This window comes from Microcystis wesenbergii NRERC-220 (assembly GCF_032027425.1).
Classification (GTDB): domain Bacteria; phylum Cyanobacteriota; class Cyanobacteriia; order Cyanobacteriales; family Microcystaceae; genus Microcystis; species Microcystis wesenbergii_A.
In genome coordinates this window covers 345547-401910 of sequence record NZ_JAVSJA010000001.1, presented here as the reverse complement: position 1 = coordinate 401910, position 56364 = coordinate 345547, and the positions used below count along the sequence as shown (strand labels likewise).

The 56364-nt window shown below is 43.5% G+C and carries 62 protein-coding genes, 1 tRNA gene and 1 pseudogene (2 of these 64 cut by a window edge); 29 read left to right on the top strand and 35 right to left on the bottom strand.

The window, feature by feature from the left end; genetic code table 11:
- Both RAM70_RS02025 and RAM70_RS02020 read right to left on the bottom strand, forming a co-directional pair.
- Positions 1–170, bottom strand: the beginning of a protein-coding gene (locus tag RAM70_RS02025) for an iron-containing alcohol dehydrogenase family protein (protein ID WP_002750186.1). Its footprint begins 940 nt before the window's first position; only the first 170 of its 1110 coding nucleotides appear in the window; it begins with the start codon at positions 168–170; the stop codon falls past the left edge of the window.
- 19 nt (positions 171–189) lie between these two features.
- On the bottom strand, positions 190–747 hold the full coding sequence (locus tag RAM70_RS02020; RefSeq protein WP_190380439.1) for a Ycf51 family protein: 558 nt from the start codon (positions 745–747) through the stop codon (positions 190–192).
- Between RAM70_RS02020 and RAM70_RS02015 the strand changes: the two genes are divergently transcribed.
- The 4 genes from RAM70_RS02015 (at position 724) to queC (ending at position 2919) form a co-directional block, all read left to right on the top strand.
- Entirely contained in the window at positions 724–1341 is a 618-nt protein-coding gene (locus RAM70_RS02015) for a 7-carboxy-7-deazaguanine synthase QueE (RefSeq protein WP_287998778.1), read from the top strand. The two genes, RAM70_RS02020 and RAM70_RS02015, sit on opposite strands and share 24 nt — an antisense overlap.
- A gap of 203 nt (positions 1342–1544) precedes the next feature.
- Positions 1545–1862, top strand: a complete 318-nt coding sequence (locus tag RAM70_RS02010) for a hypothetical protein (RefSeq protein ID WP_312672083.1) — start codon at positions 1545–1547, stop codon at positions 1860–1862.
- Entirely contained in the window at positions 1859–2221 is a 363-nt protein-coding gene (locus RAM70_RS02005; protein ID WP_190380437.1) for an aspartyl protease, read from the top strand. The genes RAM70_RS02010 and RAM70_RS02005 overlap by 4 nt, the downstream gene beginning before the upstream one ends.
- Positions 2221–2919 carry a 7-cyano-7-deazaguanine synthase QueC gene (gene queC / locus RAM70_RS02000; protein ID WP_312672081.1) on the top strand — a complete coding sequence of 233 codons (699 nt, stop codon included), beginning with the start codon at positions 2221–2223 and terminating at the stop codon, positions 2917–2919. Before RAM70_RS02005 ends, queC begins: the two co-directional genes overlap by 1 nt.
- 17 nt (positions 2920–2936) lie before the next feature.
- Here queC and RAM70_RS01995 read toward each other — a convergent pair whose 3' ends face one another.
- A complete protein-coding gene (locus RAM70_RS01995) occupies positions 2937–3509 on the bottom strand; it encodes a manganese efflux pump MntP (protein ID WP_045359923.1) in 573 nt (190 codons plus the stop codon).
- 172 nt (positions 3510–3681) lie between these two features.
- Complete coding sequence (locus RAM70_RS01990; RefSeq protein WP_312672077.1) at positions 3682–3810, bottom strand: cupin; 129 nt, start codon at positions 3808–3810, stop codon at positions 3682–3684.
- A gap of 241 nt (positions 3811–4051) precedes the next feature.
- On the opposite strand from RAM70_RS01990, the gene RAM70_RS01985 reads away from it, so the two are divergent.
- The gene (locus tag RAM70_RS01985) at positions 4052–5005 is read left to right on the top strand and encodes a branched-chain amino acid ABC transporter permease (RefSeq protein WP_045359924.1); all 954 of its coding nucleotides are present in this window, start codon (positions 4052–4054) and stop codon (positions 5003–5005) included.
- Positions 5006–5096: 91 nt separating this feature from the next.
- Positions 5097–6008 carry a hypothetical protein gene (locus tag RAM70_RS01980; protein WP_159296896.1) on the top strand — a complete coding sequence of 304 codons (912 nt, stop codon included), beginning with the start codon at positions 5097–5099 and terminating at the stop codon, positions 6006–6008.
- Positions 6009–6421: 413 nt separating this feature from the next.
- On the opposite strand, the gene RAM70_RS01975 is transcribed toward RAM70_RS01980, so the two are convergent.
- The 5 genes from RAM70_RS01975 to RAM70_RS01955 all read right to left on the bottom strand — a co-directional run bounded on the left by RAM70_RS01975 (position 6422) and on the right by RAM70_RS01955 (position 8447).
- Entirely contained in the window at positions 6422–7024 is a 603-nt protein-coding gene (locus tag RAM70_RS01975) for a hypothetical protein (protein ID WP_288115951.1), read from the bottom strand.
- 339 nt (positions 7025–7363) lie between these two features.
- Entirely contained in the window at positions 7364–7624 is a 261-nt protein-coding gene (locus RAM70_RS01970) for a DUF4926 domain-containing protein (protein WP_190720514.1), read from the bottom strand.
- Between the two features lie 6 nt (positions 7625–7630).
- A complete protein-coding gene (locus tag RAM70_RS01965) occupies positions 7631–7960 on the bottom strand; it encodes a DUF6883 domain-containing protein (protein WP_147069585.1) in 330 nt (109 codons plus the stop codon).
- A gap of 29 nt (positions 7961–7989) precedes the next feature.
- Complete coding sequence (locus tag RAM70_RS01960; RefSeq protein WP_312672073.1) at positions 7990–8274, bottom strand: helix-turn-helix domain-containing protein; 285 nt, start codon at positions 8272–8274, stop codon at positions 7990–7992.
- Complete coding sequence (locus tag RAM70_RS01955; protein WP_157221775.1) at positions 8271–8447, bottom strand: hypothetical protein; 177 nt, start codon at positions 8445–8447, stop codon at positions 8271–8273. Before RAM70_RS01955 ends, RAM70_RS01960 begins: the two co-directional genes overlap by 4 nt.
- Here RAM70_RS01955 and RAM70_RS01950 point away from each other — a divergent pair.
- A complete protein-coding gene (locus RAM70_RS01950; protein ID WP_312672070.1) occupies positions 8446–8781 on the top strand; it encodes a hypothetical protein in 336 nt (111 codons plus the stop codon). The genes RAM70_RS01955 and RAM70_RS01950 overlap by 2 nt on opposite strands.
- Before the next feature lie 257 nt (positions 8782–9038).
- Positions 9039–11426, top strand: coding sequence for an ATP-dependent Clp protease ATP-binding subunit (locus RAM70_RS01945; RefSeq protein WP_312672068.1), 2388 nt, complete (start codon positions 9039–9041; stop codon positions 11424–11426).
- 54 nt (positions 11427–11480) lie between these two features.
- Here the strand turns inward: RAM70_RS01945 and RAM70_RS01940 are convergent, their stop codons facing one another.
- Complete coding sequence (locus tag RAM70_RS01940) at positions 11481–11621, bottom strand: hypothetical protein (RefSeq protein ID WP_002760440.1); 141 nt, start codon at positions 11619–11621, stop codon at positions 11481–11483.
- A 605-nt stretch (positions 11622–12226) separates the two neighbouring features.
- Between RAM70_RS01940 and atpD the strand changes: the two genes are divergently transcribed.
- Together atpD and atpC are read left to right on the top strand one after the other, a co-directional pair.
- The gene (atpD, locus tag RAM70_RS01935) at positions 12227–13675 is read left to right on the top strand and encodes a F0F1 ATP synthase subunit beta (RefSeq protein ID WP_045359926.1); all 1449 of its coding nucleotides are present in this window, start codon (positions 12227–12229) and stop codon (positions 13673–13675) included.
- Between the two features lie 74 nt (positions 13676–13749).
- A complete protein-coding gene (gene atpC / locus RAM70_RS01930) occupies positions 13750–14166 on the top strand; it encodes an ATP synthase F1 subunit epsilon (RefSeq protein ID WP_002735380.1) in 417 nt (138 codons plus the stop codon).
- Between the two features lie 437 nt (positions 14167–14603).
- Here the strand turns inward: atpC and RAM70_RS01925 are convergent, their stop codons facing one another.
- Positions 14604–14927, bottom strand: coding sequence for a 30S ribosomal protein PSRP-3 (locus RAM70_RS01925; RefSeq protein WP_002760450.1), 324 nt, complete (start codon positions 14925–14927; stop codon positions 14604–14606).
- Positions 14928–15030: 103 nt separating this feature from the next.
- Here RAM70_RS01925 and mutT point away from each other — a divergent pair, with 103 nt between their 5' ends.
- The 3 genes from mutT to mraY are packed head-to-tail and all read left to right on the top strand — an operon-like array spanning position 15031 to position 16826.
- Positions 15031–15453, top strand: a complete 423-nt coding sequence (gene mutT, locus RAM70_RS01920; protein ID WP_045359927.1) for an 8-oxo-dGTP diphosphatase MutT — start codon at positions 15031–15033, stop codon at positions 15451–15453.
- Positions 15450–15713 carry a DUF3134 domain-containing protein gene (locus RAM70_RS01915; protein WP_002735746.1) on the top strand — a complete coding sequence of 88 codons (264 nt, stop codon included), beginning with the start codon at positions 15450–15452 and terminating at the stop codon, positions 15711–15713. The genes mutT and RAM70_RS01915 overlap by 4 nt, the downstream gene beginning before the upstream one ends.
- Before the next feature lie 45 nt (positions 15714–15758).
- Complete coding sequence (mraY, locus tag RAM70_RS01910) at positions 15759–16826, top strand: phospho-N-acetylmuramoyl-pentapeptide-transferase (RefSeq protein WP_045359928.1); 1068 nt, start codon at positions 15759–15761, stop codon at positions 16824–16826.
- Here mraY and RAM70_RS01905 read toward each other — a convergent pair whose 3' ends face one another.
- From RAM70_RS01905 to carB, 4 genes are all read right to left on the bottom strand, one after another.
- Positions 16827–17150, bottom strand: coding sequence for a HesB/IscA family protein (locus RAM70_RS01905; protein WP_287998786.1), 324 nt, complete (start codon positions 17148–17150; stop codon positions 16827–16829).
- Positions 17151–17327: 177 nt separating this feature from the next.
- Positions 17328–19154: a serine/threonine protein kinase gene (locus tag RAM70_RS01900; protein ID WP_312672064.1), complete on the bottom strand. Its 1827-nt coding sequence runs from the start codon at positions 19152–19154 to the stop codon at positions 17328–17330.
- 346 nt (positions 19155–19500) lie between these two features.
- Positions 19501–20904: a TldD/PmbA family protein gene (locus tag RAM70_RS01895; protein ID WP_190380442.1), complete on the bottom strand. Its 1404-nt coding sequence runs from the start codon at positions 20902–20904 to the stop codon at positions 19501–19503.
- A 236-nt stretch (positions 20905–21140) separates the two neighbouring features.
- Complete coding sequence (gene carB, locus RAM70_RS01890) at positions 21141–24386, bottom strand: carbamoyl-phosphate synthase large subunit (RefSeq protein ID WP_190380917.1); 3246 nt, start codon at positions 24384–24386, stop codon at positions 21141–21143.
- A gap of 279 nt (positions 24387–24665) precedes the next feature.
- On the opposite strand from carB, the gene RAM70_RS01885 reads away from it, so the two are divergent.
- Positions 24666–24902, top strand: a complete 237-nt coding sequence (locus RAM70_RS01885; protein WP_045359930.1) for a ferredoxin-thioredoxin reductase variable chain — start codon at positions 24666–24668, stop codon at positions 24900–24902.
- A gap of 16 nt (positions 24903–24918) precedes the next feature.
- On the opposite strand, the gene tyrS is transcribed toward RAM70_RS01885, so the two are convergent.
- Positions 24919–26136: a tyrosine--tRNA ligase gene (tyrS, locus tag RAM70_RS01880; RefSeq protein ID WP_045359931.1), complete on the bottom strand. Its 1218-nt coding sequence runs from the start codon at positions 26134–26136 to the stop codon at positions 24919–24921.
- 196 nt (positions 26137–26332) lie between these two features.
- On the opposite strand from tyrS, the gene RAM70_RS01875 reads away from it, so the two are divergent.
- From RAM70_RS01875 to RAM70_RS01865, 3 genes are all read left to right on the top strand, one after another.
- The gene (locus RAM70_RS01875; protein WP_045359932.1) at positions 26333–28015 is read left to right on the top strand and encodes a glycosyltransferase; all 1683 of its coding nucleotides are present in this window, start codon (positions 26333–26335) and stop codon (positions 28013–28015) included.
- Between the two features lie 96 nt (positions 28016–28111).
- Positions 28112–28336: a ferredoxin family protein gene (locus RAM70_RS01870; RefSeq protein WP_045359981.1), complete on the top strand. Its 225-nt coding sequence runs from the start codon at positions 28112–28114 to the stop codon at positions 28334–28336.
- A 195-nt stretch (positions 28337–28531) separates the two neighbouring features.
- Entirely contained in the window at positions 28532–29269 is a 738-nt protein-coding gene (locus tag RAM70_RS01865; RefSeq protein ID WP_045359933.1) for an ABC transporter ATP-binding protein, read from the top strand.
- Positions 29270–29575: 306 nt separating this feature from the next.
- On the opposite strand, the gene RAM70_RS01860 is transcribed toward RAM70_RS01865, so the two are convergent.
- The 6 genes from RAM70_RS01860 to lpdA form a co-directional block, all read right to left on the bottom strand.
- Entirely contained in the window at positions 29576–30949 is a 1374-nt protein-coding gene (locus tag RAM70_RS01860; protein WP_045359934.1) for a gluconeogenesis factor YvcK family protein, read from the bottom strand.
- Positions 30950–31241: 292 nt separating this feature from the next.
- Positions 31242–31727: a Tic20 family protein gene (locus RAM70_RS01855; RefSeq protein ID WP_288000921.1), complete on the bottom strand. Its 486-nt coding sequence runs from the start codon at positions 31725–31727 to the stop codon at positions 31242–31244.
- A gap of 122 nt (positions 31728–31849) precedes the next feature.
- Complete coding sequence (gene nuoF, locus RAM70_RS01850) at positions 31850–33457, bottom strand: NADH-quinone oxidoreductase subunit NuoF (protein WP_045359936.1); 1608 nt, start codon at positions 33455–33457, stop codon at positions 31850–31852.
- Between the two features lie 28 nt (positions 33458–33485).
- Positions 33486–33995, bottom strand: a complete 510-nt coding sequence (hoxE, locus tag RAM70_RS01845; protein WP_312672053.1) for a bidirectional hydrogenase complex protein HoxE — start codon at positions 33993–33995, stop codon at positions 33486–33488.
- 549 nt (positions 33996–34544) lie between these two features.
- Entirely contained in the window at positions 34545–34721 is a 177-nt protein-coding gene (gene tatA, locus RAM70_RS01840) for a twin-arginine translocase TatA/TatE family subunit (RefSeq protein WP_312672051.1), read from the bottom strand.
- A gap of 98 nt (positions 34722–34819) precedes the next feature.
- Positions 34820–36250: a dihydrolipoyl dehydrogenase gene (gene lpdA, locus RAM70_RS01835; RefSeq protein WP_312672050.1), complete on the bottom strand. Its 1431-nt coding sequence runs from the start codon at positions 36248–36250 to the stop codon at positions 34820–34822.
- Between the two features lie 606 nt (positions 36251–36856).
- On the opposite strand from lpdA, the gene RAM70_RS01830 reads away from it, so the two are divergent.
- Positions 36857–37924: an IS4 family transposase gene (locus RAM70_RS01830; RefSeq protein WP_312672049.1), complete on the top strand. Its 1068-nt coding sequence runs from the start codon at positions 36857–36859 to the stop codon at positions 37922–37924.
- Positions 37925–38008: 84 nt separating this feature from the next.
- Here RAM70_RS01830 and RAM70_RS01825 read toward each other — a convergent pair whose 3' ends face one another.
- Complete coding sequence (locus tag RAM70_RS01825) at positions 38009–38707, bottom strand: DUF3782 domain-containing protein (protein WP_312672048.1); 699 nt, start codon at positions 38705–38707, stop codon at positions 38009–38011.
- A 387-nt stretch (positions 38708–39094) separates the two neighbouring features.
- On the opposite strand from RAM70_RS01825, the gene queG reads away from it, so the two are divergent.
- Positions 39095–40042, top strand: a complete 948-nt coding sequence (gene queG / locus RAM70_RS01820) for a tRNA epoxyqueuosine(34) reductase QueG (protein ID WP_312672047.1) — start codon at positions 39095–39097, stop codon at positions 40040–40042.
- Positions 40032–40670 (top strand): HAD-IA family hydrolase, encoded by a 639-nt coding sequence (locus tag RAM70_RS01815; protein WP_312672046.1) that lies wholly within the window; start codon positions 40032–40034, stop codon positions 40668–40670. Before queG ends, RAM70_RS01815 begins: the two co-directional genes overlap by 11 nt.
- Positions 40671–40758: 88 nt before the next feature.
- Here RAM70_RS01815 and RAM70_RS01810 read toward each other — a convergent pair.
- A tRNA-Leu gene (locus tag RAM70_RS01810) sits at positions 40759–40844 on the bottom strand.
- A gap of 172 nt (positions 40845–41016) precedes the next feature.
- Here RAM70_RS01810 and ndhL point away from each other — a divergent pair.
- From ndhL to RAM70_RS01780, 6 genes are all read left to right on the top strand, one after another.
- Positions 41017–41256, top strand: coding sequence for an NAD(P)H-quinone oxidoreductase subunit L (gene ndhL, locus RAM70_RS01805; protein ID WP_287730444.1), 240 nt, complete (start codon positions 41017–41019; stop codon positions 41254–41256).
- A 20-nt stretch (positions 41257–41276) separates the two neighbouring features.
- A complete protein-coding gene (locus RAM70_RS01800; RefSeq protein ID WP_002763321.1) occupies positions 41277–41582 on the top strand; it encodes a DUF3007 family protein in 306 nt (101 codons plus the stop codon).
- Positions 41583–41586: 4 nt separating this feature from the next.
- Positions 41587–42015 carry an ATP-dependent zinc protease family protein gene (locus RAM70_RS01795; RefSeq protein WP_312672043.1) on the top strand — a complete coding sequence of 143 codons (429 nt, stop codon included), beginning with the start codon at positions 41587–41589 and terminating at the stop codon, positions 42013–42015.
- A 445-nt stretch (positions 42016–42460) separates the two neighbouring features.
- Complete coding sequence (locus RAM70_RS01790) at positions 42461–43384, top strand: restriction endonuclease (protein ID WP_312672042.1); 924 nt, start codon at positions 42461–42463, stop codon at positions 43382–43384.
- Between the two features lie 73 nt (positions 43385–43457).
- Positions 43458–44039: a phycobiliprotein lyase gene (locus RAM70_RS01785; RefSeq protein ID WP_159250212.1), complete on the top strand. Its 582-nt coding sequence runs from the start codon at positions 43458–43460 to the stop codon at positions 44037–44039.
- A gap of 201 nt (positions 44040–44240) precedes the next feature.
- Entirely contained in the window at positions 44241–44993 is a 753-nt protein-coding gene (locus RAM70_RS01780) for a phycobilisome rod-core linker polypeptide (RefSeq protein WP_312672041.1), read from the top strand.
- A gap of 89 nt (positions 44994–45082) precedes the next feature.
- Here the strand turns inward: RAM70_RS01780 and mnmA are convergent, their stop codons facing one another.
- Positions 45083–46141 carry a tRNA 2-thiouridine(34) synthase MnmA gene (gene mnmA, locus RAM70_RS01775; RefSeq protein WP_312672039.1) on the bottom strand — a complete coding sequence of 353 codons (1059 nt, stop codon included), beginning with the start codon at positions 46139–46141 and terminating at the stop codon, positions 45083–45085.
- Positions 46142–46243: 102 nt separating this feature from the next.
- On the opposite strand from mnmA, the gene RAM70_RS01770 reads away from it, so the two are divergent.
- Positions 46244–46888, top strand: a complete 645-nt coding sequence (locus RAM70_RS01770; RefSeq protein ID WP_312672037.1) for a hypothetical protein — start codon at positions 46244–46246, stop codon at positions 46886–46888.
- A 299-nt stretch (positions 46889–47187) separates the two neighbouring features.
- Here RAM70_RS01770 and RAM70_RS01765 read toward each other — a convergent pair whose 3' ends face one another.
- From RAM70_RS01765 to RAM70_RS01720, 10 genes and pseudogenes are all read right to left on the bottom strand, one after another.
- The gene (locus RAM70_RS01765) at positions 47188–47421 is read right to left on the bottom strand and encodes a hypothetical protein (protein WP_312672035.1); all 234 of its coding nucleotides are present in this window, start codon (positions 47419–47421) and stop codon (positions 47188–47190) included.
- A gap of 22 nt (positions 47422–47443) precedes the next feature.
- Positions 47444–48460 carry an IS4 family transposase gene (locus tag RAM70_RS01760; protein WP_288016859.1) on the bottom strand — a complete coding sequence of 339 codons (1017 nt, stop codon included), beginning with the start codon at positions 48458–48460 and terminating at the stop codon, positions 47444–47446.
- Positions 48461–48533: 73 nt separating this feature from the next.
- On the bottom strand, positions 48534–48938 hold the full coding sequence (locus RAM70_RS01755) for an IS630 family transposase (RefSeq protein ID WP_312672033.1): 405 nt from the start codon (positions 48936–48938) through the stop codon (positions 48534–48536).
- An 11-nt stretch (positions 48939–48949) separates the two neighbouring features.
- On the bottom strand, positions 48950–49441 hold the full coding sequence (locus RAM70_RS01750) for a helix-turn-helix domain-containing protein (protein WP_045359021.1): 492 nt from the start codon (positions 49439–49441) through the stop codon (positions 48950–48952).
- A 39-nt stretch (positions 49442–49480) separates the two neighbouring features.
- A pseudogene (locus RAM70_RS01745) lies at positions 49481–49966 on the bottom strand (IS630 family transposase); the annotation flags it as partial.
- Positions 49912–50352, bottom strand: coding sequence for an IS630 transposase-related protein (locus tag RAM70_RS01740; protein ID WP_312672026.1), 441 nt, complete (start codon positions 50350–50352; stop codon positions 49912–49914). The pseudogene RAM70_RS01745 and the gene RAM70_RS01740, both read right to left, overlap by 55 nt.
- A gap of 235 nt (positions 50353–50587) precedes the next feature.
- Entirely contained in the window at positions 50588–51769 is a 1182-nt protein-coding gene (locus RAM70_RS01735; protein WP_045358595.1) for a transposase, read from the bottom strand.
- A 163-nt stretch (positions 51770–51932) separates the two neighbouring features.
- A complete protein-coding gene (locus RAM70_RS01730; protein ID WP_312672029.1) occupies positions 51933–52910 on the bottom strand; it encodes an alpha/beta fold hydrolase in 978 nt (325 codons plus the stop codon).
- Positions 52911–52971: 61 nt separating this feature from the next.
- Positions 52972–53538, bottom strand: coding sequence for an IS630 family transposase (locus RAM70_RS01725; RefSeq protein ID WP_080754277.1), 567 nt, complete (start codon positions 53536–53538; stop codon positions 52972–52974).
- An 11-nt stretch (positions 53539–53549) separates the two neighbouring features.
- Positions 53550–54041 (bottom strand): helix-turn-helix domain-containing protein, encoded by a 492-nt coding sequence (locus RAM70_RS01720; RefSeq protein WP_045359021.1) that lies wholly within the window; start codon positions 54039–54041, stop codon positions 53550–53552.
- A 258-nt stretch (positions 54042–54299) separates the two neighbouring features.
- Between RAM70_RS01720 and RAM70_RS01715 the strand changes: the two genes are divergently transcribed.
- Positions 54300–55733, top strand: a complete 1434-nt coding sequence (locus tag RAM70_RS01715; RefSeq protein ID WP_312675771.1) for an IS4 family transposase — start codon at positions 54300–54302, stop codon at positions 55731–55733.
- A gap of 398 nt (positions 55734–56131) precedes the next feature.
- On the top strand, positions 56132–56364 hold the start of the coding sequence (locus tag RAM70_RS01710; RefSeq protein ID WP_008201218.1) for a universal stress protein. Its footprint extends 622 nt past the window's final position; the window shows 233 of its 855 coding nt (coding positions 1–233); its start codon is at positions 56132–56134; the stop codon falls past the right edge of the window.

Genomic DNA, 56364 nt, shown 5'->3' with positions numbered 1-56364 from the left:
AGATTTTTCAGGGGAGATGACAAAAAAGCTAAATTGCGATCGCCGCCCACCACGAGGGGACGTTTACCCAAATCCGCTAACTTGCCGGTGGATTCTTCTAGGGCATTGTCACCCCGAATCACTTGTGCGGGGGCGATTAACAGGGGCAAAACAGCGACAGCATTGGACATTTTTTGACAACCTCAAGGATTATTGGCTAATTTTAGCGAAACTTTCGGGAAAAAGCTGTAGTTCAGGTGTATTATCCCCCGGGGCGGAGAAGGATTTTTTAATCTGTCCTAAGTACAAAGGAGCAGATAAACCGGGCTGAGGATGAATGAGAGTGCGAGCGCTAATGATAAATTGATTATTACCGCCAGCACCGGCGCGACCGGAGGAAAACAAGTCACTAGCGGCTTGTTTTAGGGTTGCTTCCACCTGCTCGGCAGTAACAGTATTGGGCAGGGAGATAACAGCTTGATTAGCTCCGTTATCATAGACAAGGGAGAATCTCACCGCTCCCGGAATTTCTGTACGGGTAAATAATCCTAACCCAAGACCGAAAATCCCCACCGTCAACACGGCCATAAAGCTAGTGACACCGACGAGACGAAAGCGGATTCCCCAACCGACGAGAAAAGCGATAATCGTAAGTACCAAAAAAACCAGCGTGGCAATACCAGACCATTGGATGTATTTGGCAAAGTTCAGGGGAATGTCCATATTTTCTATAATACTGATTCTATGAAAACGGTTAGCATAAACCATTGTACCTATCCTGTGGTCGAAACTTTCCATTCTGTGCAGGGCGAGGGCTTTTGGACGGGAAGCAATGCTTTTTTCCTCCGTTTGGGAGGTTGCGATGTCTATTGTCCCTGGTGCGACCAAAAAGAGTCTTGGAATGCCCACCGTTATCCCCAACAATCGGTGCGGGAATTGGTTGAGATGGCAAAAGGGGCTAACCCCGCTATGGTGGTGATTACCGGGGGTGAACCTTTGATGCACAATCTTGATCCTTTGACCAAGGAATTAAAAAATCAGGGTTTACGGGTACATTTAGAAACTTCTGGCGCTCATCCTTTTACTGGGGTTTTCGATTGGGTGACTTTTTCTCCTAAAACTTATAAAATGCCCGATCCTACTATTTATGCACAGGTGAATGAGTTAAAAATTGTCGTGGCTAATCCAGAGGATTTAGACTGGGCAGCCATCCAGGAAAGTAAGTTATCGGAAGGGGTGATCAAATATCTGCAACCCGAATGGAATACAGTGGAAAGCAAAGAGTTAGTCTTTAATTATGTTCTCCGACATCCCCAATGGCGTCTCAGTCTCCAAACCCATAAGTTTTTAGGTGTCCGCTAGTCAGTTATCAGTTATCAGTTATCAGTTATCAGTTATCAGTTATCAGTTATCAGGAGTCAGGAGTCAGTAGTCAGGAGTCAGTAGTCAGTAGTCAGGAGTCAGTAGTCAGTAGTCAGGAGATTACTTTTTATTTATTCTCCCCACTCCCCAATTCATAATTCATAATTCCCAAACCCTAATTTACTAACAAGAGGTTAAATACTATGTCTAACAACAATTCTGAACGAGTAGTGCGTCGTGGTCGAGTTTTTCCAGAGATTCAATCTACAGAGGAAGAAAAGGCCAAACATCGCGCCCGACAATTAGAATTTTATCATCGTTGTTGGCCGATTTTTCAGAGTTTACAGACCCGGTTAATGAAACATTATTATGGTTGGTACATTGCGATCGAACCCGATAGCGGCGATTATTTTATCGATCCCGATCAAGAAGTGGCCAGTAAAAAAGCAAGGGCAAAATATCCCGACAAAATTCATCACATCTTTGGCATTAATGAAACTGGAGTTAGTGGCAGAATATGATTGAAGGGAGATTTGGAACCAAAGGACAAATTTATTTTGATATCGATTTAGTTGGCGATGATGGATTGATTCTACCCACAGAAGTCATGCTGGATACGGGTTTTACCGAGTTTTTAGCCATAAATAGTCAAGATGCTGACAGTCTTGATTGGCGTTTTTTGCGACAAAATAAATTGATAACCGCTCAAGGAGAAGCATTTTTTGATATATATTTAGGCAGAGTAATAATTGATGGTCAAGAATACGAAATTCCCGTCTTTGCAGGGGAGGCAATTCAGGAGATTTTGTTAGGTTCGCGGTGGCTAAAACAATTTATCTTAGTAGCTAATTATCAACAAGCACAGGTGACATTAGGGTAATGACAAAAAAGGCGATTATTTTACTTTCCGGGGGATTAGATTCAGCGACAACAGCAGCGATCGCTCTAGCGGCTGGTTATCAATTAATCGCCCTTTCCTTTCGTTATGGACAAAGACACGACCGGGAATTAGCGGCGGCGAAAAAAATTGCTAATTTCCTCGAAATTAAAGAACATCATCTGATCGAAGTCAATCTATCTTTGTGGGGAGGTTCCGCTTTAACCGATCAATCTATTGCTATTCCCCAAGAGGGAATTAACCCGAATATTATCCCGATTACCTATGTGCCGGGGAGAAATACAGTTTTTATTTCGATCGCTCTTTCTTTAGCAGAAGCAAGGGAAGCGGAGGCGATATATTTAGGAATTAATGCGGTGGATTATTCCGGTTATCCCGATTGTCGTCCCCAGTATTTAGAGGCCTTTCAAACTTTAGCTAATTTATCATCGAAAGCGGGTTTAGAAGGGAAAGCACCCCAATTAATTGCCCCTTTGGTGATGGATAGTAAGGTAGATATCGTCCGTCGTGCCGTTAGTTTAGGGGTTCCCATTGCTGATACTTGGTCTTGTTATCAAGGAGAAGTTGAACCCTGCGGTTTATGCGATTCCTGTCGCATCAGAGATCAGGCTTTAATTGAGGCCGGTTATCCCGAATTAGCTACTTCCTTCTTAAAACAGTCAGGAAAAGGAGTCCGATAGTGAAAAATGGGGATAATCTAGGCGATTAAATGTTCAATGAGGATTTTACCGCCGATTAATATTAAAACTAAACCGCCGAGAATTTCCACCTTTTGACTAAATAAATTACCGAATTTATGCCCGATAAAAACAGCTATAAAACATAAAGCAAAGGTAATAAAACCAATGACAGTGCAAGCTAAAAGTAAGGGAGTTTTAATCATCGATAAACCCAAACCAACTACTAAAGCATCAATGCTAGTAGCGATCGCTAATCCGATTAAAGTATAGCAATCTAGAGGATTAAATTTTTTTTCCTCGTCATCATTTTGAACAGCTTCGTAGATCATTTTACTGCCGATCGCCCCTAAAATAATAAAAGCGATCCAGTGGTCAAAAGAGGCAAGAAAATCGCGACAGGTTAGACCGATACCCCAACCAATCATCGGCATAATCGCTTGAAATCCCCCAAAAAACAAAGCAATTTTCAAAGCCTTATTAACATGAATATGGCGAATCATCAGGCCACTGGTCAGAGAAACGGCCACGGCATCGGCGGCTAATCCCACAGCAACAAAGGAAGTGGTTAAAAGTTCGAGTGAAGTAAACATCTATAGTTGTTTATCCTTTAATTTCCCCTTATCTTAACTAATTTTTACCCAAAAAACTTTCATATTTATCTCATGATCCTCTCATTTATCTATCATTTCTCTAACCTAAAAATTAACTGCTCGATTAGTGAGAGGATCGAATTGAAAACGTTTAAAACCATATTACTGGTTTCTAACCGATCGCTTGCACCTGATGGATTGCTTTTGGGGTAAAATTGATAATATCCTCAGCTTCTAGGACTTTTTCAGCCGCTACTGCGATTTTATGGGGAAATTCAGCCTTATGAGTCCGAGGAACCAATCCTGCTGTTTCATAAATTCCCCCGAATTTTTTCTAGGACAAAGTTGAGGAAGATACCTTTTCCCATCATCGATCATCCCGTCTGCTTTTAAGGTGGCGAACGCTACGATATAGGAAAAGTGCCAAGTAAAAAATTATGATAATTTCGAGAATTACCGGAGAATGAGGTGGGAGAGAACGGTGATAAAATTAGCTAATTGACTCCCCTAACTTAAGCACCCAATAACCGCTCACTGAAAATATGGCTGATTTTTTTAACACCTATGGTTTTTTAATTGTTTCAATGATCTTTGGGTCCATCTTAGGCATTTCAATTTATCTGCCCTTAATGGCCGGTCAATTATCCTTAGCAACCCCCGGTTTTTACGCTTTAGGTGGTTATGTGGCCGCCATTCTTTCCACGAAAGTTTTTACTAATACCGGTGGCAATTATCCCCTGGCTTTGGTCTTTTTAGAAATGTTAATTGCTGGCATTATTGCGGGAATATTAGCCATAGTTTTAGGTATTCCTGTTCTCCGTTTGCGAGGGATTTATTTAGCTATTGCCACGATCGCCTGGGTAGAAATTTTGAGAATTATTGCCCTTAATCTCGAGATAACTGGCGGTGCGGTTGGTATTTTCGCCATTCCCCAACCCTTCACCACTCAATTAGCCTACCTTTGGCTGGCTTTGCCCCTCTTATTGCTAACTATGCTGTTTCTCTACCGGTTAGAAAACATCAAAATTGGTCGGGCATTTAATGCCATTCGTGCCGATGAATTGGCGGCCGCGGCCATGGGAATTAATCCCACCTATCACAAAGTTTTATCCTTCACTTTCGGGGCAGTTTTAGCGGCAGTTGTGGGAGCGGTAAGCGCCCATTTTCTCAATACTTGGAATTCCCGTCAAGGAACTTTTGATGCCAGTATTATTTTCCTGGCTTTTGTTTTAATTGGTGGTTCCAGAACTTTTGTCGGGCCCGTGGTGGGCGGCATTGTTTTAACTGCTTTGCCCGAAGTTTTACGCGCCCTCGGCGGCGTGAATGGTTTACCAATTTGGTTAGGGAATTTCTTGCGCGATGGTCGTTTGATTATTTTTGGAATTTTAATTGTTTTGGGAACAATTTTTTATCCTCAAGGCTTAATTACACCTGAATTAATCAAAAAAATAATTCCTTTTAAAAGACGTTCCTCTCTTAGTCAAGTTGATTCCTAGTTATGGATCAATGTTGTCGATTGGATTCCTTTTTAATTAATGATATAATAGGATAGTTTATCCCCCTTTATATTCTCAGTCATCTCCGAGAATGACCCGCCAAATTCACGACCAATTTGCCAAGGAATATTTAGAGGAACTGTTAGCGCCTCTAGGAACCATAAAAAAGAGTAAGAAAGTGAAAAGTGAGGTTCAAGAAATAGATGTCTGGTTTGAACCGGCCAGTTCACCATCAAGGACCGAACTCCCTTTAGGTTTACTCGGAAAAATGGCGGCGACTTCCTGTTTGTTTGAACCTTTCCGTAACCCGCCCTCAGAAATAGAGATTCGCAGTTGTATATCAAAGTTATATACTGTTCATAATGACCTGTTAAGAAAGGCGAAACGGGCAAACAAAACTCTGACGGTCGCAGAATTGCCAGTTTTATGGATTCTCACCCCCACCTTTTCAGCTAGAATGATTCAAGGATTCAGGGCTGACAGCGATGAGAGGAATTGGTTAAAAGGGGTTTACTTTTTAGCTGACTTCCTCAAAGTGGCAATCGTTGCCATCCACCAGTTACCAGTGAGTGAAGACACTTTATGGTTGAGGGTTTTAGGAAAAGGAGAAACACAAAAAAGAGCCGTAGAAGAGTTAGTTCAATTGCCAGAAGATAACTCTTTTAAAGAAAATTTGTTAGAAATTCTAGCCAACTGGCGTAAGAATTTGGAATTGAGAGATAATTTAAGTAGCGAGGAACAGGAGGACATCATGAACCTATCACCAGCCTATCTAAAACAGCGAGAAGATTGGAAAATAGAAGGAAAACAGGAAGGCACTTTAGAGGGACAACTCTCGCTGATAGCTAGTCTTCTGGAAGGGCGGTTTGGAACCCTAGATTCGGAATTGTCTGGTCTAGTTGAACAGATTGCCCAACTTCCCATCTCAGAACGCACCGGGTTACTTCTTTCTTTAGTGAATTTATCCCGCTCTGAACTGTTAGAAAGATTGGGAGACAATTAAACTTTCAGTCCGCCTAAACCATGCGGTTGGGAGTCTCTAAAGACAGCATCGACTACGCTAATAACAAACTTTGGACAAATTACCTGTCCAGTTCTACTTCTTTCGGTGGCAGCGTGCTGGACATTATAAATCCCTTTGCCTTTTGACTTTTGACTTCGAGCGAAGCGAGTGGCTGGGCATGGGCGAATGAGAAGTACAATTCTCAAGAGCTATCTTTCGGGCACTTAACCGCTGGGTTAAGGTGATTTCCTCTAAAGAAATTACCAGAGGATCAATTATCTGCTATCAGAGCTTGGCATTGTTAAACTCTGCCGAAGGTAAGTTTATTCTCGGAAATCACCTAAGCACTGAGTGATTAAGGTTTCGACACTAATGAGCGAACGTACAGTTTTTACGCCATTTTATGCTGCAAGTCACATTGAACCACGCCCATTTTTTCTGTTTAGCAATAAACATCCTGCGCCTAAAAGTATGACACCCAAAACATTATTTGGCTCTGGGATAGAAGCAGGAGAGCCAGTAAATTCTACCTCACGAATCTCGATTCTATTAAATACACCAATATTAGAGCTTAATACAACCAGATCGACTCGACTAACATTAGGTACAGCTTGACTGAAATTATATGTTGCGGGGGCTACTTGACCTATGGGTGCTAAGAAAGTATTGGTAAAGCTAACAGGTATCAGATTATTAGAACTGTCAAAAAAATCTAGTCTAAATTGACTAATTCCTTCAGCAAGAACATTAATATCATTCCATAAGATGAAGCTAGTCAAATTATAGTCACCTACCAAATCTAGGGTAATTGTTCCTGATGGACTATTAGATGCAAATCCATTAAAAGGTGGAGCATCTGATGTGATACCGTCATTAATCTGATTGAGAGAGAAAGGTGCCACAGGAATTAGAGTCGTGCTAGGAATGATAGATGTTCCAGCAATTGTAGCGGCTTCTGCTACCATTGGTGCAAGCAGAATGGCGCAAGTAATGGAAAACGGTACTATTTTTTTCATGGCCTATTTAATCCTTATGAGAAAAGAGTGCGACCGCCCTCCCTCGTAGCTAGATCAAGCAGCACCCCAACCCAACACCAAAGGGAGATAGCAGAAGCATACACACTCCCCCCCCCACAACTGTAGCAAAAGCTACAATTTAATAAATCTTTATATTCTTCTCCCTCGCTTAGGGATTCACAGGGGAAAGAGTTTCAGGTATTTTCCCCTGTTTTACTGCTTCTCAAGCGACCTATCGCCTTCCGTGAGGGATTGTGGCGCGGTGTGTCAGATTCGGTAATAGGGTTCAAAATTTCGCTAACCGCTACTTGAGCCATAGCGTTTTCCCTTAAGCAGAATTTACGCCGCCTCCAGTTCATAATGCAAGACCAGAAGCTCATCGCCTGGCAGAATAGCCATCGCATATTCCCGCCCCTGACTGTCAGAAAATTCCACTAAATATTGATAGCGCGAACCTTTTTCATACACCTCAACCACTGTTCCCACCTGTCCGCTTGGCAAGCTGGGGACAGCTTCATAATCTAATTCAACTAAAGTCAATCGCTCCCGAGGGACGGAGTTGAGGATGGCAACCGTATCTAAGAGTTTGATGTCTTTCATGGTACTTCACTTGATAAAGGCAGAAATTAGGCGAGGGTTGGGATTAATTAAGCTGATTTCCCAGATAGTTCGCAGTTGTGTTCCTTCCCGTTTTGGTATCGTCCAATCCACTTTAAACTGCTGGCCGAATTCCGTGACCGCTTGTTGCACAACTTCCCCCTCCAGGGCAGCCTGTGAGATGAGCGATCGCAAAACCTCAGCGTTCTCGGCAGTTATTCCCAGACGAGAGCGAAAGACTCTGGCTTGATTTTTTCCTCTGGAATGTTCTGGATTTAAGCAATAGCCAATCAGTTTTTCCATCGAGATTTCTGCCAGTTCCCCGTTGGGTAATTTCATCTGCGGCACTCCGAACTTTCTGACTTCCCTCAGAGCAACTCGATTCGCAATTGGCGGCCCACCACAGAAGCCGCCCGTTGGATAGTATCGAGAGAAACGCCCGTCTTTTCCGGGTCGAGGAGGCGGTCAAGTTGCGCTCGACTGGTCTGCATCCGCGCCGCCATCTCCGTTTTCGTCAGAGAGAGCCGTTTCATCTCCTCAGCCAACTGCCGCAACCGCACCCGTTTGAGTGCCACCGCACTACAGTCCTCCTCAAGACCTTCTTCTTTGAGAAAAGCATCGAAATCGGAGCCAGTATGGGGGTTAGCGGTCATATTTTTCCTGTTCCTTCTTGCGCTAGTAGGGGCGAACGGCCGTTCGCCCCTACTAGATTTCCCGTTTTGGGGTTTTTGGGACTTCGCCGATGTTGCCGTGCGGCAGAATCATCTCCCCTCGGCTGATGTAAAAGATGACCCGCGTGATGCGTCTGCCCGTAGGGGCAATTCATGAATTGCCCCTACTCCGCACCTCCCATAAGTCTTGATAACCGGAAAGTGAACGGCACAGGGGCAGCCGATGGGAAAGCTAAACTCTACGTCCTTGATATCGCTGCCAATAATCCGGCAATCTTCACGGCTGAGAGTTTTCCACCAATCTTTGACTGGCTCCGACCCACCTTCGGCTCGAAAAAACTTGGCTGGCAGCCTTTTCAATCCTTACCTTCTCAGTTATATGGTACATCAATCGGATTAACGAGATCGTCAACGGTCGCCCAGAAATCACTGGGAGTACCGCCCTTCGATTGGCGAAATATTGGCAAGTTTCCCCATATTTCCGGCTGAACCTGCAAATTCGTTACCATCATCTCCCCCCGCAAGGCGCACGAAGTGGTCTCCCCACCTCCCCCCGCAACGCGCACGAAGTGGTCTCCCCACTCCCCCATCACCCCACTTCATAATTCATAATTCATAATTCATAATTCCCACTCCCTACTCCTGTCCCCTAACCCACCCTGCTGATACGGATATCCCCCTTCCGGCTAATGTAAAGAAAACGTTACAGTAACAGGTAAAGCCCAGTAGCCAGGAAGCCGTCGATCATGTTTGAATACTTTAACCAGAAAGCTATCAAAGCGGTGATGTTCGCCCAAGAAGAAGCCCGTCGTACCGGTCACAGTGTCGTGGGTACGGAGCATTTACTGTTAGGATTGATAGGAGAAGCCACCGCCACCGCAGCCTCAATTCTCAAGGATTTAAAAGTCACCCTGCACGAAAGTCGCCGCCTGATTGAAGGAATGACCGGCCGCGGCACCGGTTACAGTCCCGTTAATATCCCTTTTACCCCGAAAGCGAAAAAGATGTTCGAGCAAGCATTTCAGGAAGCTCGACAATTAGGGGAACAGGCGATCGCACCTGAACATCTATTACTCGCTATCACCGCCGATCCCGAATCCCTAGCCGCTAAAATTTTAATTATGCAGGGTGTTGATTTGATCAAACTTCGCAGCCTTTTAATTAAAAATGCCGGGGAAAAAGTCGCTAGTGGTCGCTTCACGGCAAAGAGTGACTATGAAGACCAGAAAAATGCTCCCCAAGGCGGTATTTTAGCCCAATATAGTCGCAATTTAAGCCAAGAGGTCAAAAACGGCAAAATTGACCCTGTAATCGGTAGAGAGGCAGAAATCGAGCGAGTTATCCAAATTTTGGGCCGTCGCGGCAAGAATAACCCGATTTTACTCGGTGAGCCGGGGGTGGGGAAAACAGCGATCGCTGAAGGTTTAGCACAACTCATCCATAATGGCGATATTCCCGAACTTTTGCGGGATAAACAGGTAATTGCCCTCGATATGGGGTCTTTACTGGCGGGAACCCGTTTTCGCGGCGATTTTGAGGAACGTTTAAAGGGTGTTGTGGAGGAAGTTCGCAAATCGGGCAGTATTATCCTGTTTATCGATGAAATTCACACTCTTGTGGGTGCTGGTAGCATGGGAGGAGCCATGGATGCTTCTAACTTGCTTAAACCTGCTTTAGCTCGCGGGGAGTTACAGTGTTTAGGAGCCACCACTCTCGATGAGTATAAACAGCATATTGAGCGAGATGCGGCTCTAGAAAGACGTTTTCAGCCAGTTATGGTGGGAGAACCGACTAAAGAGCAAGCGATCGAGATTTTACGCGGTTTAAAAGCCACCTACGAGGATTTCCATCAGGTAAAATACGATCAAAAAGCGATCGAAGCTGCCGTTAATCTATCCTCTCGCTATATCAATGATCGCTTTTTACCGGACAAAGCGATCGATCTTCTCGATGAAGCGGGATCCCGCACCCATCTGCGCTATTCCCTGCAAAGTAAAAGTCCCGCAGAGGTTAGCGAAGAATCACCCCTAATTAACCCCGAATCTTTAATTCCAGTGGTGGATGCGGAGGAAATCGCCCAAATTGTCGCCGCTTGGACTGGTATTCCCGTTACCCAATTAACTGAAACTGAGTCGGAATCGCTCTTAAATCTGGAATATCAACTGCACGAGCGGATTATTGGTCAACAGGAGGCAGTAAATGCCGTTTCTCGTGCTATTCGTCGAGCGCGAGTAAATTTAAAGAATCCTAACCGTCCGATTGCCTCGTTTATTTTTGCCGGTCCCACGGGAGTGGGTAAAACTGAATTAACGAAAGCCTTAGCTAAGTTGCTCTTTGGCTCAGAATCCAGTATGATTCGCCTAGATATGTCGGAATTTATGGAATCCCACACGGTTTCTAAGTTAATTGGTGCGCCTCCCGGATACATCGGTTACAATGAAGGCGGTCAGTTAACGGAAGCAGTGCGTCGTCAACCCTATAGAGTGGTCTTGTTTGACGAAATCGAGAAAGCACATCCCGATGTTTTTAATCTTCTCCTGCAACTGTTAGAAGATGGTCATTTGACCGATTCCCAAGGTCGTCGGGTGGACTTTAAGAATACCCTAATTATCATGACCTCGAATATTGGCTCAAAAGTCATCGAAAAAGGCGGTAATAGCTTAGGATTCGAGATTGCTGACGATTTTGCTCAATCCCGTTACCAACAGATTTCTAATCGGGTGACAGAGGAGTTAAAACAATATTTCCGTCCCGAATTTCTCAACCGTCTCGATGAAATCATTGTTTTCCGACAGTTAACTCGCGAAGAAGTTACCCAGATTGCCGATATTCTGATCGCAGATCTAGCCAAACAATTGACAGAAAAAGGCATTTCTGTGGAGGTTACCGCCGCTTTCAAGGATTTGGTCATCAATGAGGGTTATGATCCTAGCTACGGTGCGCGGCCTTTACGTCGTGCCTTAACTCGACGCTTAGAGGATAGTTTAGCCGAGGCGATGTTATCGGGAAAAGTCAATTCTGGAGACCATGCGATATTAGATGTAACTGCTGAAGCTGTGGTGACAGTCTCTAGTCATCAGCGCTCTGAGCAGAGCGATATTCTCTCGCAATTACAGTTACAATCGGTGGGTTAATCCGCTCAAAAATTGCTTTTTTCGGGGTTGAAAATTTTTCAACCCCGATTTTTATCATCCTGGAAAAATAACTTCTAGGGGAGCGGGAATCATCTCGCTACGAAAGTCAAGAATCTGAACTAGGATTAAATAGGCAACGGCGATTAAAATCGAAATCGCTCCCGTGATAATAGCGATAATTTTAGCAGAATTCATATAGTTAACCGATAATTTCCTGAGATTGCCGCAAAAGCTACCGAAATTTATTCTCATCTACGATTGCGAGCCTAAACAATTGAAACTGAAGATATCTTACAGCACAATTCTCCCGGACGGTTGCGAGAAGGGAGTGCGTCTCAGTAAAGCTGTCCCTTGAAAATTTGACAGGAGATAGTCCTTGCGGCTCAATGTATAGATTAAAATCTATGGTAAAGCTTACAATTATTTGTTAATTGAATCTATACAACCAGCAAAACCCTTGCTATAATCGACAATATATGGTAACAGACCAATTCCATGCACTGCATCCGCGTAGGCATCTTCAAAGTTGATCAACCTCGCTTTGTTTTAAGGTAGGCTAAGGCCTGCCTTACTTTTTATCAGTGATCAGTGATCAGTAACCAGTAAGCAGAAAATTGCCATTTAATACCAATCACCGCTCAGACTGTCCACGGAAAACTCACATCTGATCACTGGTAACTGATAACTGATAACTGATCTGATCCCCTAGCGTGATAAGCTGAGTATTGGCTAATTTTACAAAAAATTAAGACTTTCCCCTTGTGGGAGTTATCAGCTAAAACCCAGAGTAGACATAAACAATGGTAGCGACAACAGAAACTAACGTTGGTAAAATCGTCCAGATCATCGGTCCTGTCATCGATGCCGAATTTCCCAGTGGCAAACTGCCCCGTATTTATAATGCCTTAACCGTAAAAGGAACCAACTCCGCCGGTCAAAATCTATCGGTTACTTGTGAAGTGCAACAGTTACTCGGTGATAACCAAGTGCGCGCCGTTGCCATGAGTACCACCGATGGTTTAGTGCGCGGTATGGATATCGTGGACACCGGCGCAGCGATTAGCGTTCCCGTGGGTAAATGCACCCTCGGTCGGATTTTTAACGTTCTTGGTGAACCCGTGGACGAAAAAGGACCGGTTAACGTCACCGAAACCTCTCCTATTCACCGTCCCGCTCCCAAATTAGTCGATCTTGAAGTAACACCGACGGTTTTTGAAACCGGTATCAAGGTGATTGACCTGCTCACCCCCTACCGTCAAGGGGGCAAAATCGGCCTCTTTGGGGGTGCTGGTGTGGGCAAAACCGTCATTATGATGGAATTAATCAACAATATCGCCATTCAACACGGTGGTGTCTCGGTTTTTGGCGGTGTGGGTGAAAGAACCCGCGAGGGAAACGACCTCTACAACGAGATGATCGAATCGAAGGTAATCAACGCTGATAACCCCGAAGAATCGAAAATCGCCCTCGTTTACGGTCAGATGAACGAACCCCCCGGAGCGAGAATGCGCGTCGGTCTCTCCGCTTTGACCATGGCCGAATATTTCCGCGATGTCAACAAGCAAGACGTACTCTTATTTGTCGATAATATCTTCCGTTTCGTGCAAGCTGGTTCGGAAGTATCGGCGCTCCTCGGTCGGATGCCTTCTGCGGTAGGATACCAACCCACCCTCGGCACTGACGTAGGCGACCTGCAAGAGCGGATTACCTCCACCAAAGAAGGATCGATCACTTCCATCCAAGCGGTCTATGTACCGGCGGATGACTTGACTGACCCCGCTCCCGCTACTACCTTCGCTCACTTGGATGGAACTACTGTACTATCCCGTGGTCTGGCTTCCAAAGGTATCTATCCGGCGGTAGATCCCCTCGGTTCCACCAGCACCATGCTCCAAGCTGATATCGTCGGTGATGAACACTACGGCACCGCTCGCGCCGTCCAATCTACCCTGCAGCGCTATAAGGAGTTACAGGACATCATCGCTATTCTCGGTTTAGACGAATTATCGGAAGAAGATCGTCTCACCGTTGACCGCGCTCGCAAAATTGAGCGTTTCCTCTCGCAACCTTTCTTCGTGGCCGAAGTGTTCACCGGTTCCCCGGGTAAATACGTTACCCTCGCTGATACGATCAAAGGCTTCCAGATGATCCTCAAAGGTGAACTCGATAGCTTACCCGAACAAGCGTTCTATATGGTCGGCAATATCGATGAAGCGATCGCTAAAGGCGAAAAACTCAAAAAAGGCTAATGAAAAGTCAGTAGTAACCGCTAAACGCGGTTACTTAACCCAGAAATCTGCCAAAATTATCGTTATTATCACCAATGAGCATTACAGTACGGGTTATTACACCCGATCGCATTGTCTGGGATAACGTGGCTGAAGAAGTAATCCTACCCAGTTCCACGGGACAATTAGGTATTCTTAGTGGTCACGCTCCTTTATTAACTGCCCTGAATATTGGCGTAATGCGAATTCGACCGGGGAAAGACTGGGAAAATATCGCAGTTTTGGGCGGTTTTGCCGAAGTCGAAAATAATGAGATCAAAGTCCTCGTTAATGGGGCGGAATTAGGCTCAAAAATCGATAAAGAAAAAGCTCGCGCCGAATACGAACGGGCCCAAACTCGTCTCGATGAAGTCAGTAAAGGGGATGACCGTCGCAAAACTATCCAAGCGCAACAATCATGGCGCAAAGCTCGCGCTAGATACCAGGCCGCCGGCGGTTTAGTATCGGTTTAAACCCAACCAAATTAAATTAAAGCAAAATCGGGCGGGTTTATATAAACCTACCCGATTCTTTTTCAGTTATCAGTTATCAGATTTGAGGTTTCAGTGAATACTGTTAAGTAGTCGTGCAAAATTAATTTCCTAGTGAAGATAGGCAAGAGGCAAGAGGCAAGAGGTGTTTAGATATGTGTAATTAATTTTGCTTAGGTACTTATTGAGAAGTTGCTGTTCTCCTGCTGATCGGTGATTACTGGAAAAGTTTCCTGTTTTCCGTTGCCTAAAACTGGAGATTTTGTCGCTCCCCATTAAGATAACTGCTAAGCTAAGACGCATTTAAAACGCTTATTCTTAGATTAGCCGAACCTTCCCCAATCCCTTTACTGTTGCCTTTTGACTCTTGCCTCTTGCCTCGTCTCAACAAGCAATTTAAATTACGAACAGCTTATAAATTAATTGCTACCACTAAAAACAACTTCGGGGAATTTTAACTGTGCATCGGCCATGGGGATTTGTCGGCCTTGATTGCGTAACTCTTGCCAAAAATTAATTACTTCTGTGGCTTTGTTGAGAACATCAACGCGATCGGACTCATCAATCCAGTGTTTTGCTTCTAACTCCTCTTGGAGTTGTTGCCAAGCATCATTGCGCGGCCAGAAAAAATAAGCGGTCAGGGGGCTAGTTCCTTTGCCGACCACCTGATCTACAGCGATCGCTACGTTCTGATCTAACCACAATACTTTTAAAATAAACTTTGATTCGGAACTGACTGTCATTGTTAATCGTTAATCGTACAATTCTCGATCATATCATCTTTTGACTCAATTTTCCGCAGTCAGTTTTTAACTATTTTTTCCTATTTTTTCGCCAATAACCGCTATGATTCCCGAAACAGACTCTTTAGCTTCTAAACAAATCGGTGTGGCCGTAATTAGAGATGATCGAGATTTAATTTTAATCGATCGCCGTCTAGCCAAGGGACTCTTGGGCGGTTTTTGGGAATTCCCCGGGGGCAAAATCGAAGGCAATGAAACGGTACAGGAATGTATTAAACGGGAGATATTAGAAGAAATTGGCATTGAAATCGCAGTTGATAGTCATTTAATCACTATCGATCACACCTATAGTCATTTTCGGGTGAATCTACAAGTATATAACTGTCGTTATCTCAGCGGCCAAGCGAGAGCGATCGAATGTGAAGAAATCCGCTGGGTAACTATCCAGGAACTAGATAATTACACTTTCCCCGCGGCCAATCAAGAGATTATCAGAGCCTTAAAAGACATGGTAAACTCGAAATGATTGCTGTTAATCGTCGAGTGATTATGCTTAATCCTTCTATTCGTCAAGAACCCCGCTACGAACCGGCCGCGGTTATTCCCCTAAAAAAAGACGCTTCCATTGTCGAGTGGTTAGAAAAAAATAATCGCATGATTCCCCGGGATAAAATCGCCGAACCGGATCTGACTCTCGAAGAAGATGTGGAACTATCTGAACTGATGGATGTCGATGATATCGGTTATGATGACGACGAGGATGAATTAGTCTTAGATGAAGATTAATCCCGTCTTCTTTGGCAAATTTTCCCCTTATCTGGCGCTTTAGTCGTGAACGCTAACATTTTTTCCGCCCCTATCTTTAAAAAACCCACTGGAACCCATCTCCTGATTCTACTAACGGGACTACTATTTCTGTTAGTAGTTTTTTTTCAGTCCACTAATTCCCTGTTACTCCCCCTGATGGCCACAACGTTAATCAGTGGTGGTCTTGGTTGTCAAGTAGTACCGGTGCTGCGACGCTTGAAAATGGGTCAGATTATGCGCGAAGATGGACCACAGGCTCATTTAAAGAAAGCAGGAACCCCGACAATGGGAGGCAGCTTTTTTGTGCCAGTAGCCCTTATTTTCGCTTTAATCTGGTCTAAATTCACTCCTAATGTGGTGGCGGTTGCTTTGCTGACTTTTGCTTACATGGGTATCGGTTGGTTAGATGATTGGCAAATTCTGCGTTATAAGTCGAATAAAGGCCTATCCCCCCGGATGAAGTTAATTTTACAGATAACGGGGGCGGTGCTTTTTTGTCTCTGGATGTTGGTCAATCAGGTGAGTACCGATATCACCCTTTGGGGTCGATTAGTGATTCCTTTGGGCTTTTTCTTCTGGATTTTGGCGGGATTTGTCCTTGTGGCTGAAAGTAACGCCACTAATCTCACCGATGGGGTGGATGGATTAGCGGGGGGAACAGGTGCGATCGCTTTTTTGGGTTTAGGTCTTATTATCGCCCCTAGTCATCCGGATTTAGCGATTTTCTGCACTTGTTTTGCTGGTGCTTGTCTAGGCTTCATTTTTCATAACCGCAACCCCGCTAAAGTGTTCATGGGTGATACGGGTTCCCTCGCTTTGGGAGGTGCTTTAGCTGCGGTGGGTTTAATTACTGGACATCTCTGGGGATTATTTTTAATTAGTGGTCTGTTCTTTCTGGAATCTCTTTCGGTAATCGCTCAGGTTATCTATTATAAAGCCACAAAAGGACCCGATGGCCAGGGCAAAAGATTATTAAAAATGGCTCCTTTTCATCATCATTTAGAATTAAGTGGTTGGACGGAAACCAAGATTGTGGGAGCATTTTATCTGGTTAATGCGCTTTTAGTTGTCTTGGCTATTTGGAGTAGTTAATTAAGCACTAAAGGAAAGACCACAACCGCAGGTATTTTTGGTGTTGGCATTGGTAAAACGGAAACCACCACCCATGAGATCTTCTGAATAGTCTAATTTTAAAATTTGTAGGTAGCGATCGCTGTCAGGATCGACTAAAATATTAATACCCTGACTTTGATAAAAGCGATCGTTTTCTGCCGGAATATCGGTTAATTCGAGATGGTAGTGAAGTCCCGAACAACCTCCGTTTTTTACTGCCAAACGCAGATAGGAACCGCTCAGGCGACGGCTTTGACTCCAACGTTCAATTTCTCTAGCGGCGGCGGGACTTAATTCGATCATTGTTTTTGAGACTATTGTGATAATAATATCAAGTTATTGTGAACTTATACCTAACAGTTGACCATTCTTGATGCCAACCCATCCCTTATGGGGAACAGTTTTGATATCATAACCTGTAAACTCCCTTGATACCAGCAATTGACGCAGAGGATTGGAAAAAAGCAGGTTGGGAAAAATCTACGGTTCAATCAAATTCTGGGATTCTTGGCGGCGGTGTTGGGCTTTTAATCTTACCAGTTTCAACGGTGGATAAATTAACATTCCTGCTAGGGGTAAAGCAGCAGCAGTTAAACCAGCAAGCAGATAAGAATTAAAGCCAATTACTGCACCAATTCCTGTTAAAATACCTGTAGCTGCCGTCAAAACAGACAAAGCGATAGCCCGCCCCCCATTCCAGGGAATTGCCCTAATTGCTCTTTCAATCGCCCAGCTAATCGCCAGCACCACGCCAAACCCCAGTGAAATCGCCAGCGGTATCTTAATTGAGTCGATAATCTCAAAAGTGTCAATCACTCCCGTACTCGCCCAGCGAATCACCCCGCCAATCACCACTACAATCATCCAGCCAATCGGCCCCAAGACTCCTGAAAACATAAACAAAAGCAGGTAACCCGAAAGCGGATCATTCTCATAGTCAAACCAATGCCTATTCTTTGACGAGTAAATCCCCAGGGCAATCGCCGTGAAAATCCCCACGGCAATCCACCTGCCAATCACAATTTCCAACAGCCCAACCTGTAACCCAATACCTGAAATGAGCGCTAAAACTAAACCAAAAGCTAATATAAACCCATAAGGCGGAAGAGAAACATTGGGTTGGAGGGGGGCAGTTTTAACCTTAACTTTTAAATAATACTTTTCCTGTCTTGCATTACTGTTTAAAACAATCTCCCTTTCATAATTTTTATTGGCTTTTAACTTGCTGGTATCAACCCTAAGCAAACAATTAACCTGATTACTCTCAAATTTTCGTGGCGAAAAACTAATCCAACTGTGACTATCGGGAGTATGCGGCGGATCTTTAGGATGAGGAGAAACTGACCATTCTCCTTGTAGCATAGTATCAGGAATAGTATTAGTAACTGTGATAGTTTTGCTCAGTTCTTGACCAACGGAATTGGCCACAAAATCTAATTCTAATTTATCTAAACTAACCTCTGGAATGCGGATTAAATCTAGAGATTTTAACGCTTCCAAAGCTAACCGGGCATTTTGGTAACGGTTAGCTGGATTAGGCTCAACCATTTTTTCTAACCATTGAATAAACCCTAAACTAAACTTAGATACTTTGTCTTTGAAAGTAATTTTGTTAGTAGAAAAATCAACCAAAGTACCAATATCAGCCGATTTAGTTTGAGTGATTAAACAGATTAAGGTCGCTCCTAATCCATATAAATCAGAAGCTTTAGTTAATTTTTGATTATGGACTTGTTCGGGAGGCATAAATCCAAGTGTACCCCCTATCAGACTGCTCAAAGCCATTGTACTATTGCCAATTCTCGCCAAGCCAAAATCAATTAAATAAGCTTTTATCTCTCCCCCATCTGCAAGAGACGAGACAGAAGAAATCTCATCAACTAAAACATTTTCTGGTTTAATATCGCGGTGGAAAATGCTCGGCTTTCTCTTTTGCAAATAAATCAAAATTTCTAAGACTTGTGTGGCAATACTTTTGATCTCTTCAGGACTAAAACCACGAAGTTTTGATAAAGGTTGAGCCTCTTTATATTCCTGGACTAAACATAAACCATTACTTGGATCAAATTGCGCCAAATATCGGGGAATACCAGGATGATTTAACCCTTGTAAAACCTCAATTTCTCTTTCAATTGCCTTGTAACTATCCCAATCACTCCTAGTAGCAAAGCGAAACTGTTTAATCACCACTGGCTTTTCGTTGGCGATTTCAAGAGCCTTATAGGTAATTATACCTCCTTGAAGATTCTGATTGAGTTGCTCAGTAACTTGATAACCGTAGGCACTAAAATCAGGCAGGGTAGTCATGGCTGTCAGAGAAAAACAATATAAGTAGGTAGGTGCAATTAATTTTCTGGGGAATTGAGTCACAGCAAGCCTTTCAAGGCTATCCATCTTATATCTAATTCCAACTACCTACTTAGTAACCGTTCAGAGCGGGTCAAGTAGCCAGTGGTCTTGACTCTGTGGAAGGACTCTCTTGGGGCAGCAGAGTCAGCATTAATTGTTGGTATCGACCGTAGGTACTTTTCATCGATGTCTCTCAGATTACCAGATTTCGTCCCCCCCTGAACGATTATTAAGTTTCTAACCTTCTTTTTAGGTAGGAGAATTGCCAGATTCTTTCTGGGGGCCTCTTGCCTTCAGAAGCTGATTACTGAATATCTGCTTCTCCCCCCACCACCACATCGCGGATACGGAGACTGGGGCCACCGCAGCCAACCGGTAAACCACTTTGACCCCCTTTTCCGCAGCCCCCCGACTCATCCCAGTAGAAATCATCACCAATTGCCTCAATATTGGCTAGGGTTTTAAAGACATTACCGGAGAGAGTCACATCTTTAACGGGTTCAGCAATTTCTCCATCGCGAATCATCCAAGCTTCCCCGGCGCTAAAAGTGAACATTTCGCCGTTAGTCATGCCTCCCTGCCAATTTTGGGCATAAACTCCCGTTTTTATCCCCGAAAATAACTCTTTAACGGGAGTGGTTCCCCGTTCAATCCAAGTGTTGGTCATGCGGACAATGGGCGGATAATGATAATTGAGACAACGGGCGTTACCGGTCGGTTTTTCGCCTAATTTGCCCGCCGTTTCCCGCGAATGCAGTCTTCCCACCAAAACCCCATCTTTAATTAACTGAGTCGTCGTCGCGGGGGTTCCCTCATCGTCATAAAAATAACTGCCCCGATGACCTTCTGGACCTGCCCCGTCAAAGATTTGCAGGTTATCTGGTCCAAAACGTTTGCCCATACTCATCACTTCCAAAAGGTCGGGATTTTCGTATAACATATCTGCCTCGGAAAGGTGGCCAAAAGCCTCATGGACGAACAGACCGGTTAAAATGGGATCGATGACGACGGTGTAGGTATCGCCCTTGACAGGGGGCAAAACTAGGGCTTGTACGGCCCGTTTAGCCGACCCTTGCACCTGTTCTTCTAAATTGACCAGATCCTCGAAAGCTTTTCGGGATCCCGTGGTTTCCCGGCCCGTTTGTACGCTGTCGCCATCCCTAGCGGTGGCCGAAAAACGCATTTCTAAGTCCGACCATTTTTGTTCGATTAAAGTCCCGTCAGAAGTGCCTAAAAGAATATGTTGACTGCTATCGCTGTAACGGACGGAAGTGGTGGCAATACTGGCATGGTGTTGACGCAGTAAGTTATTATAGCGATCGCAGAGGGCTTTTTTATCGGCTAATGGCACTAAACGGGGGTCCGTTCCCGTTAAAGGCAATTCACAGGAGATAATTACAGGTTCTACCGGAGCAATCAGGGTTTCTTCTTCCCCAATTAAACGGGCAGCAGCGATCGCATCTTCTAATCGTTCCTGTAAACTGGATAATTGATTAAAGCTGGCAAATCCCCAACCTCCTTTATAACAGGCGCGTACCTGACCACCGATAGCAATACCTTCGCTGAGGGTTTCTACTCGTTCGGAACGCAGTAGAATATTAGTCCCCCGCGCTTCTTCCAGACGAATTGTCAGGAAATCGACGCGGTTTTTATAACGGTTAATCAGTTCACTAATTAGGTTTTTATAGTCGGTGAGAGTATCGGTCATGGGAATTAGGAAGTGGGGTGTGGGGTGTGGGGTGTGGGGTGTGGGGTGTGGGGGAATTATGAATTATGAATTATGAATTGGGGAGCAGGGAGTGGGGTGTGGGGAGAATAAATAAAAATAATCTCCTGTCTCCTGACTACTGATAACTGATAACTGACTACTGATAACTGATAACTGATAACTGATAACTGATAACTGCTCACTGATAACTGATAACTGATAACTGATAACTGAAATTAGGCGAGATAATCCTGTAAAGCTTTCACCTCTAAAGGTTGGGATTGCAGGGATTTTAAGGCCGCTACTGTCGCTTTTGCCCCAGCGATAGTGGTGATAATTGGTAACTTATAATCGAGGGCAGTACGGCGAATTTGTCGGCCATCGTTTTGGGATTCTTCACCACTGGGAGTATTGACAATAAACTGAATCCAGTCATTTTTGATCCAATCGATAACGTGGGGACGGCCTTCGTGAATTTTTAGCACTAAATCGATATTTTCGCAACCGTTTTCTAACAAAACTTCACGAGTTCCCGAAGTGGCGACGACGCGAAAACCGAGGGATTGCAGATCCTTAACCACGGGAACCATGGGGGTTTTATCGCGATCATTCATCGAGACAAAAACCGTCCCACTGGTGGCTAAAATCACGCCGGCGGCCATTTCCGCTTTAGCGAAAGCTTTGCCAAAATCGCTGTCAATCCCCATTACTTCCCCTGTAGAACGCATTTCTGGCCCCAGGAGAGTATCAGCGCCGGGGAACTTCTGGAAGGGTAAAACCGCTTCTTTGACGGCAATATGACGGGGAATTGCTTCGCTGATGATACCCAATTCCGTCAGGGTTCGGCCCGACATGACGAGGGAGGCAACTTTTGCCAGAGGAACTCCCGTCGCTTTGGAAACGTAGGGAACGGTACGACTAGCCCGGGGATTCGCTTCTAAGATATAAACTGTCTCCCCCTGTACCGCATACTGGATATTCATCAAACCGATTACTTTTAAAGCTTTCGCTAGTTCCACCGTCCATTGTCGAATTGTGGTTAAAACCGGGGCGCTCAGGGACGTATGGGGGATAGAACAGGCAGAATCGCCCGAATGTACGCCCGCTTGTTCGATATGTTCCATTAATCCCCCGATAACTACCGTTCCCGTTGTATCTGACAGGGCATCCACATCCACTTCGATGGCATTTTCGAGGAATTTATCGATTAAAATCGGGTGATCCGGTTCTATCTGTACCGCGTACTTCATATAGCGTTCCAATTCGCTATCGGAATAGACTATTTCCATCGCCCGACCGCCCAAAACGTAGGACGGACGTACTACTACAGGATAACCGATGCGTTGAGCCACCGCTTGGGATTCTTGGAAATTGCGGGCAATACCGTTGGGGGGTTGTCGGATATCTAATTCTCGGAGGATTTTTTCAAACCGTTCTCGATCTTCGGCGGCATCGATCGAATCGGGTGAAGTTCCCCAAATTTTGGTATTTACGGGACAATTAGGCGATTCTAAATATTTTTGCAGGGGAACCGCCAGTTTTAAGGGAGTTTGCCCACCGAATTGAATAATTAAACCCTCTGGTTGTTCCGCTTCGATGATATTTAAGACATCTTCTTTAGTCAGGGGTTCAAAGTAAAGGCGATCGCTGGTATCGTAATCGGTGGAGACAGTTTCCGGGTTAGAGTTAACCATAATCGTCTCAAAACCGGCTTGACTGAGGGAAAAAGCGGCATGACAACAACAGTAGTCAAATTCTATCCCCTGGCCGATGCGATTGGGACCACCACCGAGGATCATCACTTTGCGTTTATCGGAGGGTAAAACTTCCGATTCTACCTGTTCGTAGGTGGAATAATAGTAGGGTGTCAGAGCCTCAAATTCCGCCGCGCAGGTATCCACCATTTTATAAACGGGAACAATACCTAAACCCTTGCGATAACTTCTCACTTCGTCCTCGCTGCTGTTGGTGGCGAAGGCGATTTGGCGATCGCTAAACCCCTGTTGTTTAATGGCGAATAGGTCCTCTTTGCTGAGACTTTTCAGGGGAGTTCGTTTGAGAAACTTCTCGGTTTCCATCAAATCGGCCAATTTATCGAGGAACCAGGGATCAATTCCGGTTAGTTCGTGGATTTCCTCCCCATTCATGCCCAATTTAAAAGCATGATAGATACTATAAACCCGTTCGGGGTTAGGTGTTCGCAAACTAGCCCGGACTTCCGAGAGAGGGGGGAGAGTTTCGACTTTATCGCAACCAAAGCCAAAACGCCCCGTTTCTAGGGATCGCAGGGCTTTTTGAAAGGATTCTTGGAAAGTTCGACCGATAGCCATGGCTTCCCCGACGGATTTCATCTGGGTGGTTAGAATCGGTTGGGAGCCGGGGAATTTCTCGAAGGCAAAGCGAGGAATTTTGGTGACGACGTAATCGATAGTCGGTTCAAAGGAAGCCGGGGTTTTTTTGGTGATATCGTTGGGAATTTCGTCTAAAGTGTAGCCTACGGCTAGTTTAGCGGCAAATTTAGCGATCGGGAATCCCGTGGCTTTTGATGCCAGGGCCGAAGAACGGGAAACCCGGGGATTCATCTCAATCACGATTACGTCGCCGTTAGTGGGATTAACGGAGAATTGGATGTTTGATCCGCCGGTTTCTACGCCAATTTCCCGAATAATTGCCTTAGAATAGTCCCGGAGGCGTTGGTATTCTTTATCGGTTAGGGTTTGGGCGGGCGCAACCGTAATCGAGTCGCCGGTATGGACTCCCATCGGGTCAAAGTTTTCGATCGAACAGATGATCACCACGTTATCGGCTAGATCGCGCATTACCTCTAATTCGTATTCTTTCCAGCCAATTAGGGATTTTTCGACGAGAATTTGCGATGTAGGCGAACAATCTAGCCCATACTGGGCCATCGGTTCAAATTCTTCTTGGTTATAGGCAATACCGCCCCCCGTTCCTCCTAAAGTGAAGGCTGGCCTGATAATGAGAGGATAGGAACCGATCTGATGGGCGATCGCTTTTGCTTCTTCTAAATTGTTGGCAATCCCCGAAGGACAGACGGGAACACCGATTTTCTCCATTGCTTTTTTGAATAGTTCCCTATCTTCGGCTTTTTCAATAGCGGGAAGTTTTGCCCCGATCAGTTCCACGTTATATTTTTCTAAAACGCCGCTTTTGGCCAAAGCTACGGCGGTATTGAGGGCAGTTTGACCACCCATGGTCGGGAGAATGGCATCAGGGCGTTCTTTAGCGATAATTTTTTCGACAATTTCCGGCAGAATTGGTTCAATGTAGGTGCGATCGGCCATTTCTGGATCGGTCATGATCGAGGCGGGGTTAGAATTGACTAAAATTACCTCATAACCTTCTTCTCGTAGGGCTTTACAGGCTTGAGTTCCCGAATAGTCGAATTCACAGGCTTGTCCGATGACAATCGGGCCAGCGCCCAAGATTAGGATTTTCTTTAAGTCATCACGGCGTGGCATAGGCTTAGGTTTGCTTGAGGATAAACCCCAATCATTGTATATGTTGTCACCCTCGATCCCGCAAAGCTTTATTTAGGTTTAATGACCTTGTTTGCTTGTGTCTTTTGCCTCTTGCCGTTCGGACCTCGGCGTGAGCTCGGTCGAACGCTGAGCTCACGGCCGAAGCCTGTTGCCTCTTGCCTTCAGAAGCTGATCACTGTTTACTGATCACTGATATCGCGTACAATGATAAGATTGTTTTCAAAGATACAATAGGCGTTTGTCTTCGCTAGAGAGTTTATGAAAGTTGGCGATCAAGTTCGTGTAATTGAGTCCGTGGTGGTTTATCATCATCCTGAACACAAATCAGAGCCTTTTGACGTGAAAGGACTAGAGGGAGAGGTGAAAGCGTTTGTCACCGAATGGCGTGGCAGACCGGTTAGCGCCAATCTACCTGTCCTCGTCGAGTTCAGTAAAAAGTTTAAAGCCCATTTTCGAGATTTTGAATTAGAAATCCTGGAAAAAGCCGCCGAATAGGGACTTTTTCGCTTATTTAAGCTACAAAGCGAATAAATTTATTTTTGCCCACCTGTAGGACTTTTCCCGTTAAAGCTTCGGCTGTCTCAAAACTTTTGTCCACATCGGTGATTTTCTCGCTATCGATCCTCACCGCGCCCCCCTGAATTTGTCTTCTCCCTTCGCCGCTACTTTTACACAAGCCGGTGGCCGAGAGAAGATAGAATAATTTCAGGGGAAAAGTGACCGCCGCGAGGGAAAATTCGGGTACAGAAGCCGCAGCCTCTGTATTTCCCTGTAGAACTATCTCCTGCGCCGTTTTTTGTGCTTTTAATGCCTCCTCTTCCCCGTGAAACTGGGCAACTACCTCGATCGCCAGTTGTTTTTGTGCCTCTCGCGGATTGCTCGGCATAGCATCTAATGGCAAATTTGTCAATAGTTCGTAATAATCTTTTAACAAAGCGTCGGGGGTTTTTTCCAGTTTCGAGTACATGGACAGGGCCGATTCCCGCAATCCCACATAATTATTCAGGGATTTGGACATTTTTTGACTGCCATCGGTTCCGATTAAAATCGGTAAAAGTAGCCCGAATTGCGGTTTTTTGCCGAAATATTTCTGCAAATCACGACCGACGGCAATATTAAATTTTTGATCGGTTCCTCCCAATTCGACATCGGCCTCGACAGCTACGGAATCATAACCCTGCATTAAGGGATAGAGAAATTCATGGAGAAAAATCGGGGTTTCCCGGTCGTAGCGTTCGGAAAAGCCTTCTTTTGCCAACATTTGCCCGACGGTCATGGTGGAGAGGAGTTCGAGAATTTGCGAGAGGTCTAATTTCCCCAACCATTCCGAGTTATAGCGAATTTCTAGGCGATTAGGGGTGTTAAAATCTAAAATTGGGCGTAATTGTGCCAGATAATTCTCGGCATTGGCTCTCACTTCTTCGATGGTTAATTGTTTTCTAACTTCCGATTTTCCCGTCGGATCGCCGATTCTAGCGGTAAAATCGCCAATAATCACCACTGCTACATGACCGGCATCCTGGAAAGCACGCAGTTTCCGAAAAGGGATACTATGACCTAGGTGAATATCGCTGCCGGTGGGGTCAATACCTAGTTTAATTCTTAAAGGGCGATCGGTAGTTTGCAGTAGTTGGGTTAAATTTTCCCTAGGCTCTTGGGAGTCGGGTTGATGGGGGAATAAATCACTGGTTCCACGGGTTAGCCAGTCTAGGGAGGAAGATACGGTCATCGTTGCTCATTTTCCACAGCCTTTCCATTATAGTTTTTTATTATGTCAAGTCACAAGCAAAAGGTAAATAAACTGGTATCTCCAATAAGAGTCGATAGTATCTTGACAATTCTCCCGATCAAATATAGATTCTTAAAATCTTACTCTCCCGAATTTCAAAAAATTTCCCTGTTCTGAATTGCGATAAGATAAGCTGATGAATCCTAGTTTTAATAACTCTATACCAGTGCAGAGGATCAAAGTTTCTGTCATTGTTTCTACCTATAAATCAGCGGAGTTTATCCAGGGTTGTCTAGAGGATTTGGTGGCTCAAACTCTTTATGAAAAGGGAGAAGTAGAAATTATTATTATCGATAGTGCTTCTCCGGAGAATGAAGGGGAGATTATCCAAGAGTTTCAAGAAAACTATCCTAATATTATTTACCAAAGAACTAAAGAACGAGAAACCCTCTACCGCGCTTGGAATCGCGCTATTAAACTAGCTAGGGGTTCCTATATCACCAATGGGAACACTGATGATCGTCACTGTTTCAATGCTCTGGAAATTATGGCTAATTATCTAGATAATAATAGAGAGATTAGTTTAGTTTATGCCGATCAATTAATTACCACCATTAAAAATGATACTTTTGCCACCACCCCAGCTTTAAAACATTGGAATTGGCCAAATTACTCCTATCAACAGATGCGTCAAGGTTGTTGTGTGGGTTCTCAACCAATGTGGCGAAAAACGCTGCACGATAAATATGGTTATTTTCAGGAAAAATTTTGCTGTGCTGGTGATTACGAATTTTGGTTAAGAATCGGCAGTCAAGGGGAAAAAATGGCTTTGATTCCTGAGATTTTAGGGTTATATTATTTAAATCTCCAAGGCTTAGAACATGGCAGTAATGGTCAAGCATTACAAGAACATTATCAAGTGTGTAAAATCTATGAAATTCCTCACCCTGACATTAAGGATCTAGAAGTTAAACCCAATCCAGTTAAGATGGAAGATTTAGGGACAATTTTAACTAAGGATGAGCGAGAAAAATTACAAACAATGCAAGCTATCTCCCAGAAGAAATGCCCAATTATTGTTATTGATGGCGTGATTTTTCAACTTGAGCAACGAAAATTAGCCAGGGTTTGGTCTTCAATTCTAGAGCATTGGAGTCAATTAGAATTTAGTCAACACATTGTTATTTTAGATAGAAATAACAGCGCACCAAGATGGGAAGAATTTAAATATTGGCCTGCAGAATCCTACGATTATAATTGTACGGGAAAGGATGCCAGAAAAATTCAAGCTATTTGCGATCGCCTACAGGCTAATTTATTTATTTCCACTTTTTATACCAGTCCCTTAACCACTCCTTCTCTACTTTTTCTTGCTTATGAATCCCCAGAAGAAAACGGCAAGTTACCGGTAGATTTAGAAAAACACTATGCAATTTTGTCCGCTTCTAGAATCATCGCTTTTTCCTCTGATATCGCCCAAGCTTTAAGAAAGTTATACCCCCAAATTTCCCCCGAACAAATTGATATTATCGAGCTTTTTGAAGTTAATCAAAAAATAGCTGAAGAAATCACTAATTTTCTCTGGTATGCGCTCAGTGAAACTAAGGAATTAAGCCAAAATCAAGTCTGGTTAGAGTTAAGAAAATTACAGGAATCACAACAGATGATGTATCTCAAACAACAGCAAGATTATCGTACTATGCAAGGTATGGAAATATACCTAAAAGAATTAGAAAATAATAAGAATCTCCAGACAAATAATCAGAAATTACAGGAAGAAATCAACTATTTGTCTTCCCGTAAGGGAATAGTAAAAACCCTGTGGAAGACTCCTATTTTACTTCTTGCTAAGATCAAGAAAAAACTCCCAATATTTTAGGGAATTAAGGGAAAGTTTTCTAACAATGATTCCAATCCTGGCAGGACAGCGCCTAAAAGTGGTAAACTAATGTTAAGAATTAGAGGAGAAAACACTGTGCCACATTCGATCGTCACTGGAATTTGTGAAGGGGTTGCCGATTGCGTTTCCGCTTGTCCCGTTGCTTGCATCCATCCCGGACCGGGTAAAAATGTTAAAGGAACCGATTGGTATTGGATTGATTTTGCCACTTGTATCGACTGTGGTATCTGTCTACAAGTATGTCCCGTCGAAGGTGCAATTCTGCCACAAGAACGTCCCGATTTACAAAAAACTCCCTAATTTATCAGTTATCAGTTATCAGTTATCAGATGTAAGTTTTAAGTGAGCAGTATGTATTAAGTGAGCAGTATTAAATAGCAGTTTCCTACTGTCTTTTCACTGTTTACTGATCAGTGATTACTGTTCACTGAAAATGCTCCCCAATTCATAGTTCATAATTCATATTACTCTCTCCTATCTCCTTTTTACCTTATTATGGATTATCTTTTAGAAGTTGAACAAGTTTATGCTGGTTATGTGCAGGATTTATACATATTGCAAGGGGTTAACTTTCGCATTGCACCGGGGGAATTAGTCACGGTTATCGGTCCCAATGGTGCGGGAAAATCTACCCTCGCTAAGACGATTTTTGGTTTATTAAAACCCAGTGCTGGAACTATCACTTTTAAGGGAAAAAATATCACTGGTTGGAAATCTAATCAAATCGTTCCCCTCGGTATGGGTTATGTTCCCCAAATTGCTAATGTTTTTCCATCCCTGAGCATCGAGGAAAATCTGGAAATGGGGGCTTTTACCAGTAAAGAAGCGATTAAACCGCTAAAAAAGCGTATTTATGCCATGTTTCCCCGTTTGCTTGAGCGCCGTCGTCAGAAAGCTGGCACTTTATCCGGAGGAGAAAGACAGATGTTAGCCATGGGAAGAGCGCTGATGTTGGAGCCGGAATTATTAATTCTCGATGAACCTTCGGCAGCTTTATCTCCTATCTTAGTAACCAGCGTTTTTGAACAGATAAAAGCGATTAATCAGAGGGGAACTGCCATTATTTTAGTGGAACAGAATGCCAAAAAAGCCCTAATGATGTCCGATCGAGGTTATGTTTTAGAAAGTGGTCAAGATCGTTTTCAGGGATCGGGTCAAGATTTACTCAATAACCCGAAAGTAGGGGAATTATACCTCGGTGCAGCCCACCATGGCGCACCAGGAAAGAATTAATTTTAAAAGGTATAGGAGAGGGGTGTGGGGTGTGGGGTGTGGGGTGTGGGGAGCATTTTCATTGAACAGTAAACAGTAAACAGTGAACTGAAAACTCACAACTAAAAACTCAAATCTGATAACTGATAAGTACCTAAGCAAAATTAATTACACATATCTAACCACCTCTTGCCTCTTGCAAGAGTGCCTCTTGCCTATCTTCACTAGGAAATTAATTTTGCACGACTACTTAACTGATAACTGATAACTGACGACTCTCACCATTAAGATAACTGCCGTAAGGGGAATAAAAAAGTGGGCATTGTTTCACTTTTTAGCATACCAGCGCCATAAAACTCGGGCTAAACGTTGGGGATCATGACTAACTTTGGCAGTAACTTCATCTTCTGCCATTACATTCGCTAAAACAATGCGATAACCCATTTTTCCCACTTCCTCGCGATCTAAAAACACAGGATGACTATGCTCTTGGGCGTATAATTGTAGGGATTGGGGTGATGGTGCAGTTCTTTGGGCTAAAACCGCATCAAAGATGCGTTCCTCGCAGACTTTTTCGATCGCCCGAATATGATCAGCCACCGAATAATTATCCGTTTCCCCCGGCTGGGTCATAATATTACAAACATAGACGCGGGGGACTGTCACCTGTGCTAGGGCCTGACGAATGGCGGGAACCAACAAATTAGGGATAATACTGGTATAAAGACTACCCGGCCCGATAATAATATAATCTGCCTCCTTGATCGCCGCTAAAGCAGCCGGTAAAGCTACCGGATCGGCAGGATGACAGCCAATCTGACGAATTTGCCCCATAGCTTCGGTTATCTTCGATTCTCCCTCAATAATGCGCCCATCGGCTAACTTAGCCCAGAGACTAACATCGGTAAGGGTAGCAGGTAGAACTTTCCCACGAATCGCCAAAACTTTGGCACTAGCATCGATCGCCTGTTCCAGATCGCCGGTAATCTCGGTCATAGCGCTGATAAATAAATTACCAAAACTGTGGCCCGATAAACCATCCCCGGCATGAAAGCGATATTGAAACAATTCCGTTAATAACTTTTCCTCATCGGCTAAAGCGGCGATACAATTGCGAATATCCCCCGGGGGTAAAATGCCCATTTCCCGGCGTAATCGGCCCGAAGAACCGCCATCATCAGCTACGGTGACAATAGCGGTGATATTGGAACTATACTGTTTTAAACCGCGTAAAAGCGTCGATAAACCCGTACCGCCACCGATCGCCACAATTTTCGGGCCGCGATGGAGACGACGATGGGCCCGTAGGCGATCGACTAATTCCTCCGATGCGTCCGGTTGTAGTGCTTCTGTAATCGTTTCGACGGTGCGACTCTGACCCCAGAATAACAAAAAGACACCCAACAAAACCGCCAGCGGCCCGGAAACAGAATTGGGGACCAAACGGGCGATCGTTTCTAATGCTTGGGAAACAAACTCTAAAAAGCGATTAACCGGGGTTAATTTTACCCAAATAGCCAAACCGAAGGAGGTGAGAAAAACGCCGCTTAAACTGATTAAAAGCCAGCGTTTGACAAAAAGACCGGGAGAAAGCCATTTAAACCAACGATTAACCCGTTTAGGCGTTTTTCTGCCCACAGAAGCGGCTATTTTCCCCTTCTGAGCGTTGAGTTCCCGTAGGGTCTGTTTAAATGGACTCATAGATGTGGCCTGGCAGCGAACGCATTGATTCTGGAGAGACTGTAGCCGAAAAAGGGAACAAACTCAAGCTTAATTAGGGTCTGCTGAAAAAGTTTTTTGTGGGGAGAGGGTGTGGGGTGTGGGGTGTGGGGTGTAGGGTTTTCCCGATTTTGAGGAGGTCAATTACCTAATTTTCAAGGAAAAAGTCCAGGGATTTTCCCCCCGATCACTCCCATATCTGGTACTTTTTGATTGCCAAAAAGTCTAAAAGTCTTACCCAACATGGTTTTTAGATTTATTCAGCCAGCCTGACCTAACCTCCCACCTGGGAATAGGCCGCATCGGAAATTGTGGGAATATCGGCGTATTTGCCGATAACCGACTGTATAATGCTGTAAACACAGGCGGCAAATGCTCCCAAAAAGACGACGTTAAAAAGAGTTTCTACCACTAAATTCGCCCCTAAACCCCTAGCGACGAAACCTAAGACCAATCCCAATAAATACACCAAAATATCGATTAAAATCGCCTGCATGGTGTTAAACCGGATAAAATGACTGATGCGGGGATTGCGTACCACGGCGAAAAAGAGGACGAAAAAGATAATTAAACTGCCAAAGCTTCCCAGAGAACTATAGAGAAAAGCTAAGGGAGCTAAAACTATTACTAAGGCCGCTCCTAAGAAAGGGATTTGCTGAAAGATAAAGATACCGAAGGCAAAAGCCGAATATAAGGGTAAAAGATATACTAAAGCTGCAAAAATGCGATCTTTTGTATCGGTTGAGCCGCGCCAAGTCATAATCTATTGTCTCCTGAGACTACTGCTAACTCCCTCCAAGATAACCCGGCAGCCCACCAGACTTCGCGTAACTGAAGAAATTGATCGAGGCCGAACATTCTTGAACCTCGATCGAGTTATTCTCAAACAGAGACGGGGTGCTTGATTTCCTCTAACAGAGCCAGATATTCCTCCTTAAAATACTTTAGGGTACTTAAAATCGGATTGGGAGCGCTTTGACCAAGACCGCAAAGACTGGTTTCCTTGACCATTTGACAGAGATGTTCTAGGTTTTCGAGGTCGTGAATATCGGCCTTTCGAGCGATAATTTTGGCCAATAATTCAAACATTTGTACTGTTCCCGTGCGACAGGGGATACATTTACCACAGGACTCCTCGCGACAGAATTCCATATAGAATTTCGCCACTTCCACCATACTGGTGGTATCATCCATGACCACCATCCCCCCAGATCCCATCATCGAACCGAGTTTGGCTAAGGATTCGTAATCTACGGGAGTATCGAGTAAATTAGCGGGAATACAACCCCCAGAGGGGCCGCCGGTTTGTACCGCTTTCACCTGACCATCGGGAATACCACCCCCCATCTCCTCGACAATTTCCCGGAGAGTAATACCCATCGGCACTTCAATCAGCCCATTATTGCGGATTTTTCCCGTTAAAGCGAAGATTTTTGTGCCTTTACTGCTGGCAGTACCGATATTGGCGTACCAAGCGGCCCCCTCGCGGATAATAGCGGCGATATTAGCGTAGGACTCGACGTTATTAATCAGGGTGGGACAACCATCGAGGCCCGATTGGGCCGGATAGGGGGGACGGGTGCGGGGAGTGCCGCGGCCGCCTTCGATGGAATGGATGAGAGCGGTTTCCTCTCCACAGACAAAAGCTCCCGCCCCGATGCGGATATCCAGCTTAAAATCGAAAGTGGACTCGAATACTTGGGAACCCATTAAACCGAATTTTTTGGCCTGATTAATCGCTTTTTGCAGACGATCGATCGCTAGGGGATATTCAGCCCTAACATAGATATAACCATGATCGGCCCCCACGGCATAGGCAGCGATCGCCATTCCTTCCAGGACTAAATGGGGGTCACTTTCCAAGACGCTGCGGTCCATAAACGCCCCGGGATCCCCTTCATCGGCATTACAGATAACGTATTTTTGTTTACCCGGTTGTTTAGCCACCGTCGCCCATTTTAAACCGGTGGGATAACCGGCACCGCCCCGGCCACGCAAACCGCTTTGGGTGATTTCCTCCACCACCTGGGCCGGAGTCATCTCGTAGAGGGCCTTGTAGAGAGATTGATAACCCCCGACGGCGATATATTCCTCAATGCGATCGGGATCGATTTTACCGCTATTTTCCCGGACAATTTTGACTTGATGGGAGAAAAAGGGATGTTTTGAGTCCCCTAATTGCACCTCGGTTTTGCCGCCGTTTAAGGCTGCAATAATGCTGGCCGCACTTTCCGGGGTGACTTCTTCGTATAAGAGGTCCTGGGGATCCACTTCCACCAACGGACCGCGACCACAAAAACCCATACAACCGACCCCCACCACTTCGACTTTATCCCCTAGGTCTGCTTCTTTGACGGCAGTGGCGAGGTTTTTTTCGATTTGGAGGGAGTTAGCAGCTTGGCAACCGGTGGAAGTGCAACAATGCACCCGGATGCTTTTTTGTCTAGCTTTTTCCTTCTCGGCCACTGCCAATAATTCTTGTAAGTCCATATTCTTCTCAATCCACTAGAGTGAAAAATTACTGGGAGAAACTCTGTAGTTTTGCTAAGACAGTTTCCGAATCTTGTTTAGGGGCCACGACTCCATCGAAGACCACGGCCGGCGCAATCCCACAGGCCCCGATACAACGGGCCGACACTAGGGAAATTTCTCCATCGGCGGTGGTTTCTCCCACTTTGACATCAAAGGCGTTTTCGATGTCTTCGAGGATTTTGCCGCTGCCTTTGACATAACAAGCAGTCCCCATACAGATGATACAGGTGTGTTTTCCCGCCGGTTTCAGGGAAAAGAGATGGTAGAAGGTTGCTACCCCATAGACGCGACTGAGGGGCAGTTTTAGCGCCCGGGCAACGTAGAGGAGAACATCTTCTTCTAGGAATCCAAAAGCTTCTTGCGCTTTGTGCAGGACTTCAATCAGGGCTGATTGATTATATCCTGCTCGCTTCATGGTAATTTCGACGACTTTGAAGCGTTTATCGCCACTGGGATGCTCTTTTTTCTCCGTTTGAGGAGGATTGGCAGTTTGCATAAATCTGAACCAAATAAATTTTAGGGGCGATGACGGGAAAAATATGGAGAGTTGTCGGTTTTCCTTAGTCATCTCCCTGCTTTTATTCTGACACTGGCTCCAGAGGGCGATCGATAACTTTATCTTTCCTTTAGTTATTGGGGGATATTCAGTTATCAGTGACCAGTAATCAGTCATCAGTCAGGGATTAGGAGATGGGGAATGGCGTAAAAAGCTGCCCCGTGCCAGAGTGCCTCTCTCAAAAATAGCAAAATTCTGCACGACTACTTAATTGATGAAGTGGTTCAAGGAAAGTTTGTCAACCCTGATCAAGTTAATTTTTGTTAAGCCCATTCCCTAACCTCTTGAAGATAAATTTAACCTCATTTGTCAAGAATTATCCATCGCCAATTCAAGAATGAAACGCATCAACCTCAAGGGTTGACAGAGAAAGACTCATCAGGTACTGTCTGATCATTAACAACAACAAATCAGACCCAAAAACGAAGCCCTCAACATCTTAACATAGAACAAAGAAACTTGCTCTACCAACTTAGTCAAGAGGGAAATTTATCTCATCTTCTCGTCACTGTCTTCACTTTCTTGATCATCTTTATTGATTTCTTCTTTAAATCCCCGTAAAGTTTTCCCCAAAGCTGCCCCAAATTCGGGTATTTTTTTCGGTCCAAATATCAGGAGAACAACCACAGCAATAATTACTATTTCTGGCCAACCTAATCCAAACATAATCTTGAAAGTAAAAAGTAAAAAAAGAGAAAGGAGTCAGAATTCAGGAGTCGGAAACTTAACGGTGATCACTGATAACTGATGACTGATAACTGACTCTATGCTGCCACTTCAGCGCGTTTATAAGCTTCGTCGAGGACTTCTGAGAGAGTTGGATGGGTGTGGATGCGGAAAGCGAGTTCATGGACAGATTTACGTTCAGCGATCGCATTGGCCGCTTCTTGAATTAAATCCGATGCGTGGATACCGATAATATGAACACCGAGTAATTCCCCCGTATCCTGACGATAAACGACTTTAGCGATGCCTTCCGTTTCTCCTTCCGCTAAAGCTTTAGAATTTCCCTTAAAATAGGTCTTGACAGCAGCGACCTTATACCCTTCTTGCTGTGCCAAAACTTCTGCTTGCGGTTCCGTTAAACCCACATAACTAATTTCGGGGTGGGTAAAAGCGGCGGCGGGAATACTGCGATAATCGATGGTTTTTGGGCGATTACAGATATTTTCAATGGCTATTACCCCTTGACCCGAAGCAGCGTGAGCTAACATCATTTTACCCGTAGCATCGCCCACGGCCCAGAGATGGGGAATCGGTTCACCGTCCTGAATTACCTGCATTTTGTCATTAACGGCAATAAAACCGCGTTTATCCAGTTCTACCCCCACAAATTCCAATCCGAGATTCTTGGTCGCCGGAATTCTTCCTGTAGCGACTAAACAAGCATCTACTTCTAAAATTTCGATCGCTTCTTTACTTTTTGCGTCCACCAGTTCAATGGCCACAGGAGTCCCCGGTTTAATACTTTTTGCCAAAACTCCCACATAAGTCTCGATGTCTCTAGGTTTAATCAGAACTCTTTCAGCGATTTTCGAGATTTCTGGGTCAAATCCAGGCATGAGACTATCTAAAGCTTCGATCATCGTCACTTCACAACCCAAAGCGGTGTATATATCCGAAAATTCCAGACCGATATAACCACTACCGATAATTGCGATCCACTTGGGTAAAGTTTCTAATCTAACGGCCTCATCGCTGGTAAAAACCGTTTTATGATCGATCTCGATCCCCGGTGGGACAAAGGGAACCGACCCCGGACAGAGCATAATATCCTTAGCGGTGTAGATTTTTTCGCCACTATCCCCGATGACGCTAACTTTTTGCGGGCCAGCGATTTTTCCCCAACCGTGGATAGTATCAACCTTGAGACGTTTAAGACTATTAGTGAGATCGCCTCTAATTTTACTGACAAGGTTGTTAGCATGATCGGCAATTGTTGGACGGTCAAAATTAACGCCACCGATGGCAATACCTAGACTTTTCAGATGGTCACTATCGGCTAATTCCCGCACTCGTCCCGAGGCTGCCAGTAAAGCTTTAGAGGGAATACAACCGCGATTGACACAGGTTCCTCCCATATCTTTGGCTTCGATAATAGCCGTTTTTAGCCCACATTTGACTGCGTGTAGGGCTGCCCCGTGGCCACCAACTCCAGCACCGATAATAATTAAATCGTAATCGAATTCACTCATAGTCTCTCTGACTCTCAAAGTTAGCATTATCCCATTTTACGATCCACTGTGATCAAGCGGTGCTATCCCGGTCAAAAACTGGAGCCAGTTTTTAGCCATCAGGCTATTTGTGCATTGAAACTGGCTATTGACAATTTTAGGACAAGACCTTACTTGACCTCTTGTCAAAATCAAAAATTGTTGTTGGGGTTAGGAACCGGTCGTCAGTAGTCAGGAGAATTAAGCATGAATAATAATCAATTAAATGGTCTAAGCTGTTCGTAATTTAAATTGCTTGTTGAGACGAGGCCCTCTTGCACTCTTGCAAAAGGCAACCCCCCCTTGCCCCCACCCCCCCCTGCCCCCCCCGACATCGGGGGGGGCGGGGGAGGTTCGCTAATCTAAGAATAAGCGGTTTAAATGCGTCTTAGCTTATTCACAGATTTTAGTCCATTTAATCCTTATTTTTGCGGTTTTTGAATCCTCAAAAATTAATTATGTAAGATGTTACTGAAGCAAGATATGAATACTAATCCTGCATCCTATCCATCTAAGTACAGGACAAAAAGCTTGAAAAGTAGGCGGGAGTGGGGTTTTATGAGAAATAGCACTAATCTCGAAACCCCTATGAACCAGTATAATGCGTTGAAACAAGCTCTCAAACCTCATTTGCGATGGCACGGAGCAAGACTCTCTTTCCTCGCTCTATTCTTACTGGCTCTGTTGAAAGTAAAAACCGTCAACCTCAAGGAATTAGCCCTAGGTTTTGAAGGTCGGGTATTGGTAGAGTCCCATTACAAACGATTACAACGCTTTTTTGGGGACTTCGAGATAGATTACCCTGAAATAGCTCGCATTGTAGTCCAGTGGCTCAATATCCCTCAACCCTGGGTATTGAGTATTGACCGCACCAATTGGTCATTTGGTAGTCATCACTACAACATCCTCACAGTCGGCATTGTCCATGAAGGGGTAGCTATTCCCATTCTCTGGTGGATGCTCAAGAAGAAAAAAGGCAACTCAAACAGCGATGAACGGATGCGTTTTATTGAGGAGATGCTGAAGATTTTTCCTTCTGCGGAGATTCGTTGCTTGTGTGGAGACCGTGAGTTTATTGGGCTGGCGTGGCTGAGGTATCTTTTGCTTGAACCGATGCTGGCTTTCTGTTTAAGAATTCGGGCGACAGACAAGATTGAGTACAATGGCAAGCGGTTGGCCGCCAAGGTTATTTTTGCCCATCTTGCCATTGGTGAATCTCAACGTCTGCAGGGGAGTTGTCTAATTTGGGGTTATCCCGTTTCTGTAGAGGCTCTTCGCTTACCCGATAATTCTTTGCTCATCGTCATTGGACAGCCCGATTGTCTGGGTCTGATTCAGGATTATGCCCAACGTTGGGGTATTGAAACTCTTTTTGGCATCTTTAAGACCCGTGGGTTTTGTCTAGAATCTACTCACTTTACTGACCCAAAACGTCTGCGTAAGCTTTTAGCCTTACTGACTTTAGCTTTGGTCTGCTCTCTCAAGACAGGATTGGAGATACATCATCTTAATCCAATTCCTATCAAGAAACATGGTCGCCGAGCAAAAAGCCTCTTTCGGCTAGGTTTAGACCACCTTCGTCATCTTATTCTCAATCCTTCATTACCTAACTTTTCTCTTTTTCTCCAGTCCTTACATTTTTTGTCCTGTACTTAGCCTATCCATAGGCTAGTCTAGTCCTAGGTTGGAAAAATTAGACCGGCTGCCAATACTTTGCCAGATGAAGGAACCATCTTTCTCTTACCATAATTTAGGCTTGAAACCAGAATCATTAATGATTTCTACCGTTTCTCCCGATGGTTTAATCACAAATAAACCTTGTTTATAGGCATAACGATCTACTCCTTCGTCTATTTCTATTCCCGCCACTGCACCATAAGCCTGATAGTTTTTATAATGGGGAAATGCTTGTTTAAATCGACTTAATTTTTCTAAAAACTCATTGACATCATCTTTCGATAAACGAGACTTACATTCTACTAAAACTACCTCGGTTTCATCGACGGCTAAAATGTCAATCTCCATGGCTATTCCTTGCCGTTTTACCCTGGCACGACTGTAGGTTTCTTTAACATCGATACCTTTGGCACGAAATAGGCTAATAACAGCAGGTTCGACTAATTCCTCGACAAATCTTCCCCAGCGAGTGGTTAAACTATCCACGGCACGACTGGTATTAGCCACTGTTTTCTCTAGCTCGGCTAAACGGCGATCGGCTTCGGCCTTGGCTTCAGCAGCCCGGCGATCGTATTCAGCGGCCCGGCGATCAGCTTCGGCCTTGGCTTCAGCAGCCCGGCGATCGTATTCAGCGGCCCGGCGATCGGCTTCGGCCTTAGCTTCAGCGGCCCGGCGATCGTATTCTTGGCGTGATTGTTCAAACTTTTCGTTAGTTTTCTCAAAAAGTTTATAGATATCTTCGATGGTAATCGGTTGAGACATGGTTATTTGTTTTAATCTTTCTTATTTTACTATAATTGTACTGGCAAAGTACAAGTCATTGTAGGGACGGGTGTTAATTGAGCAAGTCAATAGTTATACTAAATCCGTTGAGTAAAGCACAGAAAACGGGTTTCTCGGAGAAACCCGTTTTCTCTCGGAGAAACCCGTTTTCTCTCGGAGAAACCCGTTTTCTACTCATGCACTCATGCAAAACGGAGAATAAATAATCAGTTTTTAATAACTGGATTTAGTATGAGGACGATATAGCGGGGACGGGAACCACAGTTTCTTCGTTGATCATGGTTTCTAACTGTTCAGCCTGGGATTTGGCTCAATAAATTGATCATTGTAAATAATTGTTACAAATACTTGACTTAAGATATTTCTATGGTGACAGAAACACAAATCAAAGAAAAAGCTCTAGAGTTGGGCTTCCATGGGGTCGGTATTGCCTCTGTGGACAGCCAAGACTCGGCGGCATCCCATCTAAAAAGCTGGTTAGAGCGGGGTTATCACGCTGATATGGATTGGATGACTAACCCGAAACGACAGGATATCAAAACTCTTTGGCCAGAAGTGCGATCGCTAATTGGTCTCGCCCTTAACTACTACACCCCCCAGCAACACAGTCAAGAACAAAACCATGGCAAAATCTCCCGTTATGCTTGGGGAAGGGATTATCACAAAGTATTAAGTAAAAAATTAAAAGCCCTCAGTCAATGGTTAGAAAGTCAGGGGGAGCAAATTCAAACCCGTTACTATGTGGATACTGGACCTGTACAGGATAAAGTTTGGGCCCAAAGAGCAGGGATCGGCTGGATTGCCAAGAATGGTAACTTAATTACCCGTAATTACGGCAGTTGGGTCTTTTTAGGGGAAATATTAACTAATTTACCTTTAGAATCCGATCGACCCCATAGCGCCCATTGTGGCACCTGTAGCCGTTGTTTAAGCGCTTGTCCCACCCAAGCAATAGTTAGTCCCTCTGTGGTGGATGCTAATCGCTGTATTGCTTACCATACTATCGAAAATCGTGCTGTAACTTTGCCTACAGAAATTGCCAAGAATTTACAAGGTTGGGTAGCTGGCTGCGATATCTGTCAAGATGTCTGTCCTTGGAATCAACGTTTTGCCCAAGTTACCGACGTGGAGGATTTTCAACCTCGCCCAGAAAACCTCTCGCCAAGGTTGGAGGAATTAGCTAATCTAACTATAGAGGAGTGGGATCGTCGTTTCATCTCGTCAGCCCTACGTCGGATTAAACCCCAGCAGTGGCGACGTAATGCCCAAGCTAATTTAGCTCATTCCCCTAACCCCCCACAAGATGACAATTAAAGTAGTCCTGTTCGATTTTGATGGTACTATCGCCGATACCCACGATACTTTCGTGGAGATTGTCAATCGTTTGGCTAAAAATTTTGGTTATCAACCCGTCAACGAGGAAGATTTGGCCAGACTAAAAAACCTTAGTTCCCAAGAAATTATTAAACAATCCCAAGTTTCCCCCGTTAAAATCCCTTTTTTACTCTATCGAGTTAAACGGGAATTAAATAAACAAATTGAATGTCTGAAACCTTTCCATGGCTGGCATCACTGCCTCGCCACTCTTAAAGAAAGAGGCTATAGATTGGGAATAATAACTTCTAATACCAAAGAAAATGTCACCCTATTTTTAGGTAATAATCAACTATTAAATTTATTTGATTTTATCTATTCGGGAACGCCTTTATTCAGCAAACACAAAATTATCGATCGCCTGATCCGACAAAATAAATTCTGTCCCGATGAAATGATTTATGTCGGCGATGAAACTAGAGATATTACTGCTGCCCAAAAAAGTCAAGTGCAGGTGGTGGCAGTCGCTTGGGGCTTTAATTCCCCTCAAATTCTCACTCAATTTAACCCCGATCATCTCATTCATCATCCCCTAGAATTATTGGATATTTTAGATAGGGCCGGCTGAAAAAGTTTTTTCTGGGGACAGGGAGAGGGAGTATTGGGCATTTGTACTAAAATACCCAATACTCAGTTTGAATATAGACTTCGATCGATGGGGGCAGAGAGACTCGAACTCTCACGAGCTTATAAGGCTCAACGGATTTTAAGTCCGTAGCGTCTACCATTCCGCCACGCCCCCGTTATTTAACCGACAATTTCCTATCATATCACAAATAATTTAATTAGCAAGAGTATTTTCAGTAAATTATTTTAGCCCGCCAATTCGATCGCCACAAAGGGGGAAAGACAGGGTAAAATAATCAGCAGGTGAATTGCCGTTCACCGACAGCCATTGAGAAAAATCAATCCTTATGCAATCAATTCTGACGCAAGAAACCATTATCATCGCCCTGATCTACCTATCTCTCAGTGTCTTGTATTTGCTCGTCATTCCCGCCGTTGTCTACTACTACCTCAATACGCGCTGGTATGTGGCATCTTCTTGGGAAAGAGGGTTTATGTACTTTCTGATGAGCTTTTTCTTCCCCGGGATGCTGTTGTTAAGTCCTTTCCTTAACTTCCGTCCCCAACGTCGTACCCTAAAAGCCTAAGTTATCACCAAAAAAAACCCATGAGACGCATTGATGTCATCGGGATTGGTATAGGGATGTTTGCTATGGGCGGCATCCTCTACATTATCCTGCAAAAAACCGGTTTAGATAGTGCTTCGGCGGGAATTTGGAGTCAAGCGGTGTTGGTAGGTGGTGTCATCGGTTGGATTTTTACCTATCTGTTTCGAGTCGCCACCGATAATATGACCTACGGCAAACAGCGCAAGGATTACGAAGATGCCGTCTTTAAAAAACGTCTGGAAGCGATGACTCCCGAAGAAATCGCCCAAATGCAGCGGGAGATTGAAGAAGAAAAAACTAAATAGACGGATGAAACCCGATAAAATCATCATCGGTTGGCGAGAATGGCTCGATTTACCTGATTTAGGCATTACCAAAATTAAAGCCAAGATTGATACAGGCGCTCGCTCCTCGGCCCTACACGCTTTTCATCTTCATCCTTTTCGAGATGGCGATCGCAATTGGCTGCGCTTTCAAGTTCATCCCTACCAAAAAGATAGTCACCACACTGTCACCACTACCGCAGAAATCCTCGAATGGCGACGGGTAAAAAATTCCGGGGGTCAAAGTCAACTACGTCCTGTTATTAGAACAAGTGTATTGCTTGGCGGTCGTCAATGGGCGATCGAATTAACCTTGACTAATCGCGATGTCATGGGTTTTCGGATGTTATTAGGACGAGAGGCCCTGAAAAAGGGCTTTCTTGTCCATCCGAATAAGTCTTTTTTACTGAGTTAAGTTATAGCGTTTTTCAGTCTGCTGAGGTACAAAAGTTATGGGTTTTAGGCAAAAGGCAAGAGGCAGAAGGCAAAAGTTAAGAAAAATAGGTGTACCTCACTAGCTTAGGAAACGCTTTATATTCAGTTATCAATTATCAGTTATCAGATGTGAGTTTTTAGTTCACTGTTTACTGAGCACTAAAAAGGCTTTTCTGGGAAGTGGGGAATTAGGGAAGTAGGGAGTGGGTTTTTAAAGTTCGATTGGGAGTTATAGTCATTTCAATTAAGATTGAGAATATCAATCCCAGAGTTCATAAGGGTTTTGTCGGTCTAGACTGTATCAGACTTATCTGAAATGACTATAATCGCACTATTAAAAACAGATTTGGTATTATTATCTATCTAAATACTTGGAGATTGTTGCTGTATAATTGTGATGACTGCCCCCGCTCTTCCGCCGAACTATGCCCATTCCCGATTTTCAATCGATTATGTTGCCTCTATTAAAAATACTTGCAGATGGCAAAGTTTATAAATATCGAGAAATTCTTGAAGCCTTGGTCAGAGAGTTTCAAGTCACGGAAGCGGAAAGAAAAGAAATGCTTCCCAGTGGACAACAAGAAATTTTTGCTAATCGAGTCGGTTGGGCAAAAACCTATTTAAAGAAAGCGGGATTAATTGACTCACCCCAAAGGGCAACTTTTGTAATTTCTGAGAAAGGAAAAGAAATCTTATCTCAAAATCCTGCTGGAATTGATACCAAATTTCTCAGACAGTTTCCCGAATTTAAAGAATTCAATCGAGTCAATAAGCAAAATGAAACTATTACTCTTGAAAGCAATTTATCAACTTCTGATCAAGAACAAAATCCCGAGGAATTACTAGAAAACTCCTATCAAGAAATTCGTCAAGCATTAGCAACAGACTTACTTTTTATTCTGCGAAAATTATCCCCAGATGCTTTTGAAAAATTAGTAGTAAAATTACTGGTAAAAATGGGTTATGGTGGCTCGATTAGAGATGCTGGTAAAGCCGTGGGTAAGAGCGGTGATCAAGGGATTGATGGGATAATAAAAGAAGATAGACTCGGTTTAGATATAATCTATATTCAAGCCAAAAGATGGGCTGATAATAATGCCGTTGGTCGTCCAGAAATCCAGAAATTTGTCGGGGCATTAGCGGGACAAGGAGCCAAAAAAGGTATTTTTATTACTACTTACTATTTTACCAAAGAGGCTTTAGAATATGCCCCCAGAAATGAGATAAAAATAGTGCTGATTGATGGGGAAGAATTAGGTCAATTGATGATTGATTATAACTTAGGTGTATCGACCCAAAAAATCTATGAAATCAAGAGAATTGATCATGATTATTTTGGGGATGAATGAGAGAGAGGGGGACAAGGGTTACAGAAAACAACGATGGCGTTAAAATAGATGGAAAAAATAGAGGATAAAAACTATGGACGGGATGACCTTTTTTCAGAAAAGTGCGGGACAGTGGAAATCTCAGCGCACCACCCATCATTTACCCTTTCGACGCTCAGAAACTGGCGATTCCGAGATTTATGTGGAAGCTTTAAGCGCCGATAACCCGAAAATTATCGCTATCTGTGAAATGCACGAAGTCGATCCCGCTAAGACTGTGGGGGGTGCCTTTGTCAGTTGGGATGGTTCGATGCAGTGGGACAAAGAAAACGAAAATCATCAAGGAACCACCGTTTTTGCGCTAATTCCTGACGAAGATAATCCCCAAGCTGGTGTTCTGTTGCGGGAGCGAGGTTATGCGGAAATCGTTCCCGTGGCGGGCCGTTATCACATTGATGAACAGGAAGGTTTAGTCTTAATTACAGAATACGAAACTATGACCTCGATCGAGCGTTTTTGGTTTGCCGATGCCGATTTACGTCTCCGCACTAGCACAGTTCAACGTTTTGGCGGTTTTAATACGGCCACTTTTTGTGCTGAATCCCGCAATCAGTCATCGGAGTCAGTCTCTAGTGATTCCCCCGAACCATCATCCTATTCGATTAGTGGCTGGTAAATTCAGTTATCAGTTATCAGTTATCAGTTATCAGTTTTTTTCTGCCATCTCCCTGCTCCGGCGCTCCCCAACACCCTGGATGGTAAGCAAGTTTTCTTAACAATTGTAAGAATTTTTAATATTTCTTTTCTAGTTGGCACCTACTCCCTTATCATTAGGAGGAAAGTTTTTAAGCATTTCTAAGGATACGGAGGTTTACCCTTGGCCATTCCTCTTTTAAATTACGCCCCCAAGTCCCAAAACGTGCGGGTAGCTGGTTATGATGTCGGTGGAGACGAAAAACCGAAAGTTTACACGACGGAAAATGTCCTCTCCCCTGGCGACCTGGACGATTTAATCGAAGCCGCTTACCGTCAGATTTTCTTCCATGCCTTCAAATGGGATCGGGAACCCTTCCTCGAATCCCAATTACGCAATGGACAATTATCGGTGCGGGATTTCATTCGTGGTTTACTGTTATCGAAAACCTTCTATAACAGCTTCTACGAGAAAAACAGCAACTATCGCTTTGTCGAACAGGTAGTACAAAGAGTTCTCGGTCGCGATGTCTATAGCGAAAGAGAAAAAATTGCTTGGTCGATTGTCGTTGCCACCAAAGGGATTCAAGGTTTTGTTGATCAACTTCTCAACAGTGACGAGTATCTGCAAAGCTTTGGTTATGATACCGTTCCCTACCAACGTCGCCGCACCCTAGCCAGCCGCGAAATCGGTGAACGTCCATTCAACATCACCTCGCCTCGCTACGATGGCTACTATCGTGGTATTTTGGGCTTCCCTCAAATCGTTTGGCAGAATGCTGTCCGTCGCTATGTTCCCCAAGATCAAAAACCCAAAGCTGGCGATCCTTCCAGCTTCTTGGCTATGGCCCGGGGTCTCGGTAGCGCCAAAGGAAATCCTGTACCAAGAGTCTCCGCTATGAATATTAACATCGAGGCTTCTGTACCCCGTCGTTAATTTTTAGCTCAACTTGCCGGGGAGAGTCCCTAATTGGCAGAATGACCCCCGAACCATAATCAGGTTATTTTGTGAATTGGTGGCTCTCCCTATGGGGTTGCTCCTGAGATAATCCCCCCACCGAGAACGATTTCCCCTTCATAAATTACGGCTGCCTGGCCCGGGGTGATGCTAAATTGTGGTTCATCGAAAACCAGCTTCACTTGATTATTTTCTAGGGGAATAACATTGACGGGAACGGCCGGAGAACGATAACGGACCTGCACTTGTGCGCGGATAGGGGTGGTGGGTTCGGCAATAGAAACCCAGTTCATCCGTCCGACAAGACAAGCGGCACTAACGGCACTTTCGCGATTACCGACGATAACCCGATTCATGACGGGATCCAGTTTGACCACATAGAGGGGTTCGGCGGCGGCGATGCCGATGCCTTTGCGTTGTCCGATCGTATAATGATGGATACCGCTATGTTTACCCAAAACTTTGCCCTCGATATCGACGATATCGCCCTCACTAACGGCGATATACTTATCTAAGAACGATCGCATAGTTCCGTGAGCTTCAATCAAGCATAAATCCTGACTATCGGGTTTATCTGCCGTTTTTAAGCCGAATTCCTGGGCAATTCTGCGGGTTTCTGCCTTGGTTTGTTCTCCCAAGGGAAATAAAGTCCGACGCAGTACATCTTGAGTTAGATCATAGAGAAAATAGGATTGATCTTTATTGTTATCGACGGCGCGCAGCAGTTGATAACGGTTATTTTCCGGAGAAAAAAGAATTCTAGCGTAGTGACCGGTGGCAATAGTATCCGCTTCTAAGGTTTCCCTAGCATAATGCAGCATCGGTCCAAATTTTACCGCTTTATTGCACTGAGAACAGGGCAGCGGTGTGATTCCCGCTTCGTAACCGGAAACTAGATAATCAATAATTTCTTTTTGGAAAAGCTCGCGACTATCGACGATATGATGGGGAACCCCCAACTGCTCACAAATAAAGGCCGCATCTACCATACCCTCGGAGCAGCATTGACCTTTACCCTTCATTAACCACAGGGTCAAGCCAATAACATCATAACCTTGAGCGTGTAAGGCGGCAGCGGCGACAGAGCTATCTACTCCCCCCGATAGACCGACAACAACTTTTCCCATAAACCTTGTAATGATTTTTAACCAATATACTTTCTAGACTAGCATCTCCTCCTTTAAAATTTGGACATGGTGTACCCAAATCTTGTGTGAGGACAAGCTAGTATGATGAGAACAAACCTACTGTTTTTCTCGGCTTTATTTTGGTTAAAAGTCGGTATAATCGCTCAAGCAACGCTGCTGCTAAAAGCAAACTTATCTTTTGCCCAGAATGTTTATCCCAGTCGTCGTTTGCCCCCACCGCCGGCGGTGAGACAACCAACTAAACGTTCAGACAGTCCCAGTGCTGTTAATTGTTCCCGATGTCCACCCTTAAATTTGCTCCCGGTTAATTCTCCTTCAGTTCACCCCCCAGTGGCTGCCCCAGTTTCCAGTAATCAACCCCTGAGAGAATACGTTTTTCAAGCCCCCGCTCCCGTGCGTCCTGCCGATGCTACGGTGATTAATAATAATAATCGTCAAACTGTCAATCCACCGGCACCCACACCTGAAAATCGCGCCAATAAACCCCCTTCTCCCCCACCACAGCAGCGGGTTATTGCTACTAATCAACTCTTTCGGGTTGAAGTTCAGAGTAATAGTGCAGAAGCGTTGGCAAAAATTCAAGAAATTGAACCCCTCGCATTTATCCGCGCGGGAGAAAATGTTATTCAAGCGGGGTTATTTCAGCAACAATACCAAGCAAAGGAAAGAGTACAAGAGTTAACTAAACAGGGTTTTAGCGCCCAGATTATTACCCTCAATAATTAGTAAAGTTAGGGTTGAGAATATTAATAATAATCCGGGTTCAGGTCTGGGAATTATCCCTAAGTCTCCTTAACCCTTGCCCTGCTGCGGGTTAATAAAACCGCTTGTAATACTAAATCCTGTTTAAAAGGTATAGGAGAGTGGGGAGACACAATATTAATTAAAATTATCAAAAATTAATTTTGAGGGCAAGTTCTTAAGTAGCTAGACACAATTAATTACACATAAGTAGCTGGTTATAATTAAATTAAAAATGGATTTTAGGTTCGATCCCCCCTGCTCCCCTTGATAATACCAATTCTCTAAATACCGACTACAGATAAAGCCTCAAGAATATAAGCACGTCCTGTAATCGAAGCAATTACCTTCTGGGTCATAACTTTCAGTCTCTCGGTAATTAATTCTCTTAATTCATCTAAAGAAGCTGGTAATTTCCATCTCAATCCCTTCTTTAAGTATTGCCAAATCTGTTCAATTGGATTGGATTCAGGGCAGAAACGTTGAATCCTGTAATAAAACTTTACATTGACAAGCATAATACCCCTATAACATCAAATTTTAAATTGAATAGACAATCCTCCGGAACCAGTGTACATAGCTAATATGTTGACACATGAAACTCTGTAAATAGCGCAGTTTGTCTAATAAGCTTTTCCCAAATCCTTCTTCAATATCTATTAGCTGTAGAATCAGATAAGCGATAATGCAACTATAGATCTGTAGGCGGATTCCGTTCTCGTTTTTAGTGATTAGATTATCCAACTTTAGATGCATTTTTAAAAATTTCCACAGCAGTTCTATTTGCCATCTTTGGATGTAAATTTCGGCAACTTCTTCATTACTAACTGCTCCTTCTCCTTCTAGAGGTAAATCTGTCGCCAGCCGAAATTCTGTTTGACTTTCTAGGTCGCAAAAAGCGACTACTCTTACTTCTATTTGTCTTTTATCTTTTCCGAGTTTACACTTGCCATTTTCGAGCATCTCTAGGCTAATATTATTTTTCACTCTCAAGACAAAATGCTTGTCACTACTCTCTAATAATTCGGTGATTCTTTGATTAGACGCAAATCCTCTATCCATTGCTCCAACTCCATTTACAGGAATTGCTTCTATCGTTTTTCCTCCTTCTTTTGAGTCATGACCTTGACCAAAATGGATGAGTATTCCGACCACCTCTGTTGTGATACTATTAAGACCAGAGAATAGTTTTACTTGATGCCATCCCTGGGACCATAGTAATTTACTGGTTAAGCTAATTATTGTTGAGTCAATAGGAAATAAAGCTCGCGCATTCTCTATTCCTTTTTTGGCAACTAAACGCTTATTTAATTCGACAATGACTTTCTCAAATGGACTTGTTTCTCTAATTTTGCTTGCCTTAGAAAATGTGGATAAATTTACATTAATTCCTTGAAGTACCATTCTACTGCATAAGTCCCTCATACTGACGATGCTTTTATCTAAAGCAAAACCAATCCAACAGGACAAAAATGTAAAAGTATCTAAAGCGGGGTAGTCATTTTTAGGCAGTGGTTTGAGAAGCTCTTTTATGAGTTTTGAAAAATTCGTCATCAGGGCAAACTCCCTATTGTGAGGGGAATAAGTTGTCTAGATTCTATCTATAATAGCATTTTTTTTCTGACTTTTCTCAACGTTCAACACTTCTGGATTCAGGGCAATAGGGCGGTTGAAATATCAGTATAATGTTGTCGGGAATTTTTAACTTTTTCGCCTTATGAAATCGAGCATTATCTAACTGGATGATTAAAATACTATCGGCAAAATGTTCAGCAACTAACTCTAAAAATATCTGAAAACATTGACTGTTTAAATGAGTGAATTCGTAAAAAAAATGCTCTCCTGTCTTCGGCTCTACCACTCCATATATATAAGTTGCTTGAAATTTCCACTGCACCTTCCCATAAGGTTTTATCCCTTTTGCTGTGATTTTTCTGCCACTGATAGTCTTCAGTCCTATTCGAGTTTCATCTTCACATAAAAAGCGAATTTTTCCCTCTAATCCCATCATTATCATTGCCACCCAACTCAGCATTGCCAGGTTTTCTAAGAAGTTTTTTTAAAATACTCTAACCTTTCTTCTGACTGCTCTAGGCTTTTTGGTCTCGCTATTTTTGGTGACGCTTTTAGTCTATAATATACTAATTTATGAACGGTTTTATACTTTGCTTTTATCCCTATTTTTTTCTCTAACCATTCACAAATCTCGACCTGACTATCAAACCCTTGGTTTTCTTTTAATCTTTTTTCTAAGGCTTTTTCTGCCCATTGGGGAACTTTTCTTGGTCTTCCTGTACCCACTTTTTTCGACAATAATTTTTCTAATCCCCCTTGACGGTATTTTCCTACCCAATCTTGTACGGTGACTCTGTTTCTCCCGATCATTTCGGCGGCTTCTGTCACCGTTTTTGCCTTTTTTGTCTTTAATAAGTACAATACTTGTATTCTTTCTTTTCCTGAACCAGTTTTTTCTTGTCTGAGCAGTTCCTTGAGTTCTGCTTCGCTTTCTCTGATTTCTATCTTAGAAACTCCTGCCATATTTTTCCTTTAACTCTACTATGGCATAGAACGAGTTAGTTAGGACAGATGCCTGAAGGCTTTACTCACAGCATCCACAAGGTTTTCACTATCATTGATAATCTGACTAACATAGTTTTTCAATCTAGCCCAGAACTTTTCAATTTTGTTGAGGTCTGGAGAATAGGCGGGTAAAAATAGCACTTCACATCCCGCTTTAGCTAACAATTTTTTGATTCTCTCTTTGGGATGAAAACTGGCGTTATCAATGATGATAATTTGACCGGGTAGTAGTTCGGGTAATAGCAATTGTTCTATCCACTCACACACCAACTCTGTATTACAGTACCCCTCAAACACCATTGGCGCGATCGTGGAACCACGCCACCAACCGCTGATCACACTAACTCGTTCGCTACAGTGACCTAACTTTAAAGCCTCAAATCTTTCTGATTTGTGACAATATCCATAAGGATAATCGATGGTGTTATCTATTCCAGCTTCATCAATATAGACAAATCTTTCCGGGGCATAACCTCTGATTTTTTGGAGAAACTCTTTTCGGGCTTCTTCATCTCTTTCTCTGTAGCCATAAGTTTTTTTTTTCTAGTAAATCCAATTCTTTTGAGCGCTTGACCAATTCTCATCCTACTGACTGGGTTAGCCCATTTTTGCGCCATTTTTTCTTGGGTCAAATGCCCATATTGTTCGGCCAACTTTTGAAAGGCTTCTAAATCGTCAATTTTGGGCTTCGGCCCTCGACGATAGTTAGTTTTAGCGGCCACCGTCCCAGTTTGTTTCTTCCGTTTCAGCCATAGGTCTAATGTATTACGACTAATATTGAGGGTGCGACAGACATGGCTTTTTTTCTCCCCTCGCTCTACGGCACTCACTGCTTTCTGTCTTAAATCATCACTATAGGGTGCTGCCATGAAAGCTTCTCCTCATTTCTTTTTCTCTATTATGTCCTAACTATCCCGCTCTTTGCTATAAGATGATATTCTACACTATTTGTAGTCAGATTTTGGAGAATTGGTATAAGGTAGGGTTGATTCATGAATCAACCCTACCCTTGATAAGGGTGGTGTCTGATAATTTTTAACGCCTACCTACTTATCTAACTATCCTGACTGACGGACACATTTTTCAATACAAAGACAAGTACTGTTATGTGAAAGCCTCAAACTCCTGAATAAAAGAAAAGGTAATTTTGCCATAATAATCCTGACGAGCTTTGCGAGAAGCAAAACAGGGAAAAGGGTCAACAGAAAATAAGTGGTCAAGTCGCAAGAAGGGACGCGCCTTATGAACAACTCCCGCCAGCCAACGTAAACCAATTTTCAAATAACTCAAACCACGCCGAAAATGAGCATCAACCTGACGGCGAGAGCCAGATTGTTGAACCGCCATGCCAGTTAAAGTAGCAAAGAGAATAGAAATGGCAACAATGAGATAGAGACGTTCTAAACAAGCAGCAGAGCGAACACGAGAATGTTCCCAGTCAAAAACGCCCGATTTACTGTCGAGAAAGAGATGTTCAATGGGAAAACGAAGACCATACTGCCAGAAGGTGTCAAGGGTAGGAGGTTCATGGCTCAGAATTGCCCAATTATCCTTAACCCCTGGAACAGAGGCTAAAGCAAGATGAGCAGTGATTCTAGCCTCCTGCCAGACTTGAACGTTGCGATAAAAGCAGGCTTGCCGTTTGGGAGGATAGAGTTCTCTGACCTCATAGCCAAAACCCCGACGGCGAACACCGTAAATGAGGGTATCGCAAGGTAAGCGAAGACACCAATGCCAAGTATTTTTCCTGAGCCATTGAATTAATTGCTGATTGGCAAAGCCTCGGTCGGCTAACAGCATGACATTCTCAAAGCCCTGAAGATAGCCTTTGGCTCTGTCCAACAAGGGTTCGTATTTCTCAAAAGCTAGGCTGGCACTACCATGTTCTAATCCCATCCACATCAAGGGGACGGCTCTCCCCCCGCAGACCACCGCTAGATAGACAAAGCAGTATTGATTCCACAACAGAGTGGTATCTATTGCTAGATAAAGTCTTTCCCCCTTCTCCTTCCAAGTCTCGATGGCTTTCAATATTAAGGGGATGTATATCTTTTCCACCGCTACTCTTCCATTCTGGCAAAAGCGATTCCACCGTCTCTGATAACTATTGGCTTGTTCGGCTCTGCTTTGTACAAAGGGTTCCCATCTGGCTTGATTGAGACTTTGACTACTGAGTAGGGCTGTCACCATCCAACTGAGGACGGTTAAATGTCTTTTATCCACAAATCGGCTTCCTTGTTCTAGATAGGAATAAACTTGGGAGAAGATTCTGTTCTCGGTTTTCATCTTGTAGGGATTCTTGCTTTTTCCCTATCTACCCAGATATTTTTCTTTTTGGCAACCCTTGTCTTGTCAGGTTTTGACCCACTTGTGTCCGTCAGTCAGCTAACTATCTCTTGCCTGTTGCCTCTTGCCTATCCTAAGCAAGAAATTAATTTTACCCTATTACTTAGCACACAGAGTTAATTTTGTCAAGCAAAATTCTGATCGCATCGATCATCACATCCGGTTGATCCATCCAGACAAAATGGCAACTTTTATCCGCTTGTATTTCTATAAAATCTCCGGATAACTTGCCTAATTCTAGGTGCATCTCCTCCCGGAGCCTGTTGGCACTTTTGAGGGGAATAAACCGAGTCCAAAGGGAAGGTTTAAAAAAAGAATTAGCTTTAATACTAACTATCGGTAAATTACCGAAATTGTTAGCCTCACTCACCTGACGAGCGCTTTGGTCGAGATTAAGCATTTCTCTACTCATCGTCATCCAGTGTTTAGCGCGACAGAAAGAACGCTTAACTCGATGACAAGAATCTGGGGAAAAGCGACGTAATTCTGGTTTTAATAATTCAAAAACTCCTAGAACTTTCAAAACTCGGATAATGCCTAAAATTGAGCCGATAATCGACATCCAAAATCCCGAGATGAAAAATAATTTTAATGCCTTTAATGCTGGCGACATTTTCAGCATTCCCTTCTCGTGTAAACCATCGGTGAGTACCAAACCTACTACTTTTTCTGGGAACAGATGAGCATACAGTCGAACATTATAACTGCCAAAAGAATCACCAACTAAAATATAAGGCGGTTCTATTTTTGCTTGGGTTAGTAATTTATCTAATTCCTGAACAATTTGGTAGCTATTTCGTGGATGGGGACTAGGATCACTCCAACCATAACCCGCTCGATCATAAATACAAACCCTAGCTAATTGTGACAATTCTTCTATCAAAAAATATCCCTCAATTCCTCCTAAACTATGGTCAATAATAATAGTGGTACTAGCCTCTCCCGCTAGACAAAAATGTAGGCGATATTTACCCAGATTAATCAAATTACCTGGCGGTGCTTTTTGTTCTTCTAACCAAACAGATAACGTCTGATAAACTGTCGTCGCTACTAGGAGAATTACTCGAATTGATAAAGACATAACTACACCTCTTGTAAAAATAAAAAATTCTTGTGGTTGCTGGAGAAGTAATACCAATTCTCTAAATACCGACTACAGATAAAGCCTCAAGAATATAAGCACGTCCTGTAATCGAAGCAATTACCTTCTGGGTCATAACTTTCAGTCTCTCGGTAATTAATTCTCTTAATTCATCTAAAGAAGCTGGTAATTTCCATCTCAATCCCTTCTTTAAGTATTGCCAAATCTGTTCAATTGGATTGGATTCAGGGCAATAGGGCGGTTGAAATATCAGTATAATGTTGTCGGGAATTTTTAACTTTTTCGCCTTATGAAATCGAGCATTATCTAACTGGATGATTAAAATACTATCGGCAAAATGTTCAGCAACTAACTCTAAAAATATCTGAAAACATTGACTGTTTAAATGAGTGAATTCGTAAAAAAAATGCTCTCCTGTCTTCGGCTCTACCACTCCATATATATAAGTTGCTTGAAATTTCCACTGCACCTTCCCATAAGGTTTTATCCCTTTTGCTGTGATTTTTCTGCCACTGATAGTCTTCAGTCCTATTCGAGTTTCATCTTCACATAAAAAGCGAATTTTTCCCTCTAATCCCATCATTATCATTGCCACCCAACTCAGCATTGCCAGGTTTTCTAAGAAGTTTTTTTAAAATACTCTAACCTTTCTTCTGACTGCTCTAGGCTTTTTGGTCTCGCTATTTTTGGTGACGCTTTTAGTCTATAATATACTAATTTATGAACGGTTTTATACTTTGCTTTTATCCCTATTTTTTTCTCTAACCATTCACAAATCTCGACCTGACTATCAAACCCTTGGTTTTCTTTTAATCTTTTTTCTAAGGCTTTTTCTGCCCATTGGGGAACTTTTCTTGGTCTTCCTGTACCCACTTTTTTCGACAATAATTTTTCTAATCCCCCTTGACGGTATTTTCCTACCCAATCTTGTACGGTGACTCTGTTTCTCCCGATCATTTCGGCGGCTTCTGTCACCGTTTTTGCCTTTTTTGTCTTTAATAAGTACAATACTTGTATTCTTTCTTTTCCTGAACCAGTTTTTTCTTGTCTGAGCAGTTCCTTGAGTTCTGCTTCGCTTTCTCTGATTTCTATCTTAGAAACTCCTGCCATATTTTTCCTTTAACTCTACTAAGATGATATTCTACACTATTTGTAGTCAGATTTTGGAGAATTGGTATAAGAATGATTAAGTAGCTGGTTATAATTAAATTAAAAATGAATTTTAGGTTCGATCACCCCTGCCTCCCTTGATAAGGCTATCCATTAGTCACATCTTTCTTAACAAAAAGAGAAGAAACTTAAAAAAAGGGGAAACGATTGATAGGTATAGTTTTGAAAGAAGGAATCAAGGTGGAGGTAAGCAAAAAAATGGAGAAATGGGCAGCCCAAGAACTACAGTATGCAGACCTAGGAGACACCAGAAGAAAGAAAAGGTTAATCAGTATCGTGGAAAATTTGGCCAGTCAACCTAGTACAAGTGTGCCACAAGCTTCGGGAAATCTAGCCGCAGCGAGTGCCACCTACGACTTTTGGAATTCCCCCTATTTTCACCCCTCAGATCTAATTGCCGCCCAAGCCAAAAGTACAGTAGAAAGAATCAAAGAACATCCAATAGTTTTGGCAGTTCAAGACACAACAAGTTTAGACTTTACGACGCAAAAAGCCAAAAAAGGCATGGGTTATCTAGATTGTCAAACATCCTTTGGTCTCAAAGTTCATACCACATTAGGAGTGTCACCGCAAGGAATACCTTTAGGACTAATTAATCAATATGTCTGGGCAAGAGAAGAAAAGAATTTAGGGATGGCCAAGCAACGCAAAAAAAGAGAAACCCAAGAAAAAGAAAGTCAAAGATGGTTAGATTCTTGGTCAGAAACACAACAACAAATACCCGAAGAAATTCAAGTAGTAACAATCGGAGATTGTGAAGCAGACATATTTGATTTATTTGCCCAATCAAGAAGTCCTAACTCTCATTTATTAATCCGAGGAACTCATAACCGAAAAGTTAACTATCTCGAAGACAAGCAAAGGTCAGGGCATCCAGAGCCTAAATATTTACATCAATCCATCAGAGAAATAAAAGCCTGTGGTAGCCTAGATGTGCAAGTAAAACGCAATCCTAATCACGAGGCTAGACTAGCTAAACTAACAGTTAGATTGGCCAGTTTTGAAATACAAGTACCTAGCCATCACCCCAAGGCGAACCCTCGTCAACCTGTCAAATTACAGGTAATTTTAGCCGAAGAAGAAAATCCTCATCCCGGAGTTAATCCTATCAGTTGGCTCCTCTTAACTAGCCTAGACATTAGTAGCTTTGAATCGGCGATAACCTGCGTGCGCTGGTATAGTTATCGCTGGTTGATAGAACGCTATCATTTTGTTTTAAAAAGTGGTTGTGGATTAGAAAAACTGCAATTAGAAACGGGTCGGAGAATTGAGATGGCCTTAGCTACCTATTCAATTGTAGCTTGGAGATTACTCTGGTTAACCTATCAAGCACGCTTACACGGAGAGGAGAGTTGTGAAAGTTTTTTGGAAGAACATGAATGGCAATCTTTGTGTGCCACTATTCATAAAAAGAGTCCGCCACCTGAAAAGCCGCCCTCCTTTAGGGAAGCGGTCAGAATGATTGCTTCTCTTGGGGGGTTTTTAGGTAGAAAAGGTGACCCTTCGGCTTCTCTCAGGGTCAACGGTGAACCTGGTGTTAAAACTATTTGGTTGGGACTGCGAAGGTTACATGATATCAGCCAGACTTGGAAACTATCTCATCAAATTAGTTCCCCCATAGAACCCCCTTGAGCCATCTTGCACACTTTTCTCTTTTTGTCAAATTTTATGTTAAGAAAGATGTGACTAATGGATAGCTTGATAAGGGGGGTGTCTGACAACTTTCAACACCTACCTACTTAATCATCAATTAAATGGTGAGCAGCAGCAGTGATTAAAAGAGAGCGCCAGCATTGCAGCCAAAATATAATACAAATGAACGCTTGACACGATGATTTTGAGCCAAGTATTTCTAGTCAATTGAGCATAAATACTTAAAATAATCTCAAATGCGAGCTGCTACGCAGTGCCTTCGGCATCGCATTTACCTAAGAAAAAGCGCTTAATAAGTTGTTAAATTTCGGGAACAACATTAGCAGTATGCTGAAAATTGGCGAAAACCATTAAGATCATAGACCGAGTTTAATCTTATGCTAGAGAAAATACTATACGCTGATTCCGGCGCAGGTCAAACCCAAGAAATGCTACAAGCATTGATGGATCTCCCCGCTATCCGGAAAGCGTCGATTACCATTCTCCGGGTTGTTCCCCCTCAGATTACCACCGAAGCTCTGGCCAGTAAATGGGAAGAAGGGACCCAAATGCTGACTAAAATCCTGCAAGAAGTCAAAATTGAACCCAGCAAAGTCTCCACGATTCTGCG

Bases quoted from the DNA above. Each gene is read 5' to 3' on its own strand.
- mutT (WP_045359927.1), top strand. From the start codon at position 15,031: ATGATTCCCGAAACAGACTCTTTAGCTTCTAAACAAATCGGTGTGGCC.
- RAM70_RS02010 (WP_312672083.1), top strand. From the start codon at position 1,545: ATGTCTAACAACAATTCTGAACGAGTAGTGCGTCGTGGTCGAGTTTTT.
- RAM70_RS01875 (WP_045359932.1), top strand. From the start codon at position 26,333: ATGAATCCTAGTTTTAATAACTCTATACCAGTGCAGAGGATCAAAGTT.
- queC (WP_312672081.1), top strand. From the start codon at position 2,221: ATGACAAAAAAGGCGATTATTTTACTTTCCGGGGGATTAGATTCAGCG.
- RAM70_RS01950 (WP_312672070.1), top strand. From the start codon at position 8,446: ATGAATTGCCCCTACTCCGCACCTCCCATAAGTCTTGATAACCGGAAA.
- RAM70_RS01740 (WP_312672026.1), bottom strand. From the start codon at position 50,352: ATGGCAGCACCCTATAGTGATGATTTAAGACAGAAAGCAGTGAGTGCC.
- ndhL (WP_287730444.1), top strand. From the start codon at position 41,017: ATGCAATCAATTCTGACGCAAGAAACCATTATCATCGCCCTGATCTAC.
- RAM70_RS01955 (WP_157221775.1), bottom strand. From the start codon at position 8,447: ATGAATTGCCCCTACGGGCAGACGCATCACGCGGGTCATCTTTTACAT.
- RAM70_RS01895 (WP_190380442.1), bottom strand. From the start codon at position 20,904: ATGACCGATACTCTCACCGACTATAAAAACCTAATTAGTGAACTGATT.
- RAM70_RS01825 (WP_312672048.1), bottom strand. From the start codon at position 38,707: ATGTCTCAACCGATTACCATCGAAGATATCTATAAACTTTTTGAGAAA.
- RAM70_RS01995 (WP_045359923.1), bottom strand. From the start codon at position 3,509: ATGTTTACTTCACTCGAACTTTTAACCACTTCCTTTGTTGCTGTGGGA.
- RAM70_RS01975 (WP_288115951.1), bottom strand. From the start codon at position 7,024: ATGAAAAAAATAGTACCGTTTTCCATTACTTGCGCCATTCTGCTTGCA.
- hoxE (WP_312672053.1), bottom strand. From the start codon at position 33,995: ATGCAAACTGCCAATCCTCCTCAAACGGAGAAAAAAGAGCATCCCAGT.
- atpD (WP_045359926.1), top strand. From the start codon at position 12,227: ATGGTAGCGACAACAGAAACTAACGTTGGTAAAATCGTCCAGATCATC.
- mnmA (WP_312672039.1), bottom strand. From the start codon at position 46,141: ATGGGAAAAGTTGTTGTCGGTCTATCGGGGGGAGTAGATAGCTCTGTC.
- RAM70_RS01730 (WP_312672029.1), bottom strand. From the start codon at position 52,910: ATGTCTTTATCAATTCGAGTAATTCTCCTAGTAGCGACGACAGTTTAT.
- RAM70_RS01865 (WP_045359933.1), top strand. From the start codon at position 28,532: ATGGATTATCTTTTAGAAGTTGAACAAGTTTATGCTGGTTATGTGCAG.
- tatA (WP_312672051.1), bottom strand. From the start codon at position 34,721: ATGTTTGGATTAGGTTGGCCAGAAATAGTAATTATTGCTGTGGTTGTT.
- RAM70_RS01765 (WP_312672035.1), bottom strand. From the start codon at position 47,421: ATGCTTGTCAATGTAAAGTTTTATTACAGGATTCAACGTTTCTGCCCT.
- RAM70_RS01795 (WP_312672043.1), top strand. From the start codon at position 41,587: ATGAAACCCGATAAAATCATCATCGGTTGGCGAGAATGGCTCGATTTA.
- RAM70_RS01985 (WP_045359924.1), top strand. From the start codon at position 4,052: ATGGCTGATTTTTTTAACACCTATGGTTTTTTAATTGTTTCAATGATC.
- RAM70_RS01790 (WP_312672042.1), top strand. From the start codon at position 42,461: ATGCCCATTCCCGATTTTCAATCGATTATGTTGCCTCTATTAAAAATA.
- queG (WP_312672047.1), top strand. From the start codon at position 39,095: ATGGTGACAGAAACACAAATCAAAGAAAAAGCTCTAGAGTTGGGCTTC.
- RAM70_RS01945 (WP_312672068.1), top strand. From the start codon at position 9,039: ATGTTTGAATACTTTAACCAGAAAGCTATCAAAGCGGTGATGTTCGCC.
- RAM70_RS01925 (WP_002760450.1), bottom strand. From the start codon at position 14,927: ATGACAGTCAGTTCCGAATCAAAGTTTATTTTAAAAGTATTGTGGTTA.
- carB (WP_190380917.1), bottom strand. From the start codon at position 24,386: ATGCCACGCCGTGATGACTTAAAGAAAATCCTAATCTTGGGCGCTGGC.
- RAM70_RS01755 (WP_312672033.1), bottom strand. From the start codon at position 48,938: ATGCTGAGTTGGGTGGCAATGATAATGATGGGATTAGAGGGAAAAATT.
- RAM70_RS01750 (WP_045359021.1), bottom strand. From the start codon at position 49,441: ATGGCAGGAGTTTCTAAGATAGAAATCAGAGAAAGCGAAGCAGAACTC.
- nuoF (WP_045359936.1), bottom strand. From the start codon at position 33,457: ATGGACTTACAAGAATTATTGGCAGTGGCCGAGAAGGAAAAAGCTAGA.
- RAM70_RS01885 (WP_045359930.1), top strand. From the start codon at position 24,666: ATGAAAGTTGGCGATCAAGTTCGTGTAATTGAGTCCGTGGTGGTTTAT.
- RAM70_RS01725 (WP_080754277.1), bottom strand. From the start codon at position 53,538: ATGCTGAGTTGGGTGGCAATGATAATGATGGGATTAGAGGGAAAAATT.
- RAM70_RS02005 (WP_190380437.1), top strand. From the start codon at position 1,859: ATGATTGAAGGGAGATTTGGAACCAAAGGACAAATTTATTTTGATATC.
- RAM70_RS01940 (WP_002760440.1), bottom strand. From the start codon at position 11,621: ATGAATTCTGCTAAAATTATCGCTATTATCACGGGAGCGATTTCGATT.
- RAM70_RS01915 (WP_002735746.1), top strand. From the start codon at position 15,450: ATGATTGCTGTTAATCGTCGAGTGATTATGCTTAATCCTTCTATTCGT.
- RAM70_RS02020 (WP_190380439.1), bottom strand. From the start codon at position 747: ATGGTTTATGCTAACCGTTTTCATAGAATCAGTATTATAGAAAATATG.
- RAM70_RS01980 (WP_159296896.1), top strand. From the start codon at position 5,097: ATGACCCGCCAAATTCACGACCAATTTGCCAAGGAATATTTAGAGGAA.
- RAM70_RS01855 (WP_288000921.1), bottom strand. From the start codon at position 31,727: ATGACTTGGCGCGGCTCAACCGATACAAAAGATCGCATTTTTGCAGCT.
- RAM70_RS01770 (WP_312672037.1), top strand. From the start codon at position 46,244: ATGATGAGAACAAACCTACTGTTTTTCTCGGCTTTATTTTGGTTAAAA.
- RAM70_RS01860 (WP_045359934.1), bottom strand. From the start codon at position 30,949: ATGAGTCCATTTAAACAGACCCTACGGGAACTCAACGCTCAGAAGGGG.
- RAM70_RS01785 (WP_159250212.1), top strand. From the start codon at position 43,458: ATGGACGGGATGACCTTTTTTCAGAAAAGTGCGGGACAGTGGAAATCT.
- RAM70_RS01905 (WP_287998786.1), bottom strand. From the start codon at position 17,150: ATGATCGAATTAAGTCCCGCCGCCGCTAGAGAAATTGAACGTTGGAGT.
- RAM70_RS01720 (WP_045359021.1), bottom strand. From the start codon at position 54,041: ATGGCAGGAGTTTCTAAGATAGAAATCAGAGAAAGCGAAGCAGAACTC.
- RAM70_RS01800 (WP_002763321.1), top strand. From the start codon at position 41,277: ATGAGACGCATTGATGTCATCGGGATTGGTATAGGGATGTTTGCTATG.
- RAM70_RS01715 (WP_312675771.1), top strand. From the start codon at position 54,300: ATGGAGAAATGGGCAGCCCAAGAACTACAGTATGCAGACCTAGGAGAC.
- RAM70_RS02015 (WP_287998778.1), top strand. From the start codon at position 724: ATGAAAACGGTTAGCATAAACCATTGTACCTATCCTGTGGTCGAAACT.
- tyrS (WP_045359931.1), bottom strand. From the start codon at position 26,136: ATGACCGTATCTTCCTCCCTAGACTGGCTAACCCGTGGAACCAGTGAT.
- RAM70_RS01815 (WP_312672046.1), top strand. From the start codon at position 40,032: ATGACAATTAAAGTAGTCCTGTTCGATTTTGATGGTACTATCGCCGAT.
- RAM70_RS01970 (WP_190720514.1), bottom strand. From the start codon at position 7,624: ATGAAAGACATCAAACTCTTAGATACGGTTGCCATCCTCAACTCCGTC.
- lpdA (WP_312672050.1), bottom strand. From the start codon at position 36,250: ATGAGTGAATTCGATTACGATTTAATTATTATCGGTGCTGGAGTTGGT.
- RAM70_RS01960 (WP_312672073.1), bottom strand. From the start codon at position 8,274: ATGACCGCTAACCCCCATACTGGCTCCGATTTCGATGCTTTTCTCAAA.
- RAM70_RS01830 (WP_312672049.1), top strand. From the start codon at position 36,857: ATGAACCAGTATAATGCGTTGAAACAAGCTCTCAAACCTCATTTGCGA.
- atpC (WP_002735380.1), top strand. From the start codon at position 13,750: ATGAGCATTACAGTACGGGTTATTACACCCGATCGCATTGTCTGGGAT.
- RAM70_RS01900 (WP_312672064.1), bottom strand. From the start codon at position 19,154: ATGACTACCCTGCCTGATTTTAGTGCCTACGGTTATCAAGTTACTGAG.
- RAM70_RS01965 (WP_147069585.1), bottom strand. From the start codon at position 7,960: ATGAAATTACCCAACGGGGAACTGGCAGAAATCTCGATGGAAAAACTG.
- RAM70_RS01735 (WP_045358595.1), bottom strand. From the start codon at position 51,769: ATGAAAACCGAGAACAGAATCTTCTCCCAAGTTTATTCCTATCTAGAA.